General features: G+C 68.4%; 54 protein-coding genes and 1 pseudogene (2 of these 55 running past the window's edge). 43 read left to right on the plus strand and 12 right to left on the minus strand.

Features of this window, described 5'->3' with window-relative positions:
• From mpl to WS64_RS01455, 18 genes are all read left to right on the plus strand, one after another.
• Positions 1–623 carry the final stretch of a UDP-N-acetylmuramate:L-alanyl-gamma-D-glutamyl-meso-diaminopimelate ligase gene (mpl, locus tag WS64_RS01370; protein WP_060965551.1) on the plus strand. The gene continues 763 nt to the left of window position 1, outside the view, so 623 of the gene's 1,386 nt are visible here — the last part of the coding sequence; its start codon lies beyond the left edge, outside the window; its stop codon occupies positions 621–623.
• Complete coding sequence (locus WS64_RS01375; RefSeq protein WP_060965552.1) at positions 620–1,189, plus strand: YqiA/YcfP family alpha/beta fold hydrolase; 570 nt, start codon at positions 620–622, stop codon at positions 1,187–1,189. Before mpl ends, WS64_RS01375 begins: the two co-directional genes overlap by 4 nt.
• Before the next feature lie 80 nt (positions 1,190–1,269).
• Positions 1,270–3,354 carry an RNB domain-containing ribonuclease gene (locus WS64_RS01380; protein WP_059580946.1) on the plus strand — a complete coding sequence of 695 codons (2,085 nt, stop codon included), beginning with the start codon at positions 1,270–1,272 and terminating at the stop codon, positions 3,352–3,354.
• Positions 3,351–4,217, plus strand: coding sequence for a shikimate dehydrogenase (gene aroE, locus WS64_RS01385; RefSeq protein WP_060965553.1), 867 nt, complete (start codon positions 3,351–3,353; stop codon positions 4,215–4,217). The genes WS64_RS01380 and aroE overlap by 4 nt, the downstream gene beginning before the upstream one ends.
• A 12-nt stretch (positions 4,218–4,229) precedes the next feature.
• Positions 4,230–4,967, plus strand: coding sequence for a monofunctional biosynthetic peptidoglycan transglycosylase (mtgA, locus tag WS64_RS01390; protein WP_060965554.1), 738 nt, complete (start codon positions 4,230–4,232; stop codon positions 4,965–4,967).
• A 423-nt stretch (positions 4,968–5,390) separates the two neighbouring features.
• Complete coding sequence (locus tag WS64_RS01395) at positions 5,391–7,001, plus strand: S10 family peptidase (RefSeq protein WP_060965555.1); 1,611 nt, start codon at positions 5,391–5,393, stop codon at positions 6,999–7,001.
• Between the two features lie 76 nt (positions 7,002–7,077).
• Entirely contained in the window at positions 7,078–7,476 is a 399-nt protein-coding gene (locus WS64_RS01400; RefSeq protein WP_059580955.1) for an EF-hand domain-containing protein, read from the plus strand.
• Between the two features lie 350 nt (positions 7,477–7,826).
• Positions 7,827–8,726, plus strand: a complete 900-nt coding sequence (locus WS64_RS01405) for an IclR family transcriptional regulator (RefSeq protein WP_060965556.1) — start codon at positions 7,827–7,829, stop codon at positions 8,724–8,726.
• Positions 8,723–9,748, plus strand: coding sequence for a 2-dehydro-3-deoxygalactonokinase (locus tag WS64_RS01410; protein WP_060965557.1), 1,026 nt, complete (start codon positions 8,723–8,725; stop codon positions 9,746–9,748). The genes WS64_RS01405 and WS64_RS01410 overlap by 4 nt, the downstream gene beginning before the upstream one ends.
• A 22-nt stretch (positions 9,749–9,770) precedes the next feature.
• A complete protein-coding gene (locus WS64_RS01415; protein WP_060965558.1) occupies positions 9,771–10,448 on the plus strand; it encodes a 2-dehydro-3-deoxy-6-phosphogalactonate aldolase in 678 nt (225 codons plus the stop codon).
• Positions 10,448–11,227 carry an SDR family oxidoreductase gene (locus WS64_RS01420; RefSeq protein ID WP_059638179.1) on the plus strand — a complete coding sequence of 260 codons (780 nt, stop codon included), beginning with the start codon at positions 10,448–10,450 and terminating at the stop codon, positions 11,225–11,227. The genes WS64_RS01415 and WS64_RS01420 overlap by 1 nt, the downstream gene beginning before the upstream one ends.
• Before the next feature lie 111 nt (positions 11,228–11,338).
• The gene (locus WS64_RS01425) at positions 11,339–12,334 is read left to right on the plus strand and encodes an arabinose ABC transporter substrate-binding protein (RefSeq protein WP_059580965.1); all 996 of its coding nucleotides are present in this window, start codon (positions 11,339–11,341) and stop codon (positions 12,332–12,334) included.
• Between the two features lie 67 nt (positions 12,335–12,401).
• On the plus strand, positions 12,402–13,913 hold the full coding sequence (araG, locus tag WS64_RS01430) for an L-arabinose ABC transporter ATP-binding protein AraG (protein ID WP_059638069.1): 1,512 nt from the start codon (positions 12,402–12,404) through the stop codon (positions 13,911–13,913).
• An 88-nt stretch (positions 13,914–14,001) separates the two neighbouring features.
• Positions 14,002–15,018 carry an L-arabinose ABC transporter permease AraH gene (gene araH, locus WS64_RS01435; protein WP_059580970.1) on the plus strand — a complete coding sequence of 339 codons (1,017 nt, stop codon included), beginning with the start codon at positions 14,002–14,004 and terminating at the stop codon, positions 15,016–15,018.
• 23 nt (positions 15,019–15,041) lie between these two features.
• On the plus strand, positions 15,042–15,851 hold the full coding sequence (locus WS64_RS01440) for an SDR family NAD(P)-dependent oxidoreductase (protein WP_059638071.1): 810 nt from the start codon (positions 15,042–15,044) through the stop codon (positions 15,849–15,851).
• Between the two features lie 50 nt (positions 15,852–15,901).
• Complete coding sequence (locus WS64_RS01445) at positions 15,902–16,963, plus strand: aldose 1-epimerase (protein ID WP_060965559.1); 1,062 nt, start codon at positions 15,902–15,904, stop codon at positions 16,961–16,963.
• Between the two features lie 39 nt (positions 16,964–17,002).
• Positions 17,003–17,830 (plus strand): orotidine-5'-phosphate decarboxylase, encoded by an 828-nt coding sequence (pyrF, locus tag WS64_RS01450; RefSeq protein ID WP_060965560.1) that lies wholly within the window; start codon positions 17,003–17,005, stop codon positions 17,828–17,830.
• A 198-nt stretch (positions 17,831–18,028) separates the two neighbouring features.
• A complete protein-coding gene (locus WS64_RS01455) occupies positions 18,029–19,087 on the plus strand; it encodes a hypothetical protein (protein ID WP_059638076.1) in 1,059 nt (352 codons plus the stop codon).
• Between the two features lie 33 nt (positions 19,088–19,120).
• Here WS64_RS01455 and WS64_RS01460 read toward each other — a convergent pair whose 3' ends face one another.
• Genes WS64_RS01460 through thiL form a run of 3 tightly spaced genes read right to left on the minus strand, consistent with a single transcriptional unit; the run spans position 19,121 to position 21,186 of the window.
• Positions 19,121–19,621, minus strand: coding sequence for a CinA family protein (locus WS64_RS01460; RefSeq protein WP_059580979.1), 501 nt, complete (start codon positions 19,619–19,621; stop codon positions 19,121–19,123).
• A gap of 31 nt (positions 19,622–19,652) precedes the next feature.
• Entirely contained in the window at positions 19,653–20,198 is a 546-nt protein-coding gene (locus WS64_RS01465; protein WP_060965561.1) for a phosphatidylglycerophosphatase A family protein, read from the minus strand.
• Complete coding sequence (gene thiL / locus WS64_RS01470) at positions 20,188–21,186, minus strand: thiamine-phosphate kinase (protein WP_060965562.1); 999 nt, start codon at positions 21,184–21,186, stop codon at positions 20,188–20,190. The genes WS64_RS01465 and thiL overlap by 11 nt, the downstream gene beginning before the upstream one ends.
• 134 nt (positions 21,187–21,320) lie before the next feature.
• Between thiL and WS64_RS01475 the strand changes: the two genes are divergently transcribed.
• The 3 genes from WS64_RS01475 to WS64_RS01485 all read left to right on the plus strand — a co-directional run bounded on the left by WS64_RS01475 (position 21,321) and on the right by WS64_RS01485 (position 25,050).
• Positions 21,321–23,663, plus strand: a complete 2,343-nt coding sequence (locus WS64_RS01475; protein ID WP_367033070.1) for an NADP-dependent malic enzyme — start codon at positions 21,321–21,323, stop codon at positions 23,661–23,663.
• Between the two features lie 375 nt (positions 23,664–24,038).
• Complete coding sequence (locus WS64_RS01480; RefSeq protein WP_059638084.1) at positions 24,039–24,470, plus strand: guanyl-specific ribonuclease; 432 nt, start codon at positions 24,039–24,041, stop codon at positions 24,468–24,470.
• Positions 24,471–24,486: 16 nt separating this feature from the next.
• A complete protein-coding gene (locus tag WS64_RS01485) occupies positions 24,487–25,050 on the plus strand; it encodes a barstar family protein (RefSeq protein ID WP_059581000.1) in 564 nt (187 codons plus the stop codon).
• A gap of 307 nt (positions 25,051–25,357) precedes the next feature.
• Here the strand turns inward: WS64_RS01485 and WS64_RS01490 are convergent, their stop codons facing one another.
• The 3 genes from WS64_RS01490 to speE form a co-directional block, all read right to left on the minus strand.
• Positions 25,358–26,125: a 16S rRNA (uracil(1498)-N(3))-methyltransferase gene (locus tag WS64_RS01490; RefSeq protein WP_060313526.1), complete on the minus strand. Its 768-nt coding sequence runs from the start codon at positions 26,123–26,125 to the stop codon at positions 25,358–25,360.
• 17 nt (positions 26,126–26,142) lie between these two features.
• On the minus strand, positions 26,143–26,559 hold the full coding sequence (locus WS64_RS01495) for a VOC family protein (protein WP_059581002.1): 417 nt from the start codon (positions 26,557–26,559) through the stop codon (positions 26,143–26,145).
• Positions 26,560–26,647: 88 nt separating this feature from the next.
• Complete coding sequence (speE, locus tag WS64_RS01500; RefSeq protein WP_060965563.1) at positions 26,648–27,505, minus strand: polyamine aminopropyltransferase; 858 nt, start codon at positions 27,503–27,505, stop codon at positions 26,648–26,650.
• A 216-nt stretch (positions 27,506–27,721) separates the two neighbouring features.
• Here speE and tkt point away from each other — a divergent pair, with 216 nt between their 5' ends.
• Both tkt and gap read left to right on the plus strand, forming a co-directional pair.
• The gene (tkt, locus tag WS64_RS01505) at positions 27,722–29,794 is read left to right on the plus strand and encodes a transketolase (protein ID WP_060965564.1); all 2,073 of its coding nucleotides are present in this window, start codon (positions 27,722–27,724) and stop codon (positions 29,792–29,794) included.
• An 87-nt stretch (positions 29,795–29,881) separates the two neighbouring features.
• Positions 29,882–30,892, plus strand: coding sequence for a type I glyceraldehyde-3-phosphate dehydrogenase (gene gap, locus WS64_RS01510; protein ID WP_059581011.1), 1,011 nt, complete (start codon positions 29,882–29,884; stop codon positions 30,890–30,892).
• 77 nt (positions 30,893–30,969) lie between these two features.
• On the opposite strand, the gene WS64_RS01515 is transcribed toward gap, so the two are convergent.
• The gene (locus WS64_RS01515; protein WP_060965565.1) at positions 30,970–31,860 is read right to left on the minus strand and encodes a LysR family transcriptional regulator; all 891 of its coding nucleotides are present in this window, start codon (positions 31,858–31,860) and stop codon (positions 30,970–30,972) included.
• 152 nt (positions 31,861–32,012) lie between these two features.
• Between WS64_RS01515 and WS64_RS01520 the strand changes: the two genes are divergently transcribed.
• Both WS64_RS01520 and WS64_RS01525 read left to right on the plus strand, forming a co-directional pair.
• Positions 32,013–32,786, plus strand: coding sequence for an SDR family NAD(P)-dependent oxidoreductase (locus tag WS64_RS01520; protein ID WP_060966869.1), 774 nt, complete (start codon positions 32,013–32,015; stop codon positions 32,784–32,786).
• 15 nt (positions 32,787–32,801) lie between these two features.
• The gene (locus tag WS64_RS01525) at positions 32,802–33,860 is read left to right on the plus strand and encodes an L-idonate 5-dehydrogenase (RefSeq protein ID WP_060965566.1); all 1,059 of its coding nucleotides are present in this window, start codon (positions 32,802–32,804) and stop codon (positions 33,858–33,860) included.
• A gap of 117 nt (positions 33,861–33,977) precedes the next feature.
• Here the strand turns inward: WS64_RS01525 and WS64_RS01530 are convergent, their stop codons facing one another.
• On the minus strand, positions 33,978–35,177 hold the full coding sequence (locus WS64_RS01530) for an MFS transporter (RefSeq protein WP_060966870.1): 1,200 nt from the start codon (positions 35,175–35,177) through the stop codon (positions 33,978–33,980).
• 277 nt (positions 35,178–35,454) lie between these two features.
• On the opposite strand from WS64_RS01530, the pseudogene WS64_RS35625 reads away from it, so the two are divergent.
• Positions 35,455–35,665, plus strand: a pseudogene (locus WS64_RS35625) (transcriptional regulator CynR); the annotation flags it as partial.
• A 30-nt stretch (positions 35,666–35,695) separates the two neighbouring features.
• Here WS64_RS35625 and WS64_RS01535 read toward each other — a convergent pair.
• A complete protein-coding gene (locus WS64_RS01535) occupies positions 35,696–36,418 on the minus strand; it encodes a FadR/GntR family transcriptional regulator (protein WP_179231710.1) in 723 nt (240 codons plus the stop codon).
• A gap of 210 nt (positions 36,419–36,628) precedes the next feature.
• Between WS64_RS01535 and WS64_RS01540 the strand changes: the two genes are divergently transcribed.
• From WS64_RS01540 to WS64_RS01550, 3 genes are all read left to right on the plus strand, one after another.
• Entirely contained in the window at positions 36,629–37,948 is a 1,320-nt protein-coding gene (locus tag WS64_RS01540) for a C4-dicarboxylate transporter DctA (protein ID WP_059581022.1), read from the plus strand.
• 146 nt (positions 37,949–38,094) lie between these two features.
• Positions 38,095–39,102, plus strand: a complete 1,008-nt coding sequence (alc, locus tag WS64_RS01545; protein ID WP_060965567.1) for an allantoicase — start codon at positions 38,095–38,097, stop codon at positions 39,100–39,102.
• Positions 39,103–39,112: 10 nt separating this feature from the next.
• Positions 39,113–39,646 carry an ureidoglycolate lyase gene (locus tag WS64_RS01550; protein WP_059638103.1) on the plus strand — a complete coding sequence of 178 codons (534 nt, stop codon included), beginning with the start codon at positions 39,113–39,115 and terminating at the stop codon, positions 39,644–39,646.
• A 93-nt stretch (positions 39,647–39,739) separates the two neighbouring features.
• On the opposite strand, the gene fur is transcribed toward WS64_RS01550, so the two are convergent.
• Positions 39,740–40,168, minus strand: coding sequence for a ferric iron uptake transcriptional regulator (gene fur / locus WS64_RS01555; RefSeq protein WP_006400349.1), 429 nt, complete (start codon positions 40,166–40,168; stop codon positions 39,740–39,742).
• A 141-nt stretch (positions 40,169–40,309) separates the two neighbouring features.
• Here fur and WS64_RS01560 point away from each other — a divergent pair, with 141 nt between their 5' ends.
• The 9 genes from WS64_RS01560 to WS64_RS01600 all read left to right on the plus strand — a co-directional run bounded on the left by WS64_RS01560 (position 40,310) and on the right by WS64_RS01600 (position 49,502).
• Positions 40,310–41,107, plus strand: coding sequence for an outer membrane protein assembly factor BamE (locus tag WS64_RS01560; RefSeq protein ID WP_059581029.1), 798 nt, complete (start codon positions 40,310–40,312; stop codon positions 41,105–41,107).
• A gap of 65 nt (positions 41,108–41,172) precedes the next feature.
• Complete coding sequence (dapB, locus tag WS64_RS01565; RefSeq protein WP_059581032.1) at positions 41,173–41,970, plus strand: 4-hydroxy-tetrahydrodipicolinate reductase; 798 nt, start codon at positions 41,173–41,175, stop codon at positions 41,968–41,970.
• A gap of 19 nt (positions 41,971–41,989) precedes the next feature.
• The gene (locus WS64_RS01570) at positions 41,990–42,658 is read left to right on the plus strand and encodes a MotA/TolQ/ExbB proton channel family protein (RefSeq protein ID WP_059581034.1); all 669 of its coding nucleotides are present in this window, start codon (positions 41,990–41,992) and stop codon (positions 42,656–42,658) included.
• Positions 42,659–42,682: 24 nt separating this feature from the next.
• On the plus strand, positions 42,683–43,138 hold the full coding sequence (locus WS64_RS01575; RefSeq protein ID WP_060965568.1) for an ExbD/TolR family protein: 456 nt from the start codon (positions 42,683–42,685) through the stop codon (positions 43,136–43,138).
• A gap of 182 nt (positions 43,139–43,320) precedes the next feature.
• Positions 43,321–45,915, plus strand: coding sequence for a leucine--tRNA ligase (gene leuS / locus WS64_RS01580; protein WP_060965569.1), 2,595 nt, complete (start codon positions 43,321–43,323; stop codon positions 45,913–45,915).
• Positions 45,916–45,953: 38 nt separating this feature from the next.
• Entirely contained in the window at positions 45,954–46,505 is a 552-nt protein-coding gene (lptE, locus tag WS64_RS01585) for an LPS-assembly lipoprotein LptE (protein WP_006483412.1), read from the plus strand.
• A gap of 18 nt (positions 46,506–46,523) precedes the next feature.
• Positions 46,524–47,618 carry a DNA polymerase III subunit delta gene (holA, locus tag WS64_RS01590; RefSeq protein ID WP_060965570.1) on the plus strand — a complete coding sequence of 365 codons (1,095 nt, stop codon included), beginning with the start codon at positions 46,524–46,526 and terminating at the stop codon, positions 47,616–47,618.
• A gap of 166 nt (positions 47,619–47,784) precedes the next feature.
• A complete protein-coding gene (locus WS64_RS01595; protein WP_060965571.1) occupies positions 47,785–49,056 on the plus strand; it encodes a glutamate-5-semialdehyde dehydrogenase in 1,272 nt (423 codons plus the stop codon).
• A gap of 23 nt (positions 49,057–49,079) precedes the next feature.
• Positions 49,080–49,502: a CopD family protein gene (locus WS64_RS01600; protein ID WP_089464534.1), complete on the plus strand. Its 423-nt coding sequence runs from the start codon at positions 49,080–49,082 to the stop codon at positions 49,500–49,502.
• An 88-nt stretch (positions 49,503–49,590) separates the two neighbouring features.
• On the opposite strand, the gene WS64_RS01605 is transcribed toward WS64_RS01600, so the two are convergent.
• Positions 49,591–50,439 carry a MurR/RpiR family transcriptional regulator gene (locus WS64_RS01605; RefSeq protein ID WP_059581048.1) on the minus strand — a complete coding sequence of 283 codons (849 nt, stop codon included), beginning with the start codon at positions 50,437–50,439 and terminating at the stop codon, positions 49,591–49,593.
• Positions 50,440–50,733: 294 nt separating this feature from the next.
• On the opposite strand from WS64_RS01605, the gene edd reads away from it, so the two are divergent.
• The 4 genes from edd to WS64_RS01625 all read left to right on the plus strand — a co-directional run bounded on the left by edd (position 50,734) and on the right by WS64_RS01625 (position 55,329).
• On the plus strand, positions 50,734–52,590 hold the full coding sequence (edd, locus tag WS64_RS01610; protein WP_059638116.1) for a phosphogluconate dehydratase: 1,857 nt from the start codon (positions 50,734–50,736) through the stop codon (positions 52,588–52,590).
• A 19-nt stretch (positions 52,591–52,609) separates the two neighbouring features.
• Positions 52,610–53,236 (plus strand): bifunctional 4-hydroxy-2-oxoglutarate aldolase/2-dehydro-3-deoxy-phosphogluconate aldolase, encoded by a 627-nt coding sequence (gene eda, locus WS64_RS01615; RefSeq protein ID WP_059581053.1) that lies wholly within the window; start codon positions 52,610–52,612, stop codon positions 53,234–53,236.
• Between the two features lie 214 nt (positions 53,237–53,450).
• On the plus strand, positions 53,451–54,812 hold the full coding sequence (locus WS64_RS01620; protein WP_059581055.1) for a GntP family permease: 1,362 nt from the start codon (positions 53,451–53,453) through the stop codon (positions 54,810–54,812).
• Between the two features lie 13 nt (positions 54,813–54,825).
• Entirely contained in the window at positions 54,826–55,329 is a 504-nt protein-coding gene (locus WS64_RS01625; RefSeq protein ID WP_059581058.1) for a gluconokinase, read from the plus strand.
• A 75-nt stretch (positions 55,330–55,404) separates the two neighbouring features.
• Here the strand turns inward: WS64_RS01625 and WS64_RS01630 are convergent, their stop codons facing one another.
• A complete protein-coding gene (locus WS64_RS01630) occupies positions 55,405–56,052 on the minus strand; it encodes a TetR/AcrR family transcriptional regulator (RefSeq protein ID WP_060966871.1) in 648 nt (215 codons plus the stop codon).
• A 283-nt stretch (positions 56,053–56,335) separates the two neighbouring features.
• Here WS64_RS01630 and WS64_RS01635 point away from each other — a divergent pair, with 283 nt between their 5' ends.
• A protein-coding gene (locus WS64_RS01635; RefSeq protein WP_060965572.1) for an NAD(P)/FAD-dependent oxidoreductase crosses the window boundary here: on the plus strand, positions 56,336–56,822 show its 5' portion. 935 nt of this gene lie beyond the right edge of the window; 487 of the gene's 1,422 nt are visible here — the first part of the coding sequence; the start codon lies at positions 56,336–56,338; its stop codon lies beyond the right edge, outside the window.

Here is a 56,822-nt window from a genome sequence, read left to right on the forward strand (position 1 = left end):
GCGTGCCGGTGGACGAACGCTTCGCGGTGTATCGCCAAGCCGAGCGTGTCGGCGAAGTCGCGTGGCAGGTGCAGGGCGACCACAACCGGATGAACGCGCTCGCGGCGATCGCCGCCGCGCGCCACGTCGGCGTGCCGCCCGCGCAGGCGGCGGCTTCGCTCGCCTCGTTCCGCAACGTGAAGCGCCGCATGGAAGTGCGCGGCAGCGTGGACGGCGTGACCGTCTATGACGATTTCGCCCACCATCCGACCGCGATCGACACCACGATCGCCGGCCTTCGCGCGCGCATCGGCCGCAAGAATGCCCGCATCCTCGCGGTGCTGGAGCCGCGCTCGAACACGATGAAGCTCGGCGTGATGAAGTCGCAATTGCCGTCGAGCCTCGCCGACGCCGATCTCGTGTTCGGCTACGGCGCGCCGACCGGGCGCGATGCGCTCGGCTGGAATCTTGCCGAAGCGCTCGCGCCGCTGGGCGAGCGTGCGCGCGCATTCGACGACCTGCACGTGCTGGTGAAGGCGGTGGTCGAGGCCGCGCGCCCGGGCGACCACGTGCTCGTGATGAGCAACGGCAGTTTCGGCGGCGTGCACCAGAAGCTGCTCGACGCGCTCGGGAGCCGCACGTGATCCTGTATCTGCACGGCTTCCGGTCGTCGCCGGAATCGCAGAAGTCGCGGCTGCTCGCCGCACGGATGGCCGAACTCGGCCGCACCGGCGAGTGGCGGTGCCCGTCGCTGTCGGTGTCGCCGCTCGACGCGATCGCGATCGCGGAAGCCGAGGTCGCGGGCGCGCGCGACGTGACCGTGATCGGCAGCTCGCTCGGCGGGTATTACGCGACGTGGCTCGCCGAAAAGCATGGCTGGAAAGCCGTGCTGCTGAATCCGGCGATCGTGCCGCAGCGCGATCTCGAACAGCATCTGGGCGAGCAGCCGCTGTGGCACGGCGGCGGCACAATCGTCGTCGAGCGCCGCCACCTGCACGAACTCGACGCGCTGCGCGTGCCGGCGATCACGCGCGCCGACCGCTACTATCTGTTCGCGGCGACCGGCGACGAAGTGCTCGATTATCGCGAGATGCTCGCCCATTACCCGGGCGCGAAAACCCGCGTGATCGACGGCAGCGATCACGGGATCAGCGAATTTGCCGACTATGTCGACGACGTTCTCGCGTTTTGCGACGGAAAGACGTCATAAACCGGCCGCGTGCCGATCGAATCCCCATCATCATGCGGCGCCGCCGACGCGGCGCCCGGCAGTCTGAACGAGAGTACTGAGTGAACGTTTTCTTCGAGGAATCGGGCAGTTTCAAGGCGGGCAGCGTGCTGTCGCGCCAGGGCGACGCATTTCAGGTCGAGTTGCCCGGCGGGCGGCGCGCGAAGGTGCGCGCGAAAGACGTGCTGATCGAATTCGACAAGCCGGCCGCAAGCGAACTGATGCAGGAGGCCGACACGGCCGCGCAGCAGATCGATCTGGATTTTCTGTGGGAATGCGCGCCGGCCGACGAGTTCGCGTACACGGCGCTGGCCGCCGAATACTTCGGCGCGACGTACGGCCCGGTCGAGCGCGCCGCGCTGGTGCTGCGGCTGCACGGCTCGCCCGTCTATTTCCGCCGCAAGGGGCGCGGCCAGTACCAGCGCGCGCCGGAAGAGCAGCTCAAGATGGCGCTCGCGTCGCTCGAGCGCAAGCGCCAGCAGGCGCTCGTGCAGGCGCAGTATGAAGAGGAACTGAAGGCCGGCAAGCTGCCGGAAGCGTTCGCGGGCAAGGTGCTCGGGCTGCTGACGCGGCCGGACAAGAATTCGATCGAATACAAGGCGATGGAAGCGGCGGCCGGCGCGCGCGGCGTGTCGCCGGCGCGGCTGATGCTCGACTGCGGCGGCATCGAGTCGCCGCGTGCGCTGCACGAAGCGCGCTTTCTCGCGGAATTCTTCCCGCACGGCACGGGCTTTCCGCCCGTCACGGTCGGCCCGCTGCCGGACGACCTGCCGCGCGCGAACGTCGAGGCGTTCTCGATCGACGACATCACGACCACCGAAATCGACGACGCGTTCTCGGTCGAGCACCTGTCCGACGGCCGGGTGCGGATCGGCGTGCACATCGCGGCGCCGGCGCTCGGCATCGTGCGCGGCGACCCGGTCGACGCGATCGCGCGTGCGCGCCTGTCGACCGTCTACATGCCGGGCGACAAGATCACGATGCTGCCGGACGACGTGGTGGACGTGTTCACGCTGAAAGAGGGTGACTATCGCCCGGCGTTGTCGCTGTACATCATCGTCAACCGCGAGACGCAGGAGATCGTCGCGAACGAGACGCGCGCGGAGCTCGTGTTCGTGAAGAGCAACCTGCGCCACAACACGCTCGACGAGCTCGTCAATGAAGAGACGCTCGCGGCCGGCACCGGCGACTATCCGCACAAGGACGACATCGCCGTGCTGTGGCCGCTCGCGCAGGCGCTGTTCGAAAAGCGCCAGGTCGCGCGCGCGGGCTACGGGCTGAAGCGCGAGGTGCAGCGCAACACCGACTACAACTTCTACGTCGAAGGCGAGCACGTGACGATCACGCCGCGCCGCCGCGGCTCGCCGCTCGACCTGATCGTGTCGGAGCTCGCGATCCTCGCGAACTCGACTTGGGGCGCGTTCCTGCACGACCATACGGTGCCGGGCATCTACCGGTCGCAGCGCGGCTTCGGCGCGCCGGGCCCGAAGCGCACGCGGATGCAGACGACGGCCGCGCCGCACGAAGGCCTCGGCGTCGCGCAGTACGCATGGAGCACGTCGCCGCTGCGCCGCTACGTCGACCTCGTGAACCAGTGGCAACTGCTCGCGTGCGTGCAGCACGGCGTCACCGCGAAGCTCGCCGCGCCGTTCAAGCCGAAGGACGCCGATCTCTACGCGGTCGTGCAGGGCTTCGACGATACGTATACGGCCTACGCCGACTACCAGCGCCGGATGGAGTATTTCTGGTGCCTGCGCTGGCTCGCGCAGGAGCAGAAGAAGCAGGTCGTCGCGAGCGTCGTGAAGGGCGATCTCGTGCGCCTCGAGGAAATCCCGCTGCTGCTGCACGTGCCGGGGCTCGGCGTGCATGCGCGCGGCACGCGCGTGCTGCTCGACGTGATGTCGCTCGACGAGCTGACGATCGAGGCGTCGGTGCGGCTCTTGAACGTGCTCGACGCGCCGACCGTGACGAGCGGCGACGCGGCCGACGACGAGGATGACGCCGAAGGCGGCGACGACACGCTGGTCGACGCGCAAGACGCGTCGGCGCAAGCCGAGGCCGAGGCGCTGGCCGAATCGGGCGACGCGGCGGCAGAGGGCGGCGAGGCCGCGGGCGGCAACGACGGCGAAGCGGGGCGCGCATCATGAACGCAACTGCGTCGACGAGCAGCGCCGACCGCTATGTCGTGTTCGGCAACCCGGTGGCGCACAGCAAGTCGCCGTTCATCCACGCGCAGTTCGCCGCGCAGACCGGCGAGCCGATCGAGTACACGCACCGGCTCGCGCCGGTCGACGGGTTCGAGGCCGCCGTGCGCGCGTTCGTCGCCGAAGGCGGACGCGGCGCGAACGTGACGGTGCCGTTCAAGCTCGACGCGCATGCGCTCGCCGATACGCTGTCGCCGCGCGCGGCGGCGGCCGGTGCGGTGAACACGCTGCGCATCGACGCCGACGGCCGCCTCCACGGCGACAACACCGACGGCGTCGGCCTCGTGCGCGACATCGAGGCGAATCTCGGCGTGTCGCTCGCCGGTGCGCGCATCCTGCTGCTCGGCGCGGGCGGCGCCGCGCGCGGCGTCGTGCTGCCGCTGCTCGACCGCGCGCCGCTGTCGATCGAAATCGTGAATCGCACCGCGAGCAGGGCCGAGGCGCTCGTCGGCCAGTTCATGCAGGCCGCGCACGATGCGGGCTGCACGCTCGCGGGCGGCGGCCCTGGCGTCGTGCGCGCCGAGCCGTACGACGTGGTGATCAATGCGACGGCCGGCAGCCTCGATGCCGCGCTGCCGGAATGCGACGCGGCCGCGTTCGGCACGGGCACGCTCGCGTACGACATGATGTACGGCGCGCAGCCGACCGTGTTCATGCAGCACGCGGCGTCGCTCGGCGCGCGCACGGCCGACGGGCTCGGGATGCTCGTCGAACAGGCCGCCGAATCGTTCTTCATCTGGCGCGGCGTGCGGCCGGACGGTGCGCCGGTGCTGGCCGCGCTGCGCCAGGCGCTCGCGGCGAGCTGAACGGAGCGGCACGTGGTGGCGGTGAGCGGCATGCAGCGCACGCGCACGGTGAGCGTCGCTCGCTGGCTCGTCTACGCAGGGTCGGTGTTCGCGCTCGCGTGGCTCGCGACGCAACTGTTCTATCTCGCGCAGATCGCGCTGTGGTCGTTCGTGAATCCGGGCTCGACCGCATTCATGCGCACCGACGCGTGGTGGCTGTCGCGCGACACGCCGCCCGCGCAAATCCGGCACCAGTGGGTGCCGTACGACCAGATCTCGCGCAACCTGAAGCGTGCGCTGATCGCCTCCGAGGATTCGACGTTCGCGACCAACAACGGCTACGACGTCGACGCGATCCTGCAGGCGTGGGAGAAGAACAAGGCGCGCGGCAGGATCGTCGCGGGCGGCTCGACGATCACGCAGCAGCTCGCCCGTAACCTGTTCCTGTCGCGCGAGAAGAGCTACATCCGCAAGGGGCAGGAGCTCATCATCACGTGGATGCTCGAAACGGTGCTCGACAAGGAACGCATCTTCGAGATCTACCTGAATTCGGTCGAATGGGGCCGCGGCGTGTACGGCGCCGAGGCGGCCGCACGCTATTACTACAGGATTCCCGCGAGCCGGCTCGGCGCGTGGCAGTCGGCGCGTCTCGCGGTCATGCTGCCGAAGCCGCGCTGGTTCGATGCGCATCGCGGCTCGGCCTACCAGGCGCAGCGTGCGGCGGTCATCGCGCGCCGGATGGGGGCGGCCGAGCTGCCGCAATCCGAGTAAGCGGCGCCGCGCCGCTGCATTGTCCGTTCTGCCGTTGGCGCACGGTTGCTGCACCGCAGCGCATTCATGTCGCGATCATGTCGGGCCGGATCCTTTAGACGAATCCGTCTATTTCGATTTCCTGAGCAATATCGGCGACTACCTGCTTTTGTTGACCGGCATCGCACGAAACGGGTGCTTTTTTAGTCGTTTCCGGTCAACGCGAAAGTCCGCGAAAGCGACGTGAAATGCAACGTTTCGCGAATCGAAGCATTCCTGAAAGGTGTGCGCCGCACCGGCCGCACGCCAAATATTTCCAAATTTTTCAAAGCCGGCGGGCTCGCGTATATTGGCCGGCGCCTCGGCTCATCGGCCGCAATCGAGGCGGGGGGCGGCTTATCCGGCTGCTCGACACGAAAAACATCCGAGAGAAGGAACGCAACGATGCCAGCGAGCAAAGCGAAGCTGTTGTTGGGGGTGGTGTGTTCTTCGCTGATTCTGACGGCCTGCAACGACGACGTGACGTCGTCCGCTGCGGCGAGCGCCGCGAATTCAGCCGATCCCGCCGGTCAGGTCGACCGCGCGTACAACGATCCGAACAGTTATTCGTCGAGCGCCACCGCGTCGCTCGACGCGGCCGCCGCGGTCGAAAAGGCGGCCGTCACGCACCACCAGATCACGCTGAACGGCAAGACGATCCGGTACACGGCCACCGCCGGCCACCTCGTCGCCCGCAATCCGCAGACGGGCGCGCCCGAAGCGTCGTTCTTCTACGTCGCCTACACGGCCGACAACCAGCCCGCCGCGAAGCGGCCCGTCACGTTCCTGTACAACGGCGGCCCCGGTTCGGCCTCGGTGTGGCTGCATCTCGGCTCGTTCGGCCCGCGCCGGATCCAGACTGGCGACCCGAACGCGAACACGTCGACGTTCCCGTTCGTCGACAACCAGGACACGCTGCTCGACACGACCGACCTCGTGTTCGTCGATGCGATCGGCACCGGCTTTTCGGAGGCAATCGCGCCGAACACGAACCAGACGTTCTGGGGCGTCGACCAGGACGCCGGCGCATTCCGCGATTTCGTGACGCGCTACCTGAACGTGAACCAGCGCGGCGCTTCGCCGAAATACCTGTTCGGCGAGTCGTACGGCACGCCGCGCACCGACGTGCTCGCGAACCTGCTCGAGACGGCCGGCGTGAAGCTCGACGGCATCGTGCTGCAGTCGTCGATCCTGAACTACAACACCAACTGCGACATGGCGAGCGACTATGTCGGCAACTCGAACAACGGCGCGAGCCCGGTGAGCTGCGCGGGCTTCGTGCCGTCGTACGGCACGGTCGGCGCGTACTACCAGCTCGACAACCCGAACCCGTCGAACCTGCCGCAGTATGCGGACCAGATGCGCCTGCTGACGGCCGGCAGCTACGCGCCCGCCGTGAACGCGTACCTCGCGAGCCACACGCCGCCGCCGCCGAACCTGGTCACGACGATGGTGAATTCGACCGGCGTGAAGCAGGCGCTGTGGAATGCGGACTTCAACGTGGTCCCGACCTTCTTCGACAACAGCTTCCAGTTGTCGCTCGTTCCGGGCACGCTGATCGGCCGCTACGACGCACGCGTGAATGTGCCCCTGTCGAGCCCGCTCGCGGCCGACGGCGATCCGTCCAGCTCGTTCATCACGAAGCCGTTCACCGACACGATCGGCAGCTACCTGCCGAACGAACTGAAGTACACCGCGCAGTCGGCCTACTCGGTGAGCAGCAATGCGATCAACACGTGGGACTGGACGCACGACGGCCTCGCGATGCCCGACACGATCCCCGATCTGGCCGCGGCGCTGACGCTGAACCCGCAGTTGAAGGTGCTGTCGCTGAACGGGTATCACGACATCGCGACGCCGTTCTACCAGACCGAGCTCGACCTCGCGCGGCTCGGCACGCAACCGAACCTGACGATCAAGGACTATCAGGGCGGGCACATGGTCTATCTCGACGATACGTCGCGTCCGCAGGAGAAAGCCGACCTCGTGACCTTCTACAGCGCGGCCGCGCACTGATGCGCGAGGCCGGCGACAGGCGCCCTCGGCGGCGCCGCTCGCCGGCAGTCGACCTCATTCCAGACTGGAGCCTGACATGAAGAATCGTTTCATCGTCGTTGCCGCGGCGCTCGCATGCGTCGGCGCCGCCACATCCGTTTCCGCGTTCGCGCAGGCGAGCGACGCCGTCGCGCCGGCGCGTGCGCGCCAGGCGCAGCTCGGCGATCCGTACGTGCCGCCGGCCGCGCGCCACGCGAGCGCCGGCACGCAGACGACCGGCGCCGCACTGCATGCGCAGGTGGTGCGCAAGCTCGCGCGGCAGTTCAGCGCGGCCGATACGCAGAACACGGGTTCGATCACCGAGTCGCAGGCGCGCGCGGCCGGCCTCGGCTACGTCGCGAACCACTTCCGGCAGATCGATGCGGGCGGCAGCGGCCGCGTGTCGTTCGCCGACGTACAGCGCTACATGCAGGCGCGCGGCACGAGCCAGCAGTAAGCGCGGGACGCGGTGAGCAAACGGGGGCGGAACCTGCGGCACGGCGGGTTCCGCCCCCGTGCGCATCGCCCGGCGGTTGCGCGAGCCCCCGGGTCGATCTCGCCTGAATTCTCATTATCTGGACAACGCATTCAAATATTGGAGCCGAGTGCGTGCGCTCCTACAATCCGAAGCACATCGACAGCTTCGGACCCACGCATCGCGCGGCGCCCGTCGCACACGGAGACACCTTCCATGAAGTTCGCCGGGCGCTTTACTCGGTGCATCGACCGCCGCCACGCCGCAGCACGGGACGCAGTTCCGGCGCCGCGCGAGCGGCTTCACCGATTCCGTTGAAGAAGCCCCGCCCCATGACCAAGATGCCAGACTCCCTTGCCCTCGACGCCCGGCGCACGATGCCGGCCGAACCGTCGCTGACCGACAGCATCGGCGCGACCAGCACGCCGCTCGACCTCGCCGCGCAGCAGGCCGGCACGCAGACGCTGCTGCGCGGCCTCGCGATCCTCGAGGCGATCGCGAACGGCGCGCGCGACATGCGTGCGATCGGCGCCGCGCTCGGCACGACGCGCAGCACGACGCATCGCCTGGTCAGCAGCCTCGTGCAGGCGCGCTATCTGCGCCAGGTGCAGGGCGGCTACCTGCTCGGCCCGAAGCTGATCGAGCTCGGCACGATCGCGCTCGAACAGATGCCGCTCACCGCGGTGGCGCGTCCGCATCTGGAGGCGCTCGCGGAAGCGACGCTCGATACGATCCATCTCGGCGTGCGCGACGGCGACGACGTGCTGTACATCGACAAGATTCCCGGCACGCGCGGCCTCGAGATGCGCTCGCGCGTCGGCCACCGGATGCCGCTTGCGTCGACCGGCATCGGCAAGGCGATGATGCTCGACCTCGATCCCGAGCTGTGGCGCTCGCTGTTCGAGGCCGCGCGGCGCGCGCTGGCCGGCGTCAACTTCAAGCCCGACAACCGGCCCGAGACGAATGCGTTCCTGCAGCGCATGGCCCATTACGCGGCCGGCGGCTATACGTTCGATCTCGAGGAAAACGAGGCGTCGATCCGCTGCGTGGCCGCGCCGATCCGCGACGCGTCGGGCGCGATCGTCGCGGCGGTGTCGGTCGCGAGCACGATTCCGTACATGCCGCACGACCGGATGGACGAACTGATTCCGCTCGTGCAGCGCGAAGCGCGAGCCATTTCCGCGGAACTGGGCTGGAGCCCGCCGCAGGGTACCCGCAGGATCAAACGATGACGACTTCGACCCGGCCCGTTCCGGATGCCTGTTCCGCCGCCCCGTCGCTGATCGCGCTCGACTGGGGCACCACGTCGCTGCGCGCCTATCTGTACGACGCGCACGGCGTGCCGATCGACACGCGCAGCCGGGCGGCCGGCGTGATGCACGTGCCGGGCGGCGGCGCGCGTGCGTTCGACGCGGTGTTCGAGGAAGCGTGCGGCGACTGGCTCGACCGCACGCCCGGCCTGCCGGTGCTCGCCGCCGGGATGGTCGGCAGCGCGCAGGGCTGGCGCGAAGCGCCGTACGTCGCGGTGCCGGCCGGCGCCGACGCGCTCGTCGCGGGCCTCATCACGGTGACGACGGCGCGGGGCGCGACAGTCTCGATCGTGCCGGGCGTGATCGCGACGGGCGATTTGCCCGACGTGATGCGCGGCGAAGAAACGCAGATCGTCGGCGCGCTCGCGAGCGATCCCACGCTTGGCGCCGATCGTTCAGGCGTACTGATCGGCTTGCCGGGCACGCATGCGAAATGGGCGTGGGTGAAGGACGGGCTGATCGAACGCTTCCAGACCTTCATGACCGGCGAGCTGTTCGCGGTGCTGCGCGATCACACGATCCTCGGCCGCACGATGCGCGCGGGTGCGTCGCCCGACCGTGGCGCGTTCGTGCGCGGCGTGGCGGTCGCGCGCGGCGCGCGGCACACGGGGCTGCTCGCGACGATTTTCAGCACGCGCACGCTCGGCCTGACCGACCGGCTCGCACCCGATGCGCAGGGCGACTACCTGTCCGGCCTGCTGATCGGCCATGAGCTCAATGCGCTCGACGCGATGCTCGCGGAGCGCGGCATCGCGCTCGCGGACCAGCCGCTGCTGCTGATCGGCGACCACGGCCTGTGTTCGCGCTACGTCGATGCGCTCCAGGTATTCGGCCATGCGCATGCGCGTGTCGCCGCGCAGGCGACCGAGCGCGGCCTGTGGCGGATCGCGTCGCGCGCCGGGCTCGTGCGCGCGGACGGCGAGCCCGTCTGCGCCGACCAATGAACTGCTTGCAGAGGAATCCTCGATGCCGTCCGACCTGACATTGCCCGCGCCGTACACGCCCCACGCCGCCCTGATGCGCGCGTTCGATGCGTGCCCGCTGATCGCGATCATGCGTGGCATCACGCCCGCGGAAGCGGCCGACCACGGCCGCGCGCTCTACGAAGCCGGCTTCCGGATCGTCGAGGTGCCGCTGAACTCGCCGGAGCCGTTCGACAGCATCGCGGCGCTGCGCCGTGCGTTGCCCGACGACATGATCGTCGGCGCGGGCACCGTGCTGCGCGCCGAGTACGTCGACCGCGTGCAGGACGCGGGCGGCGCGCTGATCGTGATGCCGCACAGCGATGCGGCCGTGATCCGCCGCGCACGCGAGCGCGGGCTGGCGAGCGCGCCGGGCGTCGCGACGCCGACCGAAGCATTCGCGGCGCTGACGAACGGCGCCGACGTGCTGAAGATGTTCCCGGCCGAGCAGCTCGGCGTGACGGTCGTGAAGGCGTGGCGCGCGGTGATCGACCGTGCGGTGCCGCTGGTTCCGGTCGGCGGGATCGCACCGGACAACATGCGGCCGTTTCTCGACGCCGGCGCGAACGGTTTCGGGCTCGGCTCGGCGCTGTACCGTCCCGGCCGGTCGGCGGATACGACCGCGGCGAATGCGCGCGCGTTCCAGGCCGGCTTGCGCGCGGCACGCGGCGGAGCCGCATGATGGGCCGCCTCGCGGGCAAGGTCGCGATGGTGACGGGCGCGGGCCGCGGCATCGGCGCCGCGATCGCGCGTGCGTTCGTGCGCGAAGGCGCGGCCGTCGCGCTCGTCGATCTCGACTTCCCGCAGGCGCAGCACACGGCCGCCGCGATCGCACACGAATGCGACGGCGCGCGCGTGCTGCCGCTGCAGGCGGACGTCGCGCGGCAGCAGGCGGTGCGCGATGCGCTCGCGCGGACGGAAGCGGCGTTCGGCCCGCTCGACGTGCTCGTGAACAACGCGGGCATCAACGTGTTCGCCGATCCGCTGACGATGACCGACGACGACTGGCGGCGCTGCTTCGCGGTCGATCTCGACGGCGTGTGGCACGGCTGCCGCGCGGCGCTGGAGGGCATGGTCGAGCGCGGTCGCGGCAGCATCGTGAACATCGCGTCGACGCATGCGTTCAGGATCATCCCGGGCTGCTTTCCATACCCGGTCGCGAAGCACGGCGTGCTCGGTCTCACGCGTGCGCTCGGCATCGAATACGCGGCGCGCAACGTGCGCGTGAACGCGATCGCGCCGGGCTACATCGAGACGCAACTGACGCGCGACTGGTGGGACGCGCAGCCCGATCCGGCCGCCGCGCGCGCCGAGACGCTCGCGCTGCAGCCGATGAAGCGGATCGGCAAACCGGAGGAGGTCGCGATGACGGCCGTGTTCCTGGCGTCCGACGAGGCGCCGTTCATCAACGCCGCGTGCATCACCGTCGATGGCGGGCGCGCGGCGCTGTATCACGACTGACACGATTGACGTAACGATTCGAAAGACCGCACGTGCGACGGCCGCGCGCACGCTGCGTCGAAACCAACAAGCGGCTGCATCCTGTTCGATGAAAACAAGGAGACACTGGAGATGAAACGCAGAACGTTCGTAACGCTGGCCGCCGCGGCCGCGGTGGTGATGGGCAGCCCGGTCGCGCACGCGGCCGACCCGGTCAAGATCGGCTTCCTGGTGAAGCAGCCGGAAGAGCCGTGGTTCCAGGACGAGTGGAAATTCGCCGAGATCGCCGCGAAGCAGAAGGGCTTCACGCTCGTGAAGATCGGCGCGCCGTCCGGCGAGAAGGTGATGAGCGCGATCGACAACCTGTCCGCGCAGAAGGCGCAGGGCTTCATCATCTGCACGCCTGACGTGAAGCTCGGGCCGGGCATCGTCGCGAAGGCGAAGTCGCACAACCTGAAGATGATGACGGTCGACGACCGCCTCGTCGACGGCGCGGGCAAGCCGATCGAGTCGGTGCCGCACATGGGGATTTCCGCATACAACATCGGCAAGCAGGTCGGCGACGGCATCGCGGCCGAGATCAAGAAGCGCGGCTGGGACATGAAGGACGTCGGTGCGATCGACATCACCTACGAGCAGTTGCCGACCGCGCACGACCGCACGAGCGGCGCGACCGACGCGCTGGTGGCCGCCGGCTTCCCGAAGGCGAACGTGATCGCGGCGCCGCAGGCGAAGACCGACACCGAGAACGCGTTCAACGCGGCGAACATCGCGCTCACGAAGAACCCGCAGTTCAAGCACTGGGTCGCGTACGGCCTGAACGACGAGGCCGTGCTCGGCGCGGTGCGCGCGGCCGAAGGGCGCGGCTTCAAGGCCGACAACATGATCGGCATCGGCATCGGCGGTTCCGATTCGGCGTTGAACGAGTTCAAGAAGCCGCAGCCGACGGGCTTCTACGGCACCGTGATCATCAGCCCGAAGCGCCACGGCGAGGAAACCTCGGACCTGATGTACGCGTGGATCACGCAGGGCAAGGCGCCGCCGCCGCTGACGCTGACGACGGGCATGCTCGCGACGCGCGAGAACGTGTCGAAGGTGCGCGAGGAGATGGGGCTCGCATCGAAGTAAGCGGCCCGCCGGCTGCCGCGGCGACGCGGCGGCCGACGGTCGATGGATCTGGAAGTGGGGAGACGACGTGTCAGCGGCACTGCGTTTTGACAATATCGGCAAGGTATTTCCCGGCGTGCGCGCACTCGACGGCATTTCGTTCGACGTGCATGCGGGCGAGGTGCATGGCCTGATGGGCGAGAACGGCGCGGGCAAGTCGACGCTGTTGAAGATTCTCGGCGGCGAATACCAGCCCGACGCGGGCAGCGTGCTGGTCGACGGCCAGCCCGTGCAGTTCGCGAATGCGGCCGCGTCGATCGCGGCCGGCATCGCGGTGATTCACCAGGAATTGCAGTACGTGCCCGATTTGACGGTCGCGGAAAACCTGCTGCTCGGCCGCCTGCCGAACGCGTTCGGCTGGGTCAGGAAGCGCGAGGCGAAGCGTTACGTGCGCGAGCGGCTCGCCGAGATGGGCGTCGATCTCGACCCCGACGCGCGGCTTGGGCGGCTGTCGATCGCGCAGCGGCAGATGGTCGAGATCTGCAAGGCGCTGATGCGCAATGCACGCGTGATCGCGCTCGACGAACCGACGAGCTCGCTGTCGCATCGCGAGACGGAAGTGCTGTTCAAGCTGGTCGACGATCTGCGCGCGCAGGGCCGTGCGCTGATCTACATCTCGCACCGGATGGACGAGATCTACCGGCTGTGCGACGCGTGCACGATCTTCCGCGACGGGCGCAAGATCGCGTCGCACGAGGCGCTGGCCGACGTGCCGCGCGAGCGGCTCGTCGCCGAGATGGTGGGGCGCGAGATCGCCGACATCTACCATTACGCGCCGCGCGCGCTCGGCGACGTGCGGTTTTCCGCCGAAGGCGTCGACGGCCCGGCGCTGCGCGAACCGGCGAGCTTCTCGGTGCGCGCGGGCGAGATCGTCGGCTTCTTCGGGCTCGTCGGCGCCGGCCGCAGCGAGCTGATGCGGCTCGTGTACGGCGCGGACCGCCGGCGCGCGGGCGTGCTGACGCTCGACGGCCAGCGCATCGACGTGAAGCGCACCGGCGACGCGATCCGCCACGGCATCGTGCTGTGCCCGGAGGACCGCAAGGAAGAAGGAATCATCGCGATCGCGTCGGTCGCGGAGAACATCAACATCAGTTGCCGCCGCCATTCGCTGCGTGCGGGGCTCTTCATCAACGGCAAGACCGAAAGCGAAACGGCCGACCGCTTCATCCAGCGGCTGAAGATCAAGACGCCGAACCGGCGCCAGAAGATCCGCTTCCTGTCGGGCGGCAACCAGCAGAAGGCGATCCTGTCGCGCTGGCTCGCGGAGCCCGACCTGAAGGTCGTGATCCTCGACGAGCCGACGCGCGGAATCGACGTCGGCGCGAAGCACGAGATCTACGACGTGATCTACCGGCTCGCGGAGCGCGGCTGCGCGATCGTGATGGTGTCGTCGGAGCTGCCGGAAGTGCTCGGCGTGTCCGACCGCATCGTCGTGATGCGCGAAGGGCGGATCGCCGGCGAGCTGGCGCGCGCCGACGCGAACGAGCACGCGGTGCTGAACCTCGCGCTGCCGCAGACGAGCGCGGTCGAGGCGGCCTGACGCGGCCGGCTACGTCCGGACAAGCCCGGGACAATCGAATCGAACACGCGCGGCGCGGGCCGCGCGATGCAGGAGCAGGAGACACACCATGCAAGCCAACGAAAACCTTGCCAGCGCCGCCGTGAAGCCGTCGGCCGACGCGCTGGTTCCGCAGCAGAGCGACCGCCAGAAGTGGTGGCAGCATCTGACCGAATACAGCCTGATCGCGATCTTCGCGGTGATGTTCATCACGATGTCGCTGACCGTCGATCACTTCTTCTCGATCGACAACATGCTCGGCCTCGCGCTGTCGATCTCGCAGATCGGCATGGTCGCGTGCACGATGATGTTCTGTCTCGCGTCGCGCGACTTCGACCTGTCGATCGGCTCGACCGTCGCGTTCTCCGGCGTGCTGTGCGCGATGGTGCTGAACGCGACCGACAACACGTTCGTCGCGATCGTCGCCGCGGTCGCGGCCGGCGCCGCGATCGGCTTCGTGAACGGCGCGGTGATCGCGTACCTGCGCATCAACGCGCTGATCACGACGCTCGCGACGATGGAGATCGTGCGCGGGCTCGGCTTCATCGTGTCGAAGGGGCAGGCGGTCGGCGTGTCGTCGGATACGTTCATCGCGCTCGGCGGGCTGTCGATGTTCGGCGTGTCGCTGCCGATCTGGGTCACGCTGCTGTGCTTCATCGGGTTCGGCGTGCTGTTGAACCAGACCATCTATGGCCGCAACACGCTCGCGATCGGCGGCAATCCGGAAGCGTCGCGGCTCGCGGGGATCAACGTCGAACGCACGCGCGTGTACATCTTCCTGATCCAGGGCGCGGTGACGGCGCTCGCGGGCGTGATCCTCGCGTCGCGCATCACGTCGGGCCAGCCGAACGCCGCGCAAGGCTTCGAGCTGAACGTGATTTCCGCGTGCGTGCTCGGCGGCGTGTCGCTGATGGGCGGCCGCGCGACGATCTCGGGCGTCGTGATCGGCGTGCTGATCATGGGCACCGTCGAGAACGTGATGAACCTGCTGAACATCGACGCGTTCTACCAGTACCTCGTGCGCGGCGCGATCCTGCTCGCGGCCGTGCTGCTCGACCAGTTGAAGAACCGCGGCGTACGCGACTGACCGAATCCACGGAGACGACACGCATGACCATCGACCCATCAGCGCAGGGCACGCACGCGGCGGCGAGCGATGCGCGCTATGCGCGCTACCCGAGCCTCGAGGATCGCGCGGTGCTGATCACGGGCGGCGCGACCGGCATCGGCGCGTCGTTCGTCGAGCACTTCGCCGAACAGGGCGCGCGCGTCGCGTTCGTCGATCTCGACGCGGCGGCCGGCGCCGCGCTGGCCGAACGCCTCGCGCACGTGCGCCATGCGCCGCTGTTCCTGTCCTGCGATCTGACCGACATCGACGCGCTGCGCCGGGCGATCGACGCGATCCGTGCGCGCATCGGCGCGATCGCGGTGCTCGTGAACAACGCGGCGAACGACGCGCGCCATGCGATCGGCGACGTGACGCCGGCGTCGTTCGACGCGGGCATCGCGGTGAACCTGCGTCACCAGTTCTTCGCCGCGCAGGCGGTGATCGACGACATGAAGCGGCAGGGCGGCGGCTCGATCGTCAATCTCGGCTCGATCAGCTGGATGCTGAAGAACGGCGGCTATCCCGTCTACGTGATGGCGAAGGCGGCCGTGCAGGGCCTGACGCGCGGCCTCGCGCGCGATCTCGGCCCGTTCGGCATCCGCGTGAATTCGCTGGTGCCCGGCTGGGTGATGACCGACAAGCAGCGCCGGCTGTGGCTCGACGACGCGGGCCGCGCGGCGATCAAGGCCGGCCAGTGCATCGACGCCGAACTGCTGCCGGCCGACCTCGCACGGATGGCGCTGTTTCTCGCGGCCGACGACAGCCGGATGATCACCGCGCAGGACGTGATCGTCGACGGCGGCTGGGCCTGACCGTTCGCACCGACCTGCATCGTTTCTTCGACGAAGGAAAGGAGCTCACCATGACCGCCACGTCCTCGCGCGCATCGTCGTCCACCAGCCAGTCGCGCCGCGCGCGCCTGGCCGCCGCCGCCCAGCCGGTCAGCCCCGGCCCGCAGACGGCCGTGTTCGCGCAGGGCGTCGGCGCCGCGCATGCGGCGGCCGTCACGCTGTCGAACGCGTCGCTGCGGCTCGACGTGCTGCCGCACCTCGGCGGCGGCATCGCGCGCTTCGACTGGCGCGGCGACAACGGCGCGCTGATGCCGGTGTTCCGCCGTTGCGAGCACCCGGAGACGGCGACGGACCCGAACGAGCTCGCATGCTACCCGCTGCTGCCGTACTCGAACCGGATCGGCGGCGGGCGCTTCGAATGCGACGGGCGCAAGGTCGCGGTGCCGCGCAACCGCCGCGACGAGCCGCTGCCGATCCACGGCGACGGCTGGCTCGCGCCGTGGCAGGTGGACGATGCGACCGACACGTCGCTGCAACTGTCGCTCGATCGTGCGGCCGGCGCGCCGTATGCGTTCCACGCGATCCAGTCGTTCGAACTCGACGACGCGACGCTGTCGATCGCGCTGACGATCGAGAACGCCGGGCGCGCGCGGCTGCCGTTCGGGCTCGGCGTGCATCCGTTCCTCGTGCGCGATACGGAGACCGAGCTGGCCGCGGCGGCGGGCGGCCTGTGGCTGTCGGGCGCCGATTTCCTGCCGGTGCGGCACGTCAGCGTGCCGCCGGCCTGGCAGTTCGGCGTCGCGTATCCGCTGCCGGCCACGCTCGTCAATCACGCGTTCACCGGCTGGGGCGGCCACGCGACGGTGAGCTGGCCGCGCCGCCGGCTGTCGCTGACCGTCGCGGCCGACGCCGACGCGTACGTGCTCTATACGCCGCCGGGCGAGGATTTCTTCTGCTTCGAGCCGGTCGATCATCCGATCAATGCGGTGAACCTGCCGGGCGGCGCGGCCGCGCACGGGATGACGCTGCTCGCGCCCGGCGAGCGGCTCACGCGGCGCTTCGCGTTCACGGTCGAGCGCGCCGATGCGCGCGGCAATGGCGCGACACGCGAGGCAGCGCGGCGACGCGGGTAAAATACGCGGTCTACCAACGGTTTGCCGCGAGTATCCGCCATGTCTTCCCCGCTTACTTTCATCGAATCGCTGCGCGCCGCGTGGCAGCGCACGAATTCGCTGCTGTGCGTCGGCCTCGATCCCGAGCCGTCGCGCTTTCCCGTGCAGTTCGACGGCCAGCCCGACGCGATCTTCGAATTCTGCCGGCAGATCGTCGACGCGACCGCGCCGTATGCGAGCGCGTTCAAGCCGCAGATCGCGTACTTCGCCGCGCATCGCGCGGAAGACCAGCTCGAGCGGCTGATCGCGCACATCCATCTCCAGCATCCGGGCCTGCCGGTGATCCTCGACGCGAAGCGCGGCGACATCGGCAGCACGGCCGAGCAGTACGCGCGCGAGGCGTTCGAGCGCTATCGCGCGGACGCCGTCACGGTGAACCCGTACATGGGCTACGACTCGGTCGAGCCGTACTTCGAGCATGAAGGCAAGGGCGTGATCGTGCTGTGCCGCACGTCGAACCCGGGCGGCTCGGACCTGCAGTTCCTCGATACGAACGGGCGGCCGCTGTATCAGGTCGTCGCCGATCTCGCGGCGAACAAGTGGAACGCGAAGAACGGCCAGCTCGGCCTCGTGGTGGGCGCGACGTTCCCGAAGGAAATCGAGATCGTGCGCGGGATCGTCGGCGACATGCCGCTCCTGATCCCCGGCATCGGCGCGCAGGGCGGCGACGTGCAGGCGACCGTCAACGCGGGCCGCACGGCCGACGGCACCGGGATGATGATCAACTCGTCGCGCGCGATCCTGTATGCGAGCAAGGGCGAGGATTTCGCCGAAGCCGCGGCGCTCGCCGCGCGGAAGACGCGCGACACGATCAACGCGCATCGCTGAAATACCGGCCGCCCGGTCGGGCGGCCTTCGACCGCCGCGCCCGCGTTCGCGGGCCGCGCGCCTTCATCGTGTATTCGCCGTCCTGGCGCACGCGAACAATTTCCCGTCGCTTCCGTATTGCACGTGCGCAATTTAGTCGCGCCATGCTGCCGTTTGTCACCGATCCGTCACGAAAATGTCAAGAAAAGGAGCGACGCCATGCCCAAGCTGTCCCGCCGTCTTCTGAGCGCGTTCGCCGCGTCGCTGTGCATGACGTTCGCCCATGCGGCGGACCTGTCGCACTGGCCCGCCGACAGCGCGAAGGCGTTGAACGCGATGATCGCCGCACACGCGAACCGGGGCGACTACGCGGTGTTCGACGCCGACAACACGACCTACCGCTACGACCTCGAGGAATCGCTGCTGCCGTATCTCGAGAACCACGGCGTGCTGACGCGCGACTCGCTCGACCCGTCGCTCAAGCTGATCCCGTTCAAGGATTCCGCGGACTACAAGGAATCGCTGACGAGCTACTACTACCGGCTGTGCGAGATCGACGATCTGGTCTGCTATCCGTGGATCGCGCAGGCGTTCGCCGGGCAGTCGCTCGCCAGCCTGAAGCGCCACGTCGACGCGATGCTCGCCGACGGCAAGCCGATCCCGATCCGCTACTGGCAGGGCGACAAGGTGGTCGACGGCACGGTGAATCCGCCGCGCTTCTTCCGCGGGATGCAGGAGCTGTACAACGCGCTGCGCGAGAACGGCATCGACGTCTACGTGATGACGGCCGCGCACGAGGAACTCGCGCGGCTCGTGCTGTCCGACCCGAAGTACGGCTACAACGTGAAGCCGCAGAACGTGATCGGCGTGACGACGCTGCTGCGCGACCCGGCCACCGGCGCGCTGACCACGTCGCGGCTGCAGATCAAGGCCGGCAAATACGACGAGGCCGCGAACCGCAACCTCGTGATCACGCCGTTCCTGATGAACCCGATGACGTGGTACGAAGGCAAGCTCGGCTCGATCGTCGGCTGGATCGACCAGTGGAAGAAGCCGGTGCTCGTCGCGGGCGACACGCCGAGCTCCGACGGCTACATGCTGCTGAACGCGACCGACGTCGCGCGCGGCGGCGTGCGCGTGTGGGTCAACAAGAAGGACAAGCAGATGGCGCAGATCCGCGCGTGGTCGGACGAATCGGCCGCGAAGCAGAAGGCGCTCGGCCTGCCGGTGACGGCGGACAAGAACTGGATCGTCGTGAAGCCCGACGCGATCCAATAAGCGGGCGCGGCGCGCCACGCGCGCCCGGGCCGCTCAGCCTTCGTGTTCGTCGAGCAGCTTCAGCAGCCCGCGCAGCGCATGCGCGGCCGCCTGCGTGCGGATCTGTTCGCGGTCGCCCTTGAACACGCGCGTCTCGACGTCGGTATGCAGCCGGTTGCTCCAGCCGAACGACACGGTGCCGACCGGCTTCTTCTCGCTGCCGCCGGCCGGGCCCGCGATGCCGGTGACGGACAGCGCGACCTGCGCGCGGCTGTTGCGCAGCGCGCCTTCGGCCATCGCGCGCGCGACGGGCTCGCTGACGGCGCCGTGCTTGTCGATCAGGTCGGGCGGCACGCCGATCATCTCGATCTTGGCCTGGTTCGAGTACGTGACGAAGCCGCGCTCGAACCACTGGCTGCTGCCGGAAATGTCGGTGATCGCCGTGGCGATCATCCCGCCGGTGCAGGATTCGGCGGTGGCGAGCGTGAGGTGCTCGTCACGCAGCTTGTTGCCTGCGCGGATCGCAAGCTGATGGACGACTGAATCGGTTGGCATGCGCGTCGGGAAACGGGAGTCGGGAAATCGGTCAGCCGGCGACGGAGCGCCACAGCGCGATCACGAGCAGCGTCATGAACGCGGCGACGAGGTCGTCGGCCATGATGCCGAGCCCGCCCTTCAGGCGGCGGTCGAAGTAGCGGATCGGCGGCGGCTTGAGCATGTCGAAGAAGCGGAACGCGACGAACGCCCACAGTTGGCCGACGAAGGTCGCGGGCGTGACGAACAGCATCACGAGCCAGATCGCGACGATCTCGTCCCAGACGACGGCGCCCGGATCGGACACGCCGGCCCGCTTCGCGGTGAAACCGGTGATCCACGTGCCGGCCGCGAAGCCGACGGCGATCAGCGCCCACCATTCGGGCACCGTCAGGTAGCGATTGAGCACGACGAACGTGAGCCAGCCGAACAGCGAGCCGAACGTGCCGGGCATGATCGGCGCGAGCCCGCTGCCGAAGCCGAGCGACACGATATGCGCGGGGTGCGACAGCATGAAGCGGGCCGTCACGCGTGTCGGCGCGGGCCGCGCGGCGCCGGACTCGGCCGCGGCGTGCGCGGGCGTCGGATCAGTCTGCATGGAAGTGGTCGAAGCCGTGCAACGTGAGAGCGAGGGGCGCGCCGGCGGCGTCGCGCCACGCGATGGCGGGCTGCGCCGAAGGCGCGGACAACGCGCGTATTGTACCGATTCGCGTGACCGGCACGCCGGCCGCGGCGCCGGCCGCTTCGACCGCCGCGCGGGCCGCGACGGGCGCCGTGAAGCACAGTTCGTAATCGTCGCCGCCCGCCAGCGTGCAGCGGCGCTGCACGTCGGCCGGCAGCGTCGCGAGCGCGGCCGAGCGCGGCACCGCGTCGGCGTCGATCTCGGCGCGCACGTTCGAGCGCGTCAGGATGTGCTGGAGATCGCCGGCGAGGCCGTCCGACAGGTCGAGCGCCGCGTGCGCGACGCCCGCGAGCGCCAGGCCGAGCGCGACGCGCGGTTCGGGCCGCTCGAGCGCGCGCCGGAACGCGGCGGCTTCATGCGCGCCGGCCGTCCATTCGCCGCGGGCGACGCCGAGCCCCGCGCGCGCATCGCCGAGCGTGCCGGACACCCACACGTCGTCGCCGTCGCGCGCGGCATCGCGCCGCAGCGCCGCGTCGGGCGCGACTTCGCCGAACACGGTCACGCACAGGTTCAGTGGCCCGCTCGTCGTGTCGCCGCCGATCAGCTCGCAGCCGTATCGGTCGGCCAGCGCGAACAGCCCGTTGCTGAACGCTTCGAGCCACCCCGCGTCGGCGCGCGGCAGCGCGCACGCGAGCGTGAACGCGCGCGGCTCGGCGCCCATCGCCGCGAGATCCGACAAATTGACCGCGAGCGCCTTGTGGCCGAGCGCATCGGGCGCGACATCGGGAAAGAAGTGGCGGCCTTCCACCAGCATGTCCGTCGAAATGGCCAGCAATTTCCCGGATCGGGGCGCAATCAGCGCGCAATCGTCGCCGATGCCGAGCGTCGACGCGCGGGCGCCCCGGGCGGCGCGGCGCGTGAAGAAGCGTTCGATCAGCGAAAACTCGGAGAGGGCGGCTGGCACGGCGGGCGGTCCGAAACGGTTGAAGGAACGGCATTGTACGAGGCGGGCGGCGGCGCGCCTGTACCATCCAGTTCATTTTTGTCGCGACTGTCGCACCCGAATCGCCGGTCTGGCGGCCGGTGATTGGCGCTACAATGCCGTCGAACAGTTATTCTAATCCGCCCGTCACGAGACACATGTCTACCCAAGCCTCCTCCAAAGCCAAGCTCCGCGAAGCCGCGCTCGACTATCACGAATTTCCGACCCCCGGCAAAATCGCGATCGCCCCGACCAAGCAGATGATCAACCAGCGCGACCTCGCGCTCGCGTATTCGCCGGGCGTGGCGTACGCGTGCGAGGAGATCGTCGAGAACCCGCTGAACGCCGCGCGCTTCACCGCGCGCAGCAATCTGGTCGGCGTCGTCACGAACGGCACGGCGGTGCTCGGTCTCGGCAACATCGGCCCGCTCGCGTCGAAGCCGGTGATGGAAGGCAAGGCCGTGCTGTTCAAGAAGTTCGCGGGCATCGACGTGTTCGACATCGAGCTGAACGAGTCGGACCCGCACAAGCTCGTCGACGTGATCGCCGCGCTGGAGCCGACCTTCGGCGGGATCAACCTCGAGGACATCAAGGCGCCGGACTGCTTCATCGTCGAGCGCGAAGCGCGCAAGCGGATGAAGATCCCGGTGTTCCACGACGACCAGCACGGCACCGCGATCGTCGTGGCCGCGGCCGTCACGAACGGCCTGAAGGTCGTCAACAAGGACATCAAGAAGGTCAAGCTCGTCGCGTCCGGCGCGGGCGCGGCCGCGCTCGCGTGCCTGGACCTGCTGGTCGACATCGGGCTGCCGCTCGAGAACATCACGGTGACCGACCTGGCCGGCGTGGTCTACAAGGGCCGCACCGAGCTGATGGATCCGGACAAGGAGCGTTTCGCGCGCGAAACCGACGCCCGCACGCTCGCCGAGGTGATCGACGGCGCGGACATCTTCCTCGGCCTGTCGGCCGCCGGCGTGCTGAAGCAGGAGATGGTGAAGGGCATGGCCGAGCGCCCGCTGATCCTCGCGCTCGCGAACCCGACGCCGGAAATCCTGCCGGAACTCGCGCTCGAGGTGCGCCCGGACGCCGTGCTGGCCACCGGCCGCACCGATTACCCGAACCAGGTCAACAACGTCCTGTGCTTCCCGTTCATCTTCCGCGGTGCGCTCGACGTCGGCGCGACGACGATCACGCGTGAAATGGAGATCGCGGCCGTGAACGCGATCGCCGAGCTCGCGCAGCACGAGCAGAGCGACATCGTCGCGACCGCGTACGGCATCCAGGATCTGTCGTTCGGGCCCGAATACCTGATTCCGAAGCCGTTCGATCCGCGCCTGATCGTGAAGATCGCACCGGCCGTCGCGCAGGCCGCGATGGACGGCGGCGTCGCGACGCGCCCGATCGAGGACATGGACGCGTACAAGCAGCACCTCCAGCAGTTCGTGTACCACAGCGGCACGACGATGAAGCCGATCTTCCAGATCGCGCGCGCCGCGCCGGAAGAGAAGAAGCGCGTGGTGTTCGCGGAAGGCGAGGAAGAGCGCGTGTTGCGCGCCGTTCAGATCATCGTCGACGAAAAACTCGCGAAGCCGATCCTGATCGGCCGCCCGTCGGTGATCGAGCACCGTATCCAGCGCTACGGCCTGCGCCTGACGCCAGGCACCGACTTCACGGTCGTCAACACCGAGCACGACGAGCGCTACCGCGACTTCTGGCAGACGTACTACAAGATGATGGCGCGCAAGGGCATCAGCGAGCAGCTCGCGCGTGTCGAAATGCGCCGTCGGACGACGCTGATCGGCTCGATGCTGGTGAAGAAGGGCGAAGCGGACGGGATGATCTGCGGCACGATCAGCACCACGCACCGCCACCTGCACTTCATCGACCAGGTGATCGGCAAGCGTCCGGGCTGCAGCGTGTACGCGGCGATGAACGGCCTCGTGCTGCCGGGCCGCCAGATTTTCCTCGTCGATACGCACGTGAACGTCGATCCGACCCCGGAGGAGCTGGCCGAGATCACGATCATGGCCGCCGAAGAAGTGCGCCGCTTCGGCATCGAGCCGAAGGTCGCGCTGGTGTCGCACTCGAATTTCGGCACGAGCAACGCACCTTCGGCGAAGAAGATGCGCGATACGCTCGCGATCCTGCAGGAAACCGCGCCGGAGCTGAAGGTGGACGGGGAAATGCACGGCGACGTCGCGCTCGACGCGGCGCTGCGCAAGGAGATCCTGCCGGAATCGACGCTGGAAGGCGAAGCGAACCTGCTGATCCTGCCGAACATCGACGCCGCGAACATCGCGTACAACCTGCTGAAGACGGCCGCCGGCAACAACATCGCGATCGGGCCGATCCTGTTGGGCGCCGCGCAGCCGGTGCACGTGCTGACCGAATCGGCGACCGTTCGTCGCATCGTCAACATGGCGGCGCTGCTGGTGGCCGACGTCAACGCCGCGCGCTGAGCCGACACGAACGCGCGGCGCCGGTCGAACCGGGGCCGCGCGCCGGGCGAAATTGTAAACAAAGGCAAAAAGAGGCGTGCCCGCAAGGGGCACGCCGCGGGCAGGGCGCAACCGCGCTTCCCATAAGCAACAGCAGCATCTTTCCACTCCGGGTAGCGAGTGTGGCAAGGAGGCAGGTCTTGCCATACGAAAGATGCCGCACGCATTTTATCCTATGTAAGATAAATGTAGTGCGATTTCGGTAAAAAATGCGGAATTCGGGGCATCGCGTGGCTTTCGATTCCCAAACGGACATTGATTCGCGCGGCCAATAACGCTACGCTAACGCCTTTGTTGGTCGTCAACTACTTGATTTAACAGCGGGAACCCTGGTTCATGGCACGCAAGTGGCTCCGCAACGGCGCGCTCGCGTCCGTCTTCGCGATGTTCGCGATGGGTATCGTCGGCACGCCGACGGGCAGTCTGGTTTCCGCCGCTTACGCACGGGAGGCCGTTCCGGCCGACGTGGCCGCCAGCGGGCTCGATACGATCCCGACTGCCCGTCTTCCGCGCGAGGCCGTGACCACGCTGGGCTTGATCAGCGCCGGCGGCCCCTATCCGTACGAGAAAGACGGCGCCGTGTTCGGCAACCGCGAGCGGATCCTGCCGAAGGCGAAGCGCGGCTACTACCATGAGTACACGGTGCCGACGCCGCGTGCGCGCAATCGCGGCGCGCGCCGGATCGTCTGTGGCGGGCCGTTGCGCCGGATCGACAACTGTTATTACACGGGCGACCACTACAACAGTTTTAAACGTATTGTTGAATGACTTCGGGACGAATGGCATGAGCGACTCCATCTACGCGCACGATACGGCGGCGGCGGATCTGTTCGCGGCCGGCGACGGCAATCTGTTTCAGCGTGTGATTCAGCTGCACGCGGCGGCGCAGGCCGGCGGCACGCCGGAGCAACAAGAAGCCGAGCCCGGGCTTTCATCGAACGAGGAGCCTATGAGCCTTTTCACGACCGTGCGACCCAATCTCGTGCAGTCGATCCGCGCGTTCCGCGTGCAGGATCTCGCCGACGAAGCCGGTCGGCTCGGCCAGCATTTCCTGTATGCGTATTGCGGCGCCGCGCAGTCGAAGCAGGAAGTGATGGAAACGATCGCGACCTCGTTCCTGTTTCCGAAGCATTTCGGGAAGAACTACGACGCGCTGTACGATTGCCTCACCGATCTCGTCGCGAAGGCCGGCGCGCAGCCTGGTTTCGTGATCGTCCTCGAAGGGTTGCCGATCGCGCAGAAATTCGACAAGGAAGGGCGCGAAACGCTGCTCGACGTGTTCCGCGAGGCGGCCGAATTCTGGGCCGAGCGCAAGGTCGCGTTCCGCGTGTTCTACTCGTTCGCGTAAGCGCGTCGGCGGGCCGGTACGCCGCGTTGTCGCAGCTTCCGGTCGTTGTTCGCCGCCGGCACCGGAATCCGGTGCGCAACCTCTCCGAAACCCGCCTTTGCGCGGGTTTTTTTGCCTCTGGCGACTGAATCGGCGGGTGCGCCGGGCACCCGATGGACGTACTTCACGTCATTGCAACGATGCCGGCGACGAGCATGCGCTTGCACGGATCGCCCCGTACACGGCAACGCGATTCATCGCCGCGGAATGAACCCGAGACGATCCGCGCGTTGAAGTCGAGCCGGAGCGAATCGCGCGAGGTTGCCGATCACCACCCGCCCCAGCGCGCCGCCAATGCCGCGAGTACGGCCGCACCGGCCGTCTCGGTGCGCAGCACGCGCGGCCCGAGCGACAGCGCGGTGAACCCGCGTGCGCGTGCCGCATTTTCCTCGTCGGGCGACAGCCCGCCTTCGGGCCCGATCAGCAGCGTGACGGCGCCCGCCGGCGGCGCGTCGGGCAGCGACGCGAACGGGATGCTCGCGCGCGGCGACAGCAGCAGCCGGAGTTCGCCGTCGGCCGGCGCGGCCGGCAGCGCGTCGAGCCATGCGTGGAAGCCGGCCACCGGCGCGACGTCGGGCACGCGGTTGCGTCCGCACTGTTCGCACGACGCGCGCACGACGCCGCGCCAGTGCGCGACGCGCTTGTCCGCCCGTTCGCCGGCGAGTTTCACGACGCCGCGCGCGGTCGACAGCGGCACGACCGCCGCGACGCCGAGCTCGACGGCCTTCTCGATCACCCAGTCCATCTTGTCGCCGCCGGCGATGCCCTGCGCGAGCGTCACGCGATACGGCGGCTCGGCCTCGGCGGGCTCGAACGTATCGACCTGCACGAGCGCGCCGCGCTTGTCGACCTCGACGAGCCGCGCGCGGTACTGGCCGCCCGTGCCGTCGAACAGCGCGAGCGCGTCGCCGGGCTGCAGGCGCAGCACCTGCACGTGGCGCGCGACGTCGGCCGGCAATGCGAGCGGGGTGTCGGCGCGCGGCGCGGCGTCGACGAAAAAGCGCGGCACGGCCGCGGTGGTGGTGGCTTCGTTCATGCGTGTGGCGGTTTCGGTCATGCGTCGAGACGGCACCCGAGCGCCCAGCGGTAGCCGTCGAGATCCTCGATCTGCGCGAACCGGTCGCCCCAGAACTGATCCTGCGGCGCGCTCAGCGATTTCGCGCCCGCGTCGAGCGCGCGCTGCCAGGTGGCGTCGACGTCGTCGACATACAGATAGAACGATTGCGGCGCGGTGGCGTTCGCGCGCTTCGGCGTGAGCGCGGGCGAGCCGAACGCGCCCTCGGGCGCGAACATCACGATCAACTGGCCGCGATAGGCCATCTCGACGTGCATGATTGCGCCGTCCTCGTCGTGCACGTCGCGTACCGTGAAGCCGAATGCGGCCTGGAAGAACTCGATGGCCGCGCGCGCGTTGCGCACGGTCAGGTAGGGCGTCAACCAAGGCACGTTGGCCGGACGTGGATCGGTCATGAAAATCTCCTGTTGCACGGTATCGGCGCCGCGGCGCCTGCGCCGGTCTCATGCTGGAACGACGGAACGTTGCGCGGCGTGCCGAGGTTCAGCGGCGAACGCCCAGTGTATCGCGCAGCGCGCGCGGCAGGGCAAAGAGGGACGCATGCAGCCGCGCATCGTAGTAGCGCAAGCCGTCGACGCGGCGGGCCGCGAGCCGTTCGTCGACGTCGTGCGCGAACAGCGCGGCCGCATCGAGCGTGTCGCTCGCGATCGCCATCAGCCACTGCGAGCCGTACAGCGGCACGTGCGCCGACAGTGGGTCGACGACCGCGAAGCTCGCGCGCAGATCGTCGAGCAGCGCGGCGATGCGCGCGGCATGGAACACCGGCGAGCCGAGATGCATCGAGATCGCGCCGCAGCGCGTGAGGATTCGCTTGAGCCGCGCGTAGAACGCACGCGTATAGAGGCCGGCCGCCGGCGAATCGGGCGGCGTGAGGTCGAACACGACGAGATCGAAATGTTCGACCGTCGAATCGACGAAGTGCGCGGCGTCGCCGATCACGACCTCGACGCGCGGGTCGTCGAGCGCGCCCTGGTGCACGTCGTCGAGATAGCGGCGCGCCATCCCGATCACCTCGTGGTCGAGCTCGGCGATCACGATCCGTTCGATGCACGCGTGCTTGAGCAACTGGCGCGCCGCGCCGCCGTCGCCGCCGCCGAGCACGAGCGCCTTCTTCGGCGCCGGATGCGCGAGCGCGGCCGGGTGCGTCATGCATTCGTGATACACGTACTCGTCGCCGACCGACGTCATCGGCCGGCCGTCCAGCGTGAACAGGCGGCCGAGCTGCGGCGTTTCCCAGACTTCGATGCGCTGGTGCGGCGACGCCACGTGCGCGAGCCGGCGTGCGTTCGGGAAGCCGTAGGCGGCGTTGGGCGTGGGATGGAAGAGAAGGGTCGTGCTCACGGGTGGGCCGCGGGAGGCGGGCAGTTCCGACGCCTGAATTATAGGAGGCGGGCGGTTTGGCGGAAAACCGTGCCGGAACACGACGCGCCGACAAGGGAAATGCCGGCCCATCTGTTAAAATGACGAGCTTTGCAGCCCCGTCCGTTGGCTCCGTCCGCTTCGCGTCCGTCAGGCGCCGCACCGCGCGCCGGGAACGATTGACGCTCGAGCTTCCGGATGCCGCCGTGCCCCCGTTTCCTCGACTCGTTCTCCGGACTCGACATGACGACTTCGTCTCCCGCCTCCACCACCTTGATGGCCAACGCGATCCGTGCGCTCGCGATGGACGCCGTCCAGCAAGCGAACTCCGGCCACCCGGGCATGCCGATGGGCATGGCCGAAATCGGCGTCGCGCTCTGGTCGCGCCATCTGAAGCACAACCCGGCGAACCCGCACTGGGCCGACCGCGACCGTTTCGTGCTGTCGAACGGCCATGGCTCGATGCTGCTGTACTCGCTGCTGCACCTGACCGGCTACGACCTGCCGATCGAGGAGCTGAAGAATTTCCGCCAGCTGCACTCGAAGACGCCGGGCCACCCCGAATACGGGATCACGCCGGGCGTCGAGACGACCACCGGCCCGCTCGGCCAGGGTCTGGCGAACGCGGTCGGCATGGCGCTCGGCGAAGCGCTGATGGCCGACGAGTTCAACCGTGACGGCGCGAAGATCGTCGATCACCACACGTACGTGTTCCTCGGCGACGGCTGCCTGATGGAAGGCATCTCGCACGAAGCCTGCTCGCTCGCGGGCACGCTGAAGCTGAACAAGCTGATCGCGCTGTACGACGACAACGGCATCTCGATCGACGGCGACGTCGTGAACTGGTTCCACGACGACACGCCGAAGCGCTTCGAAGCGTATGGCTGGAACGTGATCCCGAACGTGAACGGCCACGACGTCGACGCGGTCGACGCGGCCATCGCGAAGGCGAAGCTGTCGGACAAGCCGACGCTGATCTGTTGCAAGACGGTGATCGGCAAGGGCGCGGCCACGAAGGCCGGCGGCCACGACGTGCACGGCGCGGCGCTCGGCGCGGAAGAAATCGCGAAGACGCGCGAAGCGCTCGGCTGGAAGTGGGAGCCGTTCGTGATTCCGCAGGAAGTCTATGCGGCCTGGGACGCGAAGGAAGCCGGCAAGCGCGCCGAGTCCGAATGGGACGCGACGTTCGCGGCCTATCGCGCGAAGTTCCCGGCGGAAGCGGCCGAATTCGAGCGCCGGATGGCCAACAAGCTGCCGGCCGACTGGGCCGAGAAGGCCGCGGCGATCATCGCCGGCGCGAACGAGCGCGCCGAGACGGTCGCGACCCGCAAGGCGTCGCAGCAGGCGATCGAAGGCCTCGCCGCCGCGCTGCCCGAGCTGCTCGGCGGCTCGGCCGACCTGACCGGCTCGAACCTGACCAACTGGAAGGCGTCGAAGGCGGTGCGCGCGAATCCGGAAGGCGCGGGCGTGCTGCTCGGCAACCACATCAACTACGGCGTGCGCGAATTCGGCATGAGCGCCGCGATCAACGGCCTCGCGCTGCACGGCGGCCACAAGCCGTTCGGCGGCACGTTCCTGACGTTCTCCGACTACAGCCGCAACGCGCTGCGCGTGGCCGCGCTGATGAAGGTGCCGTCGATCTTCGTGTTCACGCACGATTCGATCGGCCTCGGCGAAGACGGCCCGACGCACCAGTCGATCGAGCACGTGTCGAGCCTGCGCCTGATCCCGAACCACGACGTCTGGCGTCCGGCCGACACGGTCGAGACGGCCGTCGCGTGGACCCACGCGGTCGCCGCCGATCGTCCGTCGAGCCTGATCTTCAGCCGTCAGAACCTTGCGTTCAACCCGCGTACCGATGCGCAGATCGCGAACATCGAGAAGGGCGGCTACGTGCTGAAGGACTGGGACGACGAAATCGTCGCGCGCAAGATCATCCTGATCGCGACGGGCTCGGAAGTCGAACTCGCGATGAAGGCCGTCGAGCCGCTCGCGCAACAGGGCATCGCGGCCCGCGTCGTGTCGATGCCGTCGACCAACGTGTTCGATCGCCAGGACGCCGAATACCGCGAACGCGTGCTGCCGCACGGCGTGCGCCGCGTCGCGATCGAAGCGGGCGTGACGAGCTTCTGGCACAAGTACGTCGGCCTCGAGGGCGGCGTCGTCGGGATCGACACGTTCGGCGAATCGGCGCCGGCCGGCGTGCTGTTCAAGTACTTCGGTTTCACCGTCGAGCACGTCGTCGAGACCGTGAAGGCCGTGCTGGCCTGAAAGCATACGCGACGCGCGCCACCCGTTGCGCGCGTCGCACCGTGAAGCTGCACGAAACGAATTTTTTCAGCCATCAGGAGATAGACCATGACGATTCGCGTCGCAATCAACGGCTACGGCCGTATCGGCCGCAACACGCTGCGCGCGTTCTATGAAAACGGCAAGAAGCACGATCTCGAGATCGTCGCGATCAACGACCTGGGCGATGCGAAGACCAACGCGCACCTGACCCAGTACGACACCGCGCACGGCAAGTTCCCGGGCGACGTGTCGGTCGACGGCGACTACCTCGTCGTGAACGGCGACAAGATCCGCGTGCTCGCGAACCGCAACCCGGCCGAACTGCCGTGGGGCGAGCTGGGCGTCGACGTCGTGATGGAATGCACGGGCTTCTTCACGACGAAGGAAAAGGCGAGCGCGCACCTGAAGGGCGGCGCGAAGAAGGTGATCATCTCGGCGCCGGGCGGCAAGGACGTCGACGCGACGATCGTCTACGGCGTGAACCACGACGTGCTGAAGGCCGAGCACACGGTCATCTCGAACGCATCGTGCACGACGAACTGCCTCGCGCCGCTCGTCAAGCCGCTGAACGACAAGATCGGTCTCGAAACCGGCCTGATGACGACGATCCACGCGTACACGAACGACCAGGTGCTGACGGACGTCTATCACGAAGACCTGCGCCGCGCGCGTTCGGCCACGCACAGCCAGATCCCGACGAAGACGGGCGCCGCATCGGCCGTCGGCCTCGTGCTGCCGGAGCTGAACGGCAAGCTCGACGGCTACGCGATCCGCGTCCCGACGATCAACGTGTCGATCGTCGATCTGTCGTTCATCGCGAAGCGCGACACGACGGTCGAGGAAGTCAACGCGATCATGAAGGAAGCATCGGAAGGCGCGCTGAAGGGCATCCTCGGCTACAACGACGCACCGCTGGTGTCGATCGACTTCAACCACAACCCGGCTTCGTCGACGTTCGACGCGACGCTGACCAAGGTGTCGGGCCGTCTCGTGAAGGTGTCGAGCTGGTACGACAACGAGTGGGGCTTCTCGAACCGCATGCTCGATACGGCTGTCGCATTCGCGAACGCGAAGTAATCGCGCACGTCGCGCGGCCGCCGCAAGGCGGCCGGCGTGGCGAACGAACCCGGCCCGGAGTTTCCCGGCCGGGTTTTTTATTGCCCGGCGTTCGCCGTCACCTGCCCGATCGCATCGACGAACGCGCGCTTCAGCGGGCTGTCGAGATCGGTCCACGCGAGGCCGACGCCGCTGCGGTGGCCGGCCAGGTCGAGCGGCCGCGCGAGCACGTTCGGCGGCAGCGCGCTGGCCGCTTCCGCCGGGATCAGCCCGATCCCCATGCCGGCCGCGACGAGCGCGAGCATCGTCGTGAATTCCCCGAACTCCTGCGCAATGTCGAGCGTCGTGCCCGCGCGGCTCAATGCGAGCAGCATGTCGTCGTGAAAGCCGGGCGCGTAGCGGCGCGCGAGCACGAACGTGGGCTCGCCGCGCAGCGCTGCCGGTGAAATCGCGTCGTGCACGGCCAGCGGATGGTCGAGCGGCAGCGCGACGACGAAGCCTTCCTCGAGCACCACGCGCGTGTCGATGCCCGCGTAGGTGGCCGGCAGCCGGATCATCCCGAAATCGATCCGGCGCTCGCGCAGTGCGGCGATCTGGTCGGGCGTGGGCATGTCCTTCAGCTCGAGCGCGATCAACGGATAGCGCTCACGCATCGTGCGCAGCACGGCCGGCAACAGCGCCGGCAAGACCGACGACACGAACGCGATCCGCAGCGTGCCGATTTCGCCGCGGCTCGACCGCCGCGCGATCTGCTCCGCGCGCGCGGCCTGCTGCAGCGTCGCCCGCGCTTCGGGCAGGAACACGCGCCCGGTGTCGCTCAATTCGACCTTGTGCCGGTCGCGCTCGAACAGGCGCGCGTCGAGTTCCGCCTCGAGCGCCTTGATCTGCATGCTCAGCGCGGGCTGCACGATGCACAGGCGCTGCGCGGCACGCCCGAAATGCAGCTCTTCCGCGAGCGTGACGAAGGCGCGCAATTGCTTGAGTTCCATTGGGGCGGCGGGTGCGAGAAGGCGGTAATCAGTTTTCATGATAACCGGATCAAAAAAGACCATTGGCGCGGCCCGCGCCGGCGGCCGAAGATACCGTCGATGCGAGACCGACTGCGATGGGCAGCCGGCTCGACCGGCACGAGGAGACATCCATGACCCATGCGCTTGACCGGTTCCGCCTCGACGGCCGCCGCGCGCTGATTACCGGTTCCGGTCGCGGAATCGGGCTGACGCTCGCCCGCGGGCTCGCGGAAGCGGGTGCGGCGATCGTCATCAACGATCGCAATGAAGAGAAGGCCGCGACGCTCGCGCGCCAGTTCCGCGACGAAGGCTTCGCGGCCGACCATGCGGTGTTCGATGTGGCCGAGCACGCGCAGGTACGCGCGGCGATCGACGACTTCGAGGCGCGCGTCGGCGCGATCGACATCCTCGTGAACAACGCGGGCATCCAGCGTCGCGCGCCGCTCGACGCATTCGACCCGGACGACTGGCATGCACTGATGCGCGTGAATCTCGACGGCGTGTTCAACGTCGCGCAGGCGGTCGCGCGGCACATGATCGCGCGCGGCCACGGGAAGATCATCAACATCTGCTCGGTGCAGAGCGAGCTCGCGCGGCCGACGATCGCGCCGTATGCGGCGACCAAGGGCGCGGTGCGAATGCTGACCAAAGGAATGTGCGCCGACTGGGCGCGCCACGGCATCCAGGCGAACGGCCTCGCGCCCGGCTATTTCGAAACCGAGCTGAATCGCGCGCTGGTCGACGACGCGGCGTTTTCCGACTGGCTGTGCAAGCGCACGCCGGCCGGCCGCTGGGGGCAGGTCGACGAGCTGTGCGGCGCGGCGATCTTCCTCGCGTCGGCCGCGTCCGATTTCGTGAATGGCCAGACGTTGTTCGTCGACGGCGGCCTGACCAGCGCCGTCTAACGAGGAGAGCGTGTCATGCGTATGCGTTGCATGTGTGTCGTGATTCACGGGCCGAACGACCTGCGGATCGAGGAGCAGGACGCCGGCGAGATCGGCCCGGGCCAGGTGCGCGTCGACGTCGCGATGGGTGGCATCTGCGGCTCCGACCTGCATTACTTCCGGCATGGCGGCTTCGGCGCGATCCGGCTCCAGCAGCCGATGGTGCTCGGCCACGAGGTCGCCGGCACCGTCGCTGAAGTGGCGCCGGACGTGACGTCGGTGAAAGTCGGCGATCGCGTCGCGGTCAACCCGAGCCGGCCGTGCGGCGCCTGCCGCTACTGTCTCGAAGGGCTGCCGAACCAGTGTCTCGACATGCGCTTCTACGGCAGCGCGATGCGGATGCCGCACGTGCAGGGTGCGTTCCGCAATGCGCTCGTGTGCGACGCGGTGCAGTGCGTGAAGGTCGCCGATCACGTGCCGCTGCAGCTCGCGGCGCTCGCCGAGCCGTTCGCGGTCGGCCTGCATGCGGTGTCGCGCGCGGGCGCGCTGATCGGCAAGCGCGTGCTCGTGTCGGGTTGCGGGCCGATCGGCGTGCTGGCGGTCGCGGCGGCGCGCGTGCACGGCGCCGCGGAGATCGTCGCGACCGATGTCGTCGACGCGCCGCTCGCGGTGGCGAGCGCGCTTGGCGCGGACCGCACGATCAACGCGGCGGCCGATGCCGGCTGGGTCGAGCGCTACGGCGCCGACAAGGGCACGTTCGACGTGATGATCGAGTGTTCGGGCAATGCGCGCGCGCTGCGCGACGGGCTGGACGTGATGCGGCCGCGCGGCGTCGTCGTGCAGCTCGGGCTCGGCGGCGACGTGAGCCTGCCGCAGAACGTCGTGGTCGCGAAGGAACTGTCGATTTGCGGCTCGTTCCGCTTCCACGCGGAGTTCGCGCTCGCGGTGCAACTGATCAACGCCGGGCGCGTGGACCTGCGGCCGGCCGTCACGCGCGTGTTTCCGATGCGCGACGCGAACCGCGCGTTCGAACTGGCGGGCGACCGGCAGCGCGCGATGAAGGTGCTGATCGATTTCGCGAACGACGCCGCGTGACGGTGCGGCGCTCGCGCGTCGGGACGGCAGCGGCGCCCTTGGCAAGAAGGCACGCCCGCGATGCGCGGCGCGTGCCTTTTTCGTCATGCGGCGCCAGCGGATTGCCGGCCTGCCGCATCACTGCGTGACCTGCCGCGTGCCGGCGCGCTGCGAGGCGAGCCACAACGCGATCAGCACGCCCGACAGCGCCGTGCCGGCGATGCACACGCCGCGCCAGCCGTCGAGGCCGTACGCGACGCTTGCCGCGAACGAGCCGAGCGCGCCGCCGATGAAGTAGCTCGTCAGGTAGAGGGTCGTCACGCGGCTGCGCGCATGGCCGGCCAGCGCATAGATCACGCTCTGGTTCGAGATGTGCATGCCTTGCACGCCGACGTCGAGCAGCAGGATGCCGGCGATCAGCGCGGCGAGCGAATGCGCGCCGGCCGCGATCGGCGCGAACGACGCGAGCACGGCCGCCGCGAACAGGCCGGTGGCCGCGTTGCCGTGACCGCGATCGACGAGCCGGCCGGCCGACGTCGCCGCGAGCGCACCGACCGCACCGACGATGCCGAACAGGCCGACCTGCCCTTCGGAATAGCGGTAAGGCGGCTGGCTCAGCAGGAACGTGAGACCCGTCCACAGCAGGCTGAAGCAGGCGAACACGAGCGCGCCGTAGGTCGAGCGCAGCGCGATCGGCGGCTGCGCGCGCACCAGCGCGACGAGCGATTTCATCAGCGCCGCATAGTCGACGCGCGCGTCGCGGCGATCTTTCGGCAGCTTCACGGCGAGCACGGCGGTCAGCGCGAGCACCATCGCCGCGGCGATGCCGTACACCGCGCGCCAGCCGAACCCGTCGGCGATCGCGCCGGCCGCGACGCGCGCGAGCAGGATGCCGAGCAGGAGCCCGCTCATCACGGTGCCGACCGCGCGGCCGCGCGAGCGCGCATCGGCGAGCGACGCGGCGAACGGCACGAGCAGTTGCGTCGAACAGGTGACGAAGCCGACCGCGACGTTCGCGACGACGAACATCGTGAAGTTCGTGCTGAACGTGACCGCGACCAGCGCGACGACGTTGAGCATCAGCAGCCGCACGATCAGCGTATGGCGATTGACCGCGTCGCCGAGCGGAACGATCAGCAGCAGGCTGGCCGCATAGCCGAGCTGCGTCAGCGTGACGAGATAGCCGAGCTCGGCCGGCGCGCGCCCGAAGCTGTGCGCGATCGCCGCGAGCAGCGGCTGCGCGTAGTAGATGTTGCCGATGACGATGCCGCATGCGCCGGCGAACAGCAGCGTCATGCCGCGGGTGAGGGGAGGGTGGTTGTCGTGATGCGGTTCCATGGTCGCGAAAAACGGCGGCGCCGGCCGGCGGCACGGGGCCATCGGCTGCGCGGGGTGACGGAAATCGGAGCCGGCGTCGAAGGATCGGCGGTGAGCCGATGCGCGCCGGGCGGATCGCGGCCGGGCCTGGATCGGGCGGGTGGCGGATCGCCGGTGCGGCCGGACCGGGCGTGCCGCCCCGGTGCGCCAGCAGCGGCGACGCACGGAGGCGGATGTGCGTATGGTGCGGGAATCGATCCATAGCGTCCAAGCCTGGATCGTTATGGTCGGCATTGGCAAAACCAATACGGTGGCCGCGATGCTTCTTCGCCACATCCGCTGTTTCCTGGCCGTCGGGCGCGTGAGCGGCGACCTGTGCGCGCTGGAGATCGAGCCGCTGCTGCCGACGCGCACGGCCGCGCTGCTCACGCGCAAGGGCGCGTGCCGCAGCGTCGCGGCGCGCGTTCATCGACCGCATGCTGGCGCATCGCGATCGGTCAGAGCGGTGACCGGTACGCCCGCGCGGCGGCGCGGAAGGGTTACGCGCCGGGTGTCGGGAAGAAGACGCCCGCGCGCTGAGCGGCGTTCGCGATGTGCGTTTCGATCGCGGTGCCGGCGGCGGCCGCGTCGCGCGCGATCAGCGCGTCGACGATCGCGCGGTGCTCGTGCCACGTCGACAGCAGCAGCTCGCGCCGGTAGAACGGCATGCGCTGGCTTTCCTTCATGATGTCCGCGCTGCTGCGCAGGATCGACTCGATCGCCGCGTTGCCGGCCAGATGGATGATTCGCATGTGGAAGTCGAAGTCGAGCCGCGATGCCTCGTCGAGCGCGCTGTCGGTCAGCGCGACGTGCAGGTCCGCGAGGTTGTCCTCGAACCATGCGATGTCTGCGTCGCTGACGACGTGCGCGGCCATCCGCGCGGCGAAGCCTTCGAGCGCATAGCGCATCTGGTAGGTGTCGGGCGGCGACGACTGCTCGGCGAATTGCCACGGATGCGCGGCCGACGCCTGCGCGCTTTCGACGTACACGCCCTTGCCCGCGCGGATGCGCAGCATCCCGAGCGCCTCGAGCGTCGACAGCGCCTCGCGTAGCGACGCGCGGCTGATCTCCAGCTCCTCGGAGAGCTGGCGCTGGGCCGGCAGCAGGCTGCCGACCGGATACACGCCTGCCTCGATCCGGTCGCGGATCGTCGCGATGGCGGCGTCGGTCACGGTATGCGGAACATTTCTCATGATGTGAACGATGGCCGGTCTGACCGGCATTGTAATCCGCACGCAGGCGGTGCACGCGGCCGTACGGGAAAGCCACGATCCGCCCCCTTTCGGGCCCCGGAAGCACGGGCGCGGGGGCGGGAAATCCCTATTTTGTCCGTCCTTGACGCCACTATATCGGCTTCCTACTATCCACCATAACATCACTGGTCTTACCAGTATGAACAGACGAAACTGCAACCGTTGGATCGGGAGAGCGCCGTGTCGAAATTCCTTAATTCGCTGTTTGGCCGGGTAGTCGTCGCCTTGATACTGGGGGTCGCGCTCGGCGCGTTCTTCCCGCACTTCGCCGAGTCGCTGCGTCCGCTCGGCGACGGCTTCCTGAAGCTCATCAAGATGGTGATCGGCCCGATCGTGTTCTGCGTCGTGGTGAGCGGAATGGCCAACGCGGGCGACCTGAAGAAGGTCGGCCGGGTCGGCCTGAAGGCCGTCGTCTACTTCGAGGTGATGACGACGCTCGCGCTCGGCATCGGGCTCGTGCTCGCGTGGTTCACGCGCCCGGGCGTCGGGATGAACATCGACCTGCGCTCGCTCGACGCGGCGTCGCTGTCGACGTACGCGAAGAACGCCGAAAGCCTGAAGGACACGGCCGGCTACCTGATGAAGATCATCCCCGACACCGCGATCGACGCGTTCGCGAAGGGCGACATCCTGCAGATCCTCGTGTTCGCGGTGCTGTTCGGCTCGGCGCTGTCGCTGCTCGGCGACAAGGCGCAGCGCGTCAACTCGCTGATCGAGGAGCTGTCGCACGTGTTCTTCCGGATCATCGGCTTCATCATCAAGCTCGCACCGCTCGGCGTGCTCGGCGCGATCGCGTTCACGACCGGCAAGTACGGCGTCGCGTCGCTCAAGCAGCTCGGCTATCTGGTCGCGGTGTTCTACCTGAGCTGCTTCGTGTTCGTCACGGTCGTGCTCGGCGTCGTGATGCGGCTCGCGGGTTTCTCCGTGTTCAAGCTGATCCGCTACCTGCGCGAGGAACTGTCGATCGTGCTCGGCACGGCGTCGTCGGACGCGGTGCTGCCGCAGGTGATGAGCAAGCTCGAATACATGGGCATCAAGGATTCGACCGTCGGCCTCGTGATCCCGACCGGCTATTCGTTCAACCTCGACGGCTTCTCGATCTACCTGACGCTCGCGGTGCTGTTCATCGCGCAGGCCACCAACACGCCGCTGTCCACGCACGACCTGATCGTCGTGCTGCTCGTGTCGCTCGTCACGTCGAAGGGCGCGCACGGCATCCCCGGCTCGGCCATCGTGATCCTCGCGGCGACGCTGTCGGCGATTCCCGCGATTCCCGTGCTCGGCCTCGTGCTGATCCTGCCGGTCGACTGGTTCGTCGGCATCGCCCGCGCGCTGACCAACCTGATCGGCAACTGCGTCGCGACGGTGGTGGTCGCGGTGTGGGAGAACGACATCGACCGCGCCCGCGCGACGCGCGTGCTGAATCGCGAACTGCGCTACGTGGCCGACGCGCCGGGCAGCGCCGCCCCCGTCGCAGGCGACCAGGCCCACGCGCTCTGACCCCGACGCTCGCGCGGCGCGGCTTCCCTGGCCGGGCGCCCCTGGCCGGGCGCGCTTGGCCGGCCGCCCCCGGCCACACCGTGCGACCGACCTTCACGCGACCGGCGCGCCGACGCGCCGGCGCTTCTCGAAACAATGGAGACGACATGGCAGCCCCCATCCTCGATCCGAACGCGCCGGCTTTCACGCGGCGCTACATGAACCTCGCCGACCCGCGCCTGGGCGCGCAGGCGCTCTTTGCCAGCGACGAATTCTTCGCGCCGAAGGAGCGCATGCTCAATCCCGAGCCGGCCGTGTTCATTCCCGGCAAGTACGACGACCACGGCAAGTGGATGGACGGCTGGGAAACGCGCCGCAAGCGCACGACCGGCCATGACTTCTGCGTGGTGCGCCTCGCGCGGCCCGGCGTGATCCACGGCGTCGATCTCGATACGAGCCACTTCACCGGCAACTTTCCGCCGGCCGCGTCGATCGAGGCCTGCGCGGTGGACGGCGACACGCCGCCCGACGACGCCGAATGGCGCACGATCGTGCCCGCGACGACGCTGCAGGGCAATTCGCACCATTACGTGAGCGTCGACGATGCGCGGCCGGTCACCCACCTGCGCGTGAACCTGTACCCGGACGGCGGGCTCGCGCGGCTGCGCGTGTACGGCCAGCCGCAGCGCGACTGGCGCCGCGTGCCGGCCGGCGAGCTCGTCGATCTCGCGGCGATCGAGAACGGCGGCTACCTGGTGGCCGCGAACAACCAGCACTTCGGCCCGGCCTCGCAGATGCTGATGCCGGGGCGCGGCGTGAACATGGGCGACGGCTGGGAAACGCGGCGCCGCCGCGAGCCCGGCAACGACTGGGCGATCGTCGCGCTCGCGCGGCCGGGTATCATCCGGCGCGTCGAGGTCGATACGGCGTTCTTCAAGGGCAATTTCCCCGACCGCTGCTCGCTGCAGGCCGCGCACGTCACGGGTGGCACCGACGATTCGCTCGTCACGCAGGCGATGTTCTGGGCCGAACTGCTCGGCGAGCAGAAGCTGCAGATGGACCACGTGCACACGTTCGACGCGCTCGCGGCGCTCGGCCCCGTCACGCACGTGCGGTTCAACATCTTCCCGGACGGCGGCGTGTCGCGCCTGCGTCTGTGGGGCGAGCCGGCTTGAGGGAGGGGGCATGAGCGGAACTCCGATCCTGCGCGTCGAGCGCCTGACCCGCGAAGCATTCGCGCCGTTCGGCGACGTGATCGCGCTCGAAGGCGCGCGGCATTTCCCGATCAACGGCGGCACGACCGAGCGCTTTCACGATCTCGCGACGATCGACGTGTGCGCGGACGGCGGCCGGCCGCTCGTCAGCGTGTTTCGCGCGCAGCCGCGCGCGCTGCCGGTGGCGATCACGCTGATGGAGCGCCATCCGCACGGCAGCCAGGCGTTCATCCCGCTCGCGGCCGTGTCGCGTTATGCGATCGTCGTCGCGCCGGCCGGCGAGTTCCGGCCCGATGCGATGCGCGCGTTCCTGGCCGAGGGCTGGCAGGGCGTCAATTATGCGAAGGGCGTCTGGCATCATCCGCTGCTCGCGCTCGACGCGGTCAGCGATTTCGTGATCGTCGATCGCGGCGGGCCGCAGCCGAACTGCGACGAGATCCCGCTGGAGCACGCGTGGACGCTGGCGTTCGAGCCGGCCTGCGCGGGCGTCGAAGGGTTTTCGTAAGCATTCCCGGCGCGCGGCAGGCGCGCCGAAAAAGCACACGGCCCGGGCGGCGAGATGCCGGCCGGGCCGTGCCGCGTGCGCGGGTGGCGCGATTCAGTGCTTGCGGTGCGGGCAGTTCTCGGTCGTGCACGAGCCGTACATCGCGAGCGAGTGCTCCTGGAGCCGGAAGCCGCGCTCCTTCGCGATCGCCTGCTGGCGGCTCTCGATCTCGGCGTCGAAGAATTCCTCGACGCGGCCGCAATCGAGGCACACGAGGTGGTCGTGGTGCGAGCCTTCGTTCAGCTCGAACACCGCCTTGCCGGATTCGAAGTTGCTGCGCGACAGCAGGCCGGCCTGCTCGAACTGCGTGAGCACGCGATAGACGGTGGCGAGCCCGATGTCGAGCTGCTCGTTGAGCAGGTTGCGGTAGACGTCTTCGGCCGTCAGGTGGCGCACGGGGCTCTGCTGGAAGATCTCGAGAATCTTGAGGCGCGGTAGGGTGGCCTTTAGCCCGATATTCTTGAGATCCGTCGGATTGGTCATGGCTAGGCATCCCTAGAGTACAATGCAGGGCTTCAATGTTACCGGCTTTTCGCCGTTCCAGATATACGCGCGGCCTGCAGGCGGGCCAGCACGGTGAAGGAAATGATCCCAGAATCGCTTTCGCACTTTCAGAGGAGTCGCATGCGGAGTGCCATCATCGCTGCCGCCGCCGTTGTCGCGCTGGCGGGTTGTTCGTCGTACGACAGCGTGACGCAGCGCATCGCGCAGAGCATCACGCCGTATCGGATCACCGTCGTGCAAGGCAACTTCGTGTCGCAGGAGAAGGCCGCCCAGCTGCAGGTCGGCATGACGCGCGAGCAGGTCCGCGCGCTGCTCGGCACGCCGCTGCTGGCGGACATGTTCCACGCGGATCGCTGGGATTACCTCTTCTACTTCAAGCGCGGCTCGACGTCGATCGTCCAGCAGCGCGACCTCGTCATCAACTTCTCGGGCGATCGCGTCGCGAGCTGGAGCGGCGCCGACAACCTGCCGTCCGAGCTCGACCTGCTGGCCGACATCGACGGCGACCGCGGCGGCAAGAAGGCGAAGGCCGCTGCCGCGGCGAAGAAGGCGTCCGAAGCCGCTGCGGCCGCGAGCGCCGCGCAGGCTGCCGCCGCCGCGAGCCCGGCCACCGAGCCGGCGCCGGGCGCGGTGGTCGACCAGGATGCGAACGCCCAGGCGGCGCGCGCGGCGAACCGCGCGACCAACCAGGTGTCGGGGCAGGGTGCGGCGTCGCGCCGGTTCACGCCGGCCGCGCAGGCCTCGGGCGGCGCGCCGGTGCCGGGCGGCCAGCCGCCGGGCGCCGCGCCGGCGATCCAGCCGCAGTTCCAGTTCCATCGTCCGCCGCAGCCGAACGTGTCGAACGAGGCGTCGCCGCCGGTCGGCCCGCAAGGCTCGGACAACCTGCAGAACCAGCCGCTCACCGCACCGGCGCAGTAAGCGGCCGGCGTGCGGAAACGGGGCGGCATGCGCCGCCCGCCTTTAGACCTGTCGTGTAGAAAGCCATGAAGATTGCGATTGCCGGCGCATCGGGCCGAATGGGCCGGATGCTGATCGAAGCCGTTCTCAACGATGCCGACGCGCAGCTCGTCGGCGCGCTCGACCGCGCCGGTTCGCCGTTCCTCGGCCAGGACGCCGGTGCGTTTCTCGGCAAGGACACCGGGATCAAGCTGACCGACGATCTCGACGCCGTGTTCGCGCAGGCCGACTATCTGATCGATTTCACGCGCCCGGAAGGCACGATGGCCCACATCGAGGCCGCGCTGCGCCACGACGTGAAGCTCGTGATCGGCACGACAGGCTTCACCGCCGAGCAGAAGGCCGAGCTGCAGGCCGCCGCGGGCAAGATCGGCATCGTGTTCGCGGCGAACATGAGCGTCGGCGTGAACGTCACGCTGAAGTTGCTCGAATTCGCGGCGAAGCATTTCTCGCACGGCTACGACATCGAGATCATCGAGGCGCATCACCGCCACAAGGTCGACGCGCCGTCGGGCACCGCGCTGATGATGGGCGAAGCCGTCGCCGGCGCGCTCGGCCGCTCGCTCGACGACTGCGCGGTGTACGGCCGCCACGGCGTGACGGGCGAGCGCGATCCGTCGTCGATCGGCTTTGCGGCGGTGCGCGGCGGCGATATCGTCGGCGATCACACCGTGCTGTTCGCCGGGATCGGCGAGCGCATCGAGATCACGCACAAGTCGTCGAGCCGCGTGTCGTACGCGCAGGGCGCGTTGCGTGCGGTGCGCTTCCTGTCGGCGCGCGGCGCCGGCCTGTTCGACATGCAGGACGTGCTCGGCCTGCGCTGACACCCGCGAGGAAACTCCGATGGCGATTCCCACCGGCGTTGTCCACTACCTCGAAAGCGGCGATGCGATCACGCACGCCGTCGCCTATGTGCTGCTGGCGATGTCCGTCGCCAGCTGGTGCTTCCTCTTCATGAAAGCCTGGCTGCTGGTCCGCGCGAAGCGGCAGGGGCCGCGCGCGCTCGCCGCGTTCTGGCGCGCGCCGTCGCTCGACGCGGGCATCGCCGCACTGGCCGGCGCCGATCGCGAGCGCGTGTTCGTGCCGCTCGCCGAAGCCGCGCGCGACGCGGCCGACGACCACGATCCGGCCGCGCTGGCCGCGCGCGTCGAGCGCGGCGAACGCGTGCTGCGCGCGTTGCGGCACGCGATGCTGCGCTCGCAGCGGCGCCTCGAATTCGGCCAGGTGCTGCTCGCGTCGATCGGCAGCACCGCGCCGTTCGTCGGGCTGCTCGGCACCGTGTGGGGTATCTACCACGCGCTCGGCAGCATCGCCGCGAGCGGGCAGGCGCAGATCGAGAACGTCGCGGGCCCGGTGGGCGAGGCGCTGATCATGACGGCGTTCGGGCTGGTCGTCGCGATTCCCGCGGTGCTCGCGTACAACATTCTCGGCCGGCTCGTCCGGCAGCTCGCCGAGGAACTCGACGGCTTCGCACGCGATCTGCACGTATTCGTGTGCGCGCAGGGCGCCTGACGCGCCGGCCCCGGAGGAACGACCATGGCATTCGGCGGGCTCGAGCACCACAAGACGTCCGCGCCGATGGCGGAGATCAACATGACGCCGCTGATCGACGTGATGCTCGTGCTGCTCGTCATCTTCATCATCACCGCGCCGCTGATGACGCACGCGATCCGGCTCGACCTGCCGAAGGTGGCGGCGAGCGTCGCGCGCGACACGCCGCAATCCGTCACGCTGTCGATCGACGACGCGGGCAAGCTTTACTGGGACGACGCGCCCGTGGCGCTCGACGCGCTGCCCGCGCGCTTCCGGGCCGCCGCCGCGGGCGCCGCGCCGCCCGAGCTGCGGCTGCGCGCGTCGCGCGCGACGCGCTACGACGTGATCGCGCAAGTCATGGGCGCCGCGCAGGCCGCGGGCCTCACGCGGATCGGCTTCGTGACCGACGTGCCGCCGGCCGGCGGCGCCGCGCCGCCCGCCGCCGGCGCGAAACCCTGATACGCCGGCGTTGCGGGCCCCGGCCCGCGAGAGACCGGCCGTGCGGGCCCGCACGGGCGGTATAATCGACGTTTTTCCCGGCCCGGAACCGCTCAGCCCGTTCCCGCGCCGGGCACGCACGATTTCGATCCAATCCTGCGCGCGAGCCGTCGCGCCGCTTAAAGCCTAGCCCGAACCACACCATGCACGAGAGATACGTACCCGCCGACGTCGAAGCCGCCGCCCAGGGCGACTGGCGCGCAGCCGATGCCTACAAGACGAAGGAAGATGCGCAGAAGCCGAAGTTCTACTGCGTGTCGATGCTGCCGTACCCGTCCGGCAAGCTGCACATGGGTCACGTGCGCAACTACACGATCAACGACGTGATGTACCGCTATCTGCGGATGAACGGCTACAACACGCTGATGCCGATGGGCTGGGACGCGTTCGGGATGCCGGCCGAGAACGCCGCGATGGCGAACGGCGTGCCGCCCGCGAAGTGGACCTACGACAACATCGACTACATGAAGGGCCAGATGCAGTCGATGGGCCTCGCGATCGACTGGTCGCGCGAAATCGCGACGTGCAAGCCCGACTACTACAAGTGGAACCAGTGGCTGTTCCTGAAGATGCTCGAGAAGGGCATCGCGTACAAGAAGACGGGCACCGTGAACTGGGATCCGGTCGACCAGACCGTGCTCGCGAACGAGCAGGTGATCGACGGCCGCGGCTGGCGCTCCGGCGCGCTCGTCGAGAAGCGCGAGATCCCGATGTACTACCTGCGCATCACGCAGTACGCGGATGAGCTGCTGAACGACCTCGACGGCCTCGGCTGGCCCGAGCGCGTGAAGATCATGCAGCAGAACTGGATCGGCAAGAGCTTCGGCGTGAACTTCGGCTTCCCGTACGAACTCGACGGCGAGCAGAAGCTGCTGCGCGTGTTCACGACGCGCGCCGACACGATCATGGGCGTCACGTTCTGCGCGATCGCGGCCGAGCACCCGCTCGCCACGCGCCTCGCGCAGGACAAGCCGGAGCTGCTCGCGTTCATCGACGAATGCAAACGCGGCGGCGTCGCCGAGGCCGACGTCGCGACGATGGAGAAGAAGGGCGTCGCGACCGGCTTCTCGGTCAAGCACCCGCTGACCGGCGAGCCGGTCGAGGTGTGGATCGGCAACTACGTGCTGATGAGCTATGGCGAAGGCGCGGTGATGGGCGTGCCGGGCCACGACGAGCGCGATTTCGCGTTCGCGAAGAAATACGGCCTGCCGATCAAGCAGGTGATCGCGAGCGAAGGGCAGACGTACTCGCTCGACGCATGGCAGGAGTGGTACGGCGACAAGGAAACCGCGGTCTGCGTGAACAGCGGCAAGTACGACGGCCTGCGCTACACGGAAGCGGTGGACGCGGTCGCGGCCGACCTGAAGGCCGGCGGCTTCGGCGACAAGCAGGTCACGTGGCGCCTGCGCGACTGGGGCGTGTCGCGCCAGCGCTACTGGGGCACGCCGATCCCGATCATCCACTGCCCGTCGTGCGGCGACGTGCCGGTGCCGGAGGCCGACCTGCCGGTCGTGCTGCCGGAAGACCTCGTGCCGGACGGCACGGGCAACCCGCTCGCGAAGTCCGAAGCGTTCCTGAACTGCACGTGTCCCAAGTGCGGCGCGGCGGCGAAGCGCGAAACCGACACGATGGACACCTTCGTCGATTCGTCGTGGTACTTCTCGCGCTACACGGCGCCGGACGCCGAGACCATGGTCGACGCGCGCACCGATTACTGGATGCCGATGGATCAATACATCGGCGGCATCGAGCACGCGATCCTGCACCTGCTGTATTCGCGCTTCTGGACCAAGGTGATGCGCGACCTCGGCCTCGTGAAGTTCGGCGAGCCGGCGAAGAACCTGCTCACGCAGGGGATGGTGCTGAACGAGACGTACTACCGCGAGGACGCAGCGGGCAAGAAGACCTGGTACAACCCGCTCGACGTGACGGTCACGCACGACGACAAGGGCCGCCCGGTCGGCGCGACGCTGAATGCGGACGGCCAGCCGGTCGTGCTCGGCGGCATCGAGAAGATGTCGAAGTCGAAGAACAACGGCGTCGATCCGCAACTGCTGATCGACCAGTACGGCGCCGATACCGCGCGCCTGTTCACGATGTTCGCGGCGCCGCCGGAGCAGCAGCTCGAGTGGTCGGGCGCGGGCGTCGAGGGTGCGAGCCGCTTCCTGCGCCGCGTGTGGAGCTTCGGCTCCGGCAACCGCGAAGCGCTCGCGGCCCGCGCGGGCTTCGACGCCGCCGCGCTGGGTGAAGCCGACAAGGCGCTGCGCCGCGAGATCTACAGCGTGCTGAAGCAGGCCGATTTCGACTACCAGCGCCTGCAGTACAACACGGTCGTGTCGGCCGCGATGAAGATGCTGAACGCGATCGACGGCGCGAAGGGCGCGACGCCCGCCGTGCTGCGCGAAACCTACGGCGTGCTGCTGCGCGTGCTGTACCCGGTCGTGCCGCACATCACGTTCGAGCTGTGGAAGGCGCTCGGCTACGCGGACGAATTCGGCCCGCTGCTCGATGCGCCGTGGCCGAAGGTCGACGAGGCCGCGCTCGAGCAGGCCGAGATCGAACTCGTGCTGCAGGTGAACGGCAAGGTGCGCGGGGCGCTGAAGGTCGCGAAGGACGCGAGCCGCGACGCGATCGAAGCGGCGGCGGTGGCCGACGAGGCATTCGCGAAATTCAGCGACGGCAAGCCGGCGAAGAAGATCGTCGTCGTGCCGGGCCGCCTCGTGAACATCGTCGTCTGACGGCCGCGGGCCGTCGGGTGCACACAGAAGGAGCGAAGGTGATCCGCAGATCGTTTTTGATGCTCGTCGGCAGCGCGGTCGCGCTGTCGGCATGCGGCTTCCAGTTGCGCGGCCAGCAGGACTACGCGTTCAAGCACCTGTTCGTGGCCGGTGCGCCGGCGCCCGTCGAGGCGCGGCTCACGCGCCTCGTCCAGGCCGGCAGCGACACGAAGATCGTCAAGTCGGCGGACGATGCCGACGCCGTGCTGCGCATGTGGGAGTCGCGTGGCCAGAACACGCTGACGCTCAACAAGTACGGCTCCGCGCAGGAATACGCGCTGTTCTACACGCTGAACTACACGCTGACGAGCAAGGACGGCACCGTGCTGATCCCGCCGAGCGCGATCGCGCTGAACCGCGCGATGACCTACAGCGACCAGTACACGAACGCGAAGGCGCAGGAAGCCGACATCCTGTACGGCGACATGCAGAACGACGCGGTCGATCAACTGATGCGGCGTCTCGCGATCGTCCATTCGCTGACGCCGGCGCCGGAGGACGTGGTGCCGGGCGTGGCGCCGCGCGCGCCGCTGCCGCCGCCGCCGCTCTGATCGCGGGCGCACGCAGCGATGCAATTGCGACTTGATGCGCTGGAGCCGCACCTCGCGAAGGGGCTGGCCGGGCTCTACACCGTCTACGGCGACGAGCCGCTGCTCGCGCAGGAAGCGTGCGACCGCATTCGTGCGGCCGCGCGCGCGGCCGGCTTTACCGAGCGTTCGGTGCATACGGTCGAACGCGGCTTCGACTGGAGCGTGCTGCTCGGCGCGACCCAGGCGATGTCGCTGTTCGGCGAGCGCCAGCTGATCGAGCTGCGCATTCCGTCGGGCAAGCCCGGCAAGGAAGGCGCCGACGCGCTGAAGGCGCTCGCGGCCACGCCGAACCCCGACGCGCTGATGCTCGTCACGTTGCCGCGTCTCGACGCGGCCACGCAGAAATCCGCATGGTTTACCGCGCTGCAGAACGGCGGCGTCGCGCTGAAGATCGATCCGGTCGATCGCGCGCAACTGCCGAACTGGATCGGGCAGCGCCTGTCGATGCAGGGCCAGCGCGTCGCATCCGGCGACGACGGGCGCCGCGCGCTGCAGTTCATCGCGGAGCGCGTCGAGGGCAACCTGCTCGCCGCGCACCAGGAAATCCAGAAGCTCGGGCTGCTGTATCCGCAGGGTGCGCTGTCGTTCGAGCAGGTGCACGACGCGGTGCTGAACGTCGCGCGCTACGACGTGTTCAAGCTGAACGAGGCGATGCTCGCCGGCGATGCCGCGCGGCTCGCGCGGATGATCGACGGCCTGAAGGGCGAGGGCGAGGCGATCGTGCTCGTGATGTGGGCCGTCGTCGAGGAATTGCGCACGCTGCTGCGGATCAAGCGCGGCACGACGGCCGGCAAGCCGCTCGCGACGCTGCTGCGCGAGAACCGCGTGTGGGGGCCGCGCGAGCGGTTGATCGCGCCCGCGCTGAACCGCGTGTCGGAAGCGGTGCTCGAAAAGGCGCTCGCGTTCGCCGCGAAGCTCGACAGGCAGGTCAAGGGGCTGACGGCCGTCGCGCCGGGCCGCCGTACGCAGGACGAACCGCCGCCCGACCCGTGGGACGGGCTGTTCCAGCTTGCGATGACGGTCGCGGGCGAGCGCGGCGAGCGACCGCCGACCGCGGGTCGCGTGCGACGCTAAGTCCCGTTCGGGCCTTCAGCGCACGCTGCGCAACCCGCTTACAATGTTTTGATGACCGGGCGCCGTTGCGCGGCGCCGTCTGGCGGCCGCCACCGCGCACGGATGGCCGCCCACGCTTCCCGACGAATTCATGCCGCTTCCCGCGGCTCGCTTCTCGAGTCACACGATGGATATCGATCAGTACATGACCGACCTGGGCCGTCGCGCCCGGCACGCTTCCCGCGCGATGGCGCGCGCCAGCACGGCCGCGAAGAACGCGGCGCTCGACGCCGTGGCCCGCGCGATCGAACGCGACGCGCAGGCGCTGAAGGACGCGAATGCGCGCGACGTCGCCCGCGCCCGCGAAAAGGGGCTCGATGCGGCGTTCGTCGACCGCCTGACGCTGTCGGACAAGGCGCTGAACACGATGGTCGAAGGGCTGCGCCAAGTCGCGTCGCTGGCCGATCCGATCGGCGAGATCGGCAACCTCAAGTTCCGGCCGAGCGGGATCCAGGTCGGCCAGATGCGCGTGCCGCTCGGCGTGATCGGCATCATCTACGAGTCGCGCCCGAACGTGACGATCGACGCGGCCGCGCTGTGCCTGAAGTCGGGCAACGCGACGATCCTGCGCGGCGGTTCCGAAGCGCTCGAATCGAATGCGGCGCTCGCGAAGCTGATCGGCGAAGGGCTCGAGGCGGCTGGCCTGCCGCAGGATGCGGTGCAGGTCGTCGCGACGGCCGATCGCGCGGCGGTCGGCAAGCTGATCACGATGACCGAGTACGTCGACGTGATCGTGCCGCGCGGCGGCAAGAGCCTGATCGAACGGCTGATCAACGAGGCGCGCGTGCCGATGATCAAGCATCTGGACGGCATCTGCCACGTGTACGTCGACGACCGCGCCGATCTGGCGAAGGCGCTGACCGTCTGCGACAACGCGAAGACGCACCGCTACGGCACCTGCAACACGATGGAGACGCTGCTCGTCGCGAGCGATATCGCCGCGAAGCTGCTGCCGCCGCTCGGCAGGCTGTATCGCGACAAGCAGGTCGAACTGCGCGTCGATGCAGCCGCGCGCGCGGTGCTCGCCGATGCGGGCGTCGGCCCGCTCGTCGACGCGACGGAAGAAGACTGGCACACCGAATATCTCGCGCCGGTGCTTGCGATCAAGGTCGTCGACGGCCTCGACGCCGCGATCGAGCACATCAACCATTACGGCTCGCATCACACCGATGCGATCGTCACCGAGGATCACGACCGCGCGATGCGCTTCCTGCGTGAAGTCGATTCGGCGAGCGTGATGGTCAACGCGTCGACGCGCTTCGCGGACGGTTTCGAATTCGGCCTCGGCGCGGAAATCGGCATCTCGAACGACAAGCTGCACGCACGCGGCCCGGTCGGCCTGGAAGGGCTCACGTCGCTGAAGTACGTGGTGCTCGGGCACGGCGAAGGCCGTCAGTAAGTCAACAGCGAGGCGCACAACCGATGGCAATGCTCTGGGTCAAGACGTTTCATATCGTTCTGATCGCCGCGTGGTTCGCGGGGCTGTTCTACCTGCCGCGCATCTACGTGAACCTGGCCATGGAGACCGATCCGGCCGCGGTGCGGCGCCTGCTGCTGATGGCGCGCAAGCTGTTCCGCTTCATGACGATGATCGCGGTGCCGGCACTGGCCTGCGGGTTGTGGCTCTGGCTCGTGATCGGCATCGGGCAGGGGCAAGGCTGGATCCACGCAAAGGTGACGGTGGTGCTGCTGCTGATCGTCTATCACGCGTATTGCGGGCACCTGCTGCGGGTGTTCGAGCGCGGCGAGAACCGCCGCACCGACAAGTGGTATCGCGTGTTCAACGAGCTGCCGGTGCTCGGCATGCTCGCCGCGGTCGCGCTGGTGGTGATCAAGCCGTTCTGAGTTCGCCGCAACGCGCGGCCGGCGATCGATGCGCAACGGCGCCCCTCGGGGCGCCGTTGTTCGTTTACGCGCGGCGTCCCGCACCGGCTCAATCCTTCACCGGATCGTCGATCCGGCGCCGCGTGATCGCTTCCTTCGCGCGGCCGACGCGTTCCATCAGCGCCGGCCCGCGCGACAGCGCGACGCCGACCGCGAGGATGTCGCCGATCGCGAGATGCGACATCCGCGACGTCATCGGCGAGAACACGTCCGTTTCCTCGGCGACGTTCGACGCGAGGCTGACCGTCGCGAGCTTCGCGAGCGGCGAATGGCTCTGCGTGATTGCGACGACTTTCGCGCCGCACGCGAGCGCGGAGCGCGCGGCGTCGACGATATCGCGCGTGCGGCCGGTGTTCGAGATCGCGACGACGACGTCGTGCGGCCCGAGCAGCGCCGACGACATCGAGAACGTGTGCGGATCCGAATACGCGACGCTCGGCACGCCGAGCCGGAAGAACTTGTGCTGGATGTCCTGCGCGGCGATGCCCGAGCCGCCGGCGCCGTAGAACTCGATGCGCGACGCGTTCGACAGCAGCGCGATCGCGTCGGCGACGCTGCCCGCGGACAGGCTGTTGCGCACTTCGATCAGCGCGCCGATCGTGCGGTCGAACACCTTGCCGATGATGCCGGGCGCCGGCTCGTCGGGCTCGACGTCGCGGTACACCGACGACACGCCGGGCGCGACGCTCTGCGCGAGCCGGATCTTGAATTCGCGAAAGCCGCTGCAGCCGAGCGCCTGGCAGAAACGCGCGATCGTCGGCTGGCTGACGCCCGCGCGGGCCGACAGCTCGGTCATCGCGAGGTCGAGCACCTCGCGCGGCGCGGCGAGAATGTAGTCGGCGAGCTTGCGCTCGGACGGGCGCAACTCGGCGCGGATCGCTTCAATGCGGGGCAGCATGGGACGGCACGTGGAAATCGGGTTCGGATGAGCGAGTGTAACGCAATCGAATTGTAGAAAATCTACATGAAAATACTAGCGCAATGGTGAGCGTTGCGATGCGGGTCCGGCGAGCGGAATTAGGGTTTTCACTGATGAAAGCCTTGCTGGTGGCGGGAATAAGGGTTGCACGCGCGTCGATCCACATTGCGTGCATGTAGTTTTTCTACTAGACTTGCGTCGTTCGGTCGACGAAGCGCGACCGTCCCCACGATTCCAACCGCCGGTGTTGGCCGGCATACAGGAGCGCCCAGCATGACGTCGCTGCACCCCACCCTGGCGAAGGTCACCGAACGCGTGATCGCCCGCAGCCAATCGACCCGTTCCGCCTATCTGCAGCGCATCGACGGCGCGCAAGGCAAGTTCCCGGCCCGCGGCGCGCTGTCGTGCGCGAACCTCGCGCACGGCTTCGCAGGCCTCGAGGGCAACGACAAGTTCCAGATCAAGGCGATTCGCGAACCGAACATCGGCATCGTGTCCTCGTACAACGAGATGTTGTCCGCGCACGCGCCGTACAAGAATTTCCCCGACATCATCAAGGCGGCCGCGCGCGAGAACGGCGGCGTCGCGCAGTTCGCCGGCGGCGTGCCGGCGATGTGCGACGGCGTCACGCAGGGCAATCCGGGCATGGAGCTGTCGCTGTTCTCGCGCGAGGCGATCGCGATGGGCACGGCGATCGCGCTCACGCACAACATGTTCGATGCGGCGCTCTGCCTCGGCATCTGCGACAAGATCGTGCCGGGCCTCTTGATCGGCGCGCTGCAGTTCGGCCACCTGCCGACCATCTTCGTGCCGGCCGGCCCGATGACGAGCGGGCTGTCCAACGACGACAAGGCGAAGATCCGCCAGCAGTTCGCGACCGGCCAGGTCGGCCGCGACGCGCTGCTCGAAGCCGAATCGGCCGCCTATCACGGCCACGGCACCTGCACGTTCTACGGCACCGCGAACAGCAACCAGATGCTGATGGAGCTGATGGGCCTGCACCTGCCGGGCTCGGCGTTCATCCATCCGCACACGCCGCTGCGCGACGCGCTGACGGCCGAGGCCGCGCGCCGCGTGCTCGACCTGACCGTCGAGCGCGGCCAGTACACGCCGATCGGCCATGTGATCGACGAGAAGGCGATCGTCAACGGGATCGTCGCGCTGCTCGCGACGGGCGGCTCGACCAACCACACGCTGCACCTGGTCGCGATCGCGCGCGCGGCCGGCATCCTGATCGACTGGAACGATTTCGACGAACTGTCGGCCGTCGTGCCGCTGCTCGCGAAGATCTACCCGAACGGCAAGGCCGACGTGAACCATTTCCACGCGGCGGGCGGTGTCGCGTTCCTGGTGCGCAACCTGCTCGAAGGCGGGCTGCTGCACGAGGACGTGACGACGGTCGCGGGCAAGGGCCTGTCGCACTACACGAAGGAGCCGAAGCTGATCGACGGCAAGCTGACGTGGGTCGACGGTACGGCCGAGAGCCACGATACGAAGGTGCTGCGCGGCATTCGCGACCCGTTCCAGCCGGACGGCGGCCTGCGCCTGATGCAGGGCCGGCTCGGCCGCGGCGTGATCAAGATTTCGGCGGTCGCGCCGGAGCACCGCAAGGTGACGGCGCCCGCGATCGTGTTCGACTCGCAGGAAGCCGTGCAGGAAGCGTTCGATCGCGGCGAGCTGAAGCGCGATTTCGTCGCGGTGGTGCGCTTTCAGGGCGCGCGCGCGAACGGCATGCCCGAGCTGCACCGTTTGACGCCGCTGCTCGGCGTGCTGCAGGATCAGGGCTTTCACGTCGCGCTGGTGACCGACGGCCGCATGTCGGGCGCGTCGGGCAAGGTGCCGGCCGTGATCCACGTGTCGCCGGAAGCGCTGCTGGCAGGCCCGATCGGCAAGGTGAAGACGGGCGACATGCTCGTGATCGACGCGGAAGCCGGCGTGCTCGACATCGAGGTCGACGACGCCGAATGGCTCGCGCGCCCGGTCGCGCAGCCGCAGCATCAGGCCGAGAACGAAGTCGGCTTCGGGCGCGAACTGTTCGGCGTGTTCCGCGCGGCCGCGGCGCCGGCCGAGCAGGGCGCATCGGTTTTCGGGACGCTGGTCGGCGAAACGGCCGTCGGCGTCGCCGCATGAATTTCAAGGAGCCAATTCAATGAAGACGATTGCTGAAATCGTGAAGCTGGGCCCGGTCATTCCGGTGCTCGCATTCGACTCGGTCGAGCAGGGCGAAAACGTGTCGCGTGCATTGCACGCGGGGGGCGTGAAGGTGCTCGAGATCACGCTGCGCACGCCGGCCGGCCTGGAGGCGATCCAGCGCGCGAGCCAGCTCGCGGACGACATCGTCGTCGGCGTCGGCACGATCACGAAGCCCGAGCACTGCGCGCAGGCGAAGCGCGCGGGCGCCACGTTCGGCGTGTCGCCGGGCCTGACGAAGGACCTGCACCTCGCGTCGCTCGACGCGGGCCTGCCGCTGCTGCCGGGCGTGATGACACCGAGCGACATCATCCAGGCGCTCGAATTCGGCTACGACATCGTGAAGTTCTTCCCCGCGCAGCAGGCGGGCGGCGTGCCGATGCTGCAGGCGTTCCACGGCCCGTTCCCGGCGCTGAAGTTCTGCCCGACGGGCGGCATCACGGTCGACACCGCGCCGAACTTCCTGAAACTGCCGAACGTCGTGTGCGTCGGCGGCTCGTGGCTCACGCCGAAGGCCGCGCTCGCCGCGCAGGACTGGGCCGAAGTCACGCGCCTCGCGCAAGCGGCGAGCCAGTTGCCGCGCTAATACTTGTATCAAACGACGATTCAGCCCTCGGAAAACAAGCGTTAGTGCTTGTTTTACCGAGGGTTTTTGCTGATGGAACCGGTTCTATCCGCGGATCGCAAAGATAAGTAAAATTCAGCGTCCTGACGGGGGGGTACCCCCGTGTTTCGGAGACCTGCATAGCCGGGCATACTCGCAACGCGCCCGGTTCGAACAATTCTAGGAGGAGTGCCACATGGCGGCCGTCCAAGGCAGCATGCTGCTCGTATTCACGCTGATCGCGATTGCCGCGCTGATCCTGATGATCGCGCGCTACAAGATCTACCCGTTCCTGGTGCTGATCATCGTTTCGCTCGGCCTCGGCCTCGTCGTCGGCATGCCGATGGACAAGATCGTCAAGTCGTTCGAGACGGGCACCGGCGGCACGCTCGGCCACATCGCGATCGTCGTCGGCCTCGGCACGATGCTCGGCAAGATGATGGCCGAATCGGGCGGTGCCGAACGGATCGCGACCACGCTGATCGACTGGTTCGGTGAAAAGAACATCCACTGGGCGATGATGTTCGTCGCGATCATCGTCGGCCTGCCGGTGTTCTTCGAAGTCGGCTTCGTGCTGCTGATCCCGATCGCGTTCAACGTCGCGAAGCGCACCGGCAAGTCGCTGCTCGTCGTCGGCCTGCCGATGGTGGCCGGCCTGTCGGTCGTGCACGGGCTGATCCCGCCGCACCCGGCCGCGCTGCTGGCCGTCCAGCAATACGGCGCCGATATCGGCAAGACGATCGCGTTCGGCCTGATCGTCGGCGTGCCGACCGCGATCATCGCCGGTCCGCTGTTCGCGCTGGTGATCTCGAAGTTCGTGAAGCTGCCGGAAAACAACCCGCTCGCCGCGCAATTCGTCGATTCGCGCGCGGATGGCGGCAAGCGCGAACTGCCGAGCTTCGGCATCACGCTGTTCACGATCCTGCTGCCCGTCGTGCTGATGCTCGTCGGCAGCTGGGCCGACCTGGTGTTCACGCCGAAGTCGCTGCCGAACAACCTGCTGCGCTTTGCGGGCAACTCGGACGTCGCGCTGCTGATCGCCGTGCTCGTGAGCTTCTGGACCTTCGGTGCGAAGCAGGGCTTCAACCGCGATCAGATCCAGAAATTCTGCGGCGAGTGCCTGGCGCCGATCGCCGGCATCACGCTGATCGTCGGCGCGGGCGGCGGCTTCGGCGGCGTCCTGCGCGACAGCGGGATCTCGCAGCAGATCGTCGAGACCGCGAAGCACGCGCACCTGTCCCCGCTGCTGCTCGGCTGGTTCGTCGCGGCGCTGATGCGTCTGGCCACGGGCTCGGCGACGGTCGCGATGACGACGGCCTGCGGCATCGTCGCGCCGATCGCGGCGGCGTCGGGCGCGGCGGTTCGTCCGGAGCTGCTCGTGCTGGCGACGGGCTCGGGCTCGCTGATCTTCTCGCACGTGAACGACGGCGGCTTCTGGCTGATCAAGGAATATTTCGGGATGACGGTCGGGCAGACGTTCAAGACCTGGTCGCTGCTTGAAACCATCATCTCGGTGCTCGGTCTGAGCTTTACGCTGCTGCTGAGCCTGGTTCTGTAACAAGGGGTAGTCAATGATTCTGATCGCAATGGGCGTGTCGGGCGCGGGCAAGTCGCGAATCGGCGAAATGCTGGCGGAACGCCTGTCGTGCAGCTATACCGACGGCGACGCGTTTCACAGCGCGGCGAACAAGGAAAAGATGCACCACGGCATTCCGCTGACCGATGAAGACCGCTGGCCGTGGCTGCGCACGATTCGCGCGGCCATCGAGGAAAAGCAGCGCGCCGGCGAGACGGCCGTGTTCACGTGCTCGTCGCTGAAACGGTCGTACCGCGACGTGCTGCGCGGCACCGACACCGACGTGCGGTTCGTGTATCTGAAGGGTTCGTTCGAGGTGTTGCAAGAGCGCCTGAAGAGCCGCACCGGCCATTTCTTCGATCCGTCGCTGCTGAAGAGCCAGCTCGATACACTCGAGGAGCCGGGCCCGGATGAAGCGATCGAGGTCAGCATCGAGCTGACGCCCGAACAGATCGTCGATCAGGTCATGCTGAAGATCGGCCTCGCGCATCAGCACTGAGCGCGGTTCGCGGCCATCGTCATGGAAAGGCGCCTTCTTCTGGCGCCTTTTTCGTTGGCGGCGCGTATGCCGATGTCAGGCCGAGTGCGCGCGTTGCGCGATGCCGTCGAGCAGCACGTCGAGCATCGTGTCGTGCACGACGGCCGGATCGAGCTGCGCATAGAGCGGGGCGGCCGACTTGACGAGCGGATGCGCGGTGTCGGACAGCGCGTGCATTTCCGCGAGCTCGACGTCGTTCGCGGCGCGGGTGAGGCCGCCCGCTTCGGCGGCGGCGAGGCCGATCACGGCCGCGTACCAGCCGACGCATACCGACGGCAGCGCCGCGCGCGGGATGCCGGCGTCGGTCAGCGCGCGATGCACGGCCTCGATGTGCGCGAGATCGGCCGGCCCCGTGCTCATGTGCCGCTGCAGCAACGCGAAGGCGGCCGGGTAGCGCAGCGCGAGCGCGCGGTACTGGCGCGCGAGGTCGCGCAGCCGTTCGCGCCACGGCTGCGACGGATCGACCGGCACGAGCGAGCGCGACAGCGCATTCGCGATCGCGCGGCTCAGGCCGTCCTTCGACTTGAAGTGATACAGCACGCTCATCGGGTCGCAGCCGACCGATTGCGCGAGCTTGCGCACGCTGAACGCGGCTTCGCCGACGTCTTCGAGCAGCGCGAGCGCGGCCGCGACGATCGCGTCCTTGTCGAGGCCGCGCGGCCCCTGGGTGGGTGTGTCTTTCATCGAGGCGGCTGGCAGGCGCGGCATCGCGCCGGCTGTAAACTTGACGAAAGCTTATTCTACACTGTAGAATTATTTCTGCGGTGTAGAAATTGGGTGTCCCGGCACCTTTCAATACGTGCTTTCGCACAGTCCGGGATTCAGGCAGACGCGAGCGTGTCTGCCGTCAACACGGGCCATCGCGCCCTTATCTCGTTGACACCCAAGTGGAACCGGCTGCCCCACCCGCGAAGCCCCGAAGCAACGGGGCGCTTCGACAGGCGGCCAAGACCATGCAAGTGCAATCATGACTTCCAATCACAAGCCCCTGATCCAGGGCGAATCGCGTTTCGAGCAAACGCAACTGAATATCGAGAAAGACAACTGGAACTGGTGCGATCCGGCCCGCTACGACGGTGAGCGCCCGGCGAACTGGTACGAGGCGTCGCTGTCGCGCCATGAAAACAGCGCGCCGCTCGCGCAAGACGCCGTCTGCGACGTGCTCGTGATCGGCGCGGGGCTGCTCGGCGCATCGGCCGCGCTGCATCTCGCGGAAGCGGGCGTCGACACGATCCTCGTCGACAAGCATCACGTCGGCTCGGCCGCGTCGGGCCGCAACGGCGGCCAATTGACGCCCGGCCTCGCGCGCTGGGAAGCGGCCGACATGATCGAGAACCTGTCGCACGACGATGCGAAGCGGCTGTGGCGCTTCGCATCGGCCGAGTCGATGGACCTGATCGACGGGATCGGCGCGCGTTACGCGCTCGATCTCGACCGCAAGCGCGGCCACGTCA

The organism is Burkholderia anthina (genome assembly GCF_001547525.1).
Classification (GTDB): domain Bacteria; phylum Pseudomonadota; class Gammaproteobacteria; order Burkholderiales; family Burkholderiaceae; genus Burkholderia; species Burkholderia semiarida.

Coding starts and splice junctions, on each gene's coding strand:
- WS64_RS01410 (WP_060965557.1), top strand. CDS start 8,723: ATGACGACTTCGACCCGGCCCGTTCCGGATGCCTGTTCCGCCGCCCCG.
- WS64_RS01520 (WP_060966869.1), top strand. CDS start 32,013: ATGACCCATGCGCTTGACCGGTTCCGCCTCGACGGCCGCCGCGCGCTG.
- WS64_RS01620 (WP_059581055.1), top strand. CDS start 53,451: ATGGCGGCCGTCCAAGGCAGCATGCTGCTCGTATTCACGCTGATCGCG.
- WS64_RS01465 (WP_060965561.1), bottom strand. CDS start 20,198: ATGCAGACTGATCCGACGCCCGCGCACGCCGCGGCCGAGTCCGGCGCC.
- WS64_RS01605 (WP_059581048.1), bottom strand. CDS start 50,439: ATGCTGCCCCGCATTGAAGCGATCCGCGCCGAGTTGCGCCCGTCCGAG.
- WS64_RS01575 (WP_060965568.1), top strand. CDS start 42,683: ATGGCATTCGGCGGGCTCGAGCACCACAAGACGTCCGCGCCGATGGCG.
- WS64_RS01415 (WP_060965558.1), top strand. CDS start 9,771: ATGCCGTCCGACCTGACATTGCCCGCGCCGTACACGCCCCACGCCGCC.
- WS64_RS01525 (WP_060965566.1), top strand. CDS start 32,802: ATGCGTATGCGTTGCATGTGTGTCGTGATTCACGGGCCGAACGACCTG.
- WS64_RS01460 (WP_059580979.1), bottom strand. CDS start 19,621: ATGCCAACCGATTCAGTCGTCCATCAGCTTGCGATCCGCGCAGGCAAC.
- alc (WP_060965567.1), top strand. CDS start 38,095: ATGGCAGCCCCCATCCTCGATCCGAACGCGCCGGCTTTCACGCGGCGC.
- fur (WP_006400349.1), bottom strand. CDS start 40,168: ATGACCAATCCGACGGATCTCAAGAATATCGGGCTAAAGGCCACCCTA.
- edd (WP_059638116.1), top strand. CDS start 50,734: ATGACGTCGCTGCACCCCACCCTGGCGAAGGTCACCGAACGCGTGATC.
- WS64_RS01400 (WP_059580955.1), top strand. CDS start 7,078: ATGAAGAATCGTTTCATCGTCGTTGCCGCGGCGCTCGCATGCGTCGGC.
- WS64_RS01490 (WP_060313526.1), bottom strand. CDS start 26,125: ATGAACGAAGCCACCACCACCGCGGCCGTGCCGCGCTTTTTCGTCGAC.
- aroE (WP_060965553.1), top strand. CDS start 3,351: ATGAACGCAACTGCGTCGACGAGCAGCGCCGACCGCTATGTCGTGTTC.
- WS64_RS01570 (WP_059581034.1), top strand. CDS start 41,990: ATGGCGATTCCCACCGGCGTTGTCCACTACCTCGAAAGCGGCGATGCG.
- pyrF (WP_060965560.1), top strand. CDS start 17,003: ATGTCTTCCCCGCTTACTTTCATCGAATCGCTGCGCGCCGCGTGGCAG.
- holA (WP_060965570.1), top strand. CDS start 46,524: ATGCAATTGCGACTTGATGCGCTGGAGCCGCACCTCGCGAAGGGGCTG.
- WS64_RS01405 (WP_060965556.1), top strand. CDS start 7,827: ATGACCAAGATGCCAGACTCCCTTGCCCTCGACGCCCGGCGCACGATG.
- WS64_RS01495 (WP_059581002.1), bottom strand. CDS start 26,559: ATGACCGATCCACGTCCGGCCAACGTGCCTTGGTTGACGCCCTACCTG.
- WS64_RS01455 (WP_059638076.1), top strand. CDS start 18,029: ATGCCCAAGCTGTCCCGCCGTCTTCTGAGCGCGTTCGCCGCGTCGCTG.
- WS64_RS01600 (WP_089464534.1), top strand. CDS start 49,080: ATGGCAATGCTCTGGGTCAAGACGTTTCATATCGTTCTGATCGCCGCG.
- WS64_RS01625 (WP_059581058.1), top strand. CDS start 54,826: ATGATTCTGATCGCAATGGGCGTGTCGGGCGCGGGCAAGTCGCGAATC.
- eda (WP_059581053.1), top strand. CDS start 52,610: ATGAAGACGATTGCTGAAATCGTGAAGCTGGGCCCGGTCATTCCGGTG.
- WS64_RS01530 (WP_060966870.1), bottom strand. CDS start 35,177: ATGGAACCGCATCACGACAACCACCCTCCCCTCACCCGCGGCATGACG.
- WS64_RS01440 (WP_059638071.1), top strand. CDS start 15,042: ATGACCATCGACCCATCAGCGCAGGGCACGCACGCGGCGGCGAGCGAT.
- WS64_RS01515 (WP_060965565.1), bottom strand. CDS start 31,860: ATGGAACTCAAGCAATTGCGCGCCTTCGTCACGCTCGCGGAAGAGCTG.
- leuS (WP_060965569.1), top strand. CDS start 43,321: ATGCACGAGAGATACGTACCCGCCGACGTCGAAGCCGCCGCCCAGGGC.
- araH (WP_059580970.1), top strand. CDS start 14,002: ATGCAAGCCAACGAAAACCTTGCCAGCGCCGCCGTGAAGCCGTCGGCC.
- WS64_RS01445 (WP_060965559.1), top strand. CDS start 15,902: ATGACCGCCACGTCCTCGCGCGCATCGTCGTCCACCAGCCAGTCGCGC.
- WS64_RS01420 (WP_059638179.1), top strand. CDS start 10,448: ATGGGCCGCCTCGCGGGCAAGGTCGCGATGGTGACGGGCGCGGGCCGC.
- WS64_RS01560 (WP_059581029.1), top strand. CDS start 40,310: ATGCGGAGTGCCATCATCGCTGCCGCCGCCGTTGTCGCGCTGGCGGGT.
- WS64_RS01595 (WP_060965571.1), top strand. CDS start 47,785: ATGGATATCGATCAGTACATGACCGACCTGGGCCGTCGCGCCCGGCAC.
- WS64_RS01535 (WP_179231710.1), bottom strand. CDS start 36,418: ATGCCGGTCAGACCGGCCATCGTTCACATCATGAGAAATGTTCCGCAT.
- WS64_RS01475 (WP_367033070.1), top strand. CDS start 21,321: ATGCCGTCGAACAGTTATTCTAATCCGCCCGTCACGAGACACATGTCT.
- WS64_RS01630 (WP_060966871.1), bottom strand. CDS start 56,052: ATGAAAGACACACCCACCCAGGGGCCGCGCGGCCTCGACAAGGACGCG.
- WS64_RS01395 (WP_060965555.1), top strand. CDS start 5,391: ATGCCAGCGAGCAAAGCGAAGCTGTTGTTGGGGGTGGTGTGTTCTTCG.
- WS64_RS01485 (WP_059581000.1), top strand. CDS start 24,487: ATGAGCGACTCCATCTACGCGCACGATACGGCGGCGGCGGATCTGTTC.
- WS64_RS01480 (WP_059638084.1), top strand. CDS start 24,039: ATGGCACGCAAGTGGCTCCGCAACGGCGCGCTCGCGTCCGTCTTCGCG.
- tkt (WP_060965564.1), top strand. CDS start 27,722: ATGCCGCCGTGCCCCCGTTTCCTCGACTCGTTCTCCGGACTCGACATG.
- dapB (WP_059581032.1), top strand. CDS start 41,173: ATGAAGATTGCGATTGCCGGCGCATCGGGCCGAATGGGCCGGATGCTG.
- WS64_RS01550 (WP_059638103.1), top strand. CDS start 39,113: ATGAGCGGAACTCCGATCCTGCGCGTCGAGCGCCTGACCCGCGAAGCA.
- WS64_RS01425 (WP_059580965.1), top strand. CDS start 11,339: ATGAAACGCAGAACGTTCGTAACGCTGGCCGCCGCGGCCGCGGTGGTG.
- gap (WP_059581011.1), top strand. CDS start 29,882: ATGACGATTCGCGTCGCAATCAACGGCTACGGCCGTATCGGCCGCAAC.